Origin of the sequence: Franconibacter sp. IITDAS19, from assembly GCF_023079515.1 — a bacterium.
Classification (GTDB): domain Bacteria; phylum Pseudomonadota; class Gammaproteobacteria; order Enterobacterales; family Enterobacteriaceae; genus Franconibacter; species Franconibacter pulveris.
Genome location: NZ_JALJCP010000002.1, coordinates 624,334 through 680,342, shown reverse-complemented (window position 1 = coordinate 680,342; position 56,009 = coordinate 624,334). Strand labels below are relative to the sequence as shown.

Genomic DNA, 56,009 nt, shown 5'->3' with positions numbered 1-56,009 from the left:
GCGCGTCGACCAGCACCTGGCGGGCCGCCTGCGGGGAGAGCTGTTCCATCGGTTTGCCGCCGCTGCTGTTCAGCGCGTCGAGAAACGCCTGAACGCGATGGTCGGCATACGGCTGGTCAGCAAAGCTGCTGGTGGAGACGGCGGCTAAGGTTGCGGCAAGGATAGTCTGTTTGATTTTCATGGTAGTGCCTCCTGATTATTCGCTATTAAATCGTGCGCTATTTAAATGTATTTACGACTGACGTGTTGCTGAGTTCGTGATGAGGAATATAAATAGTGCGCTATTTGATTGCAAGTTATCTTTTTAGGGAAAATGCGGTTTTTGGTTTATTACATTGATAAACAGAGGTTTATTTTTTGAAAAGGGAAGCCGTTACGCCTCCCTTGTGGCGCTATGCAGCGCTTTTACGCAGGTCGTCTTCCAGCGCGCTCAGCCTGGCGTTGCCGATATAAAGCGATGAAAGCGCAGCCAGCGCGGCGGGATTTATCTTCTTGCGCGCCGCTTTGCGCACCAGCAGCGTCGCCTCGTCCTGCACGCCGAGCAGCCCTTTGGGCTCTTTCAGCGCCCGGATGGCGTAGCGGTTATGCAGAAACTGCGGGTGCCAGAGGGGAATAACCACCCATTTTTTGGCGGCGACCGCCTGCTCGTAGCGGCCAAAGCAGTCGCTCTCGGTGCCTGGCTCAAAATAATACCCGGCGCTATCCAGCCCATAGGCCTTAATCATCTGCGACGAGAAGCGGCTGATGCCGGCGCCGGGGTTAATGCCCTGGATAAGCCTTTCCATGCGGCTCAGGGCTGGCGCTTTTAGCAGATCCTCCACCCCCGAAACCGCCTCTTCAGGCACATAATCCGACACGCCCCAGATGCAGTAAGGCTCATAAATCACCGAAAGCTTATCCACCGCATCAAGCATCGGCGCCAGGTAAACCTCATGGCTTGAAGGGAGCCACGCGGAGGCAAAAATATCGCTTTCTCCCCGGCCCAGCCGCTCAAAAGCGGCCTCATGCGGGGCGGCGTTATAGATGACCTCATGACCAAACGTTTGCAGGATGCGCCCGACTTCAAGGGCGCTTGCCTGATGAAACGACAGGTCGATATAGCCAATACGAATGGGTTCAGCCATCACGATACCTTCGTAAGCGTGGTGACGCTGAGATCGGCCAGGCCGTCGATCGCTTTCATAAAGCGTAAAAACGGCTCGCCTTTGCCGTGCTCTTCCATCGCTTCGCGGGAAGCCCAGCGCTCAAGCATCACGAACTGGTTCGGCTGCTCGTTGTTACGGTACAGCGCGTACTGTTTGCAGCCCGGCTCGCCCTGAACCTCTCTTTCCACCTGCATAAGCGCCGCTTCGACAAGATGTACGGCGCTGGCGCTGGAGGTGATGGTTGCGACTACGGTGATTTCCTGTTCCATGCTCTGTTCCTCAGTTGCTGTGTAAGGGGTGTTGCCAATCCTAAGGGTAGCAGGCGAGGGGAAATAGCCGCGGCGGAAGGTAAGAGTTTCACTCGCGGAGTGAAAGTGGGGGAAGGGAGTGATAAGGCATTACCTGGTAAAGGGGCATTTTAATAAGTCGAAGCAGCTACCTTTGAACTGCTGGCCGATATGACGTATGGATAATGTAAACACCTGAATTTTGCGCTGCATGGGGCTGGCCTTGCCGCAAAGTACGTTAATCCGGGAGATAACCATTTAATCGCCGTTTACGTCGAATGAAGGATTGTTACGTTCCTTGAGGGTTACTATGCTCGCTGAAAACTATTTCAAGTGTGGGGAAGTACAGATGAAATATGTAATCGTTGGCATAATAGCCTGCTTAACGGGCTGCGCGGAGAAAGCTGACGTCGGCATTAACAACGATATTCAGGCCTATACAACCGGAATCCGTAACGCCATTATCAAGGAATTTGAAGATATCGATAGTTATCATGGTCGCCGCTGCATGTTACGCCTGGCATTAAATTCCGATGGCTCGCTTAATGATGTTCGAAGCGAAGGCGGCGATCCGCCACTATGCGAAGCAGCCATCGCGGCGATTAAAGAAGCCGACTTGCCAGAACCGCCAAATGAACGCGTCTATAATTTATTTCAGAATGTGCCATTAGATTTTAAACCATGACCCGAATCGCGTGGCGGCTTATATATGACGCGCTACGTAAAGCGCATGAAACAACGCTTCTAAACCTAAAGAGCGCGGAGTTTTGGAAGATGGTTTATCAGGCGTTGCAATGGCGGGGAAGGCTTTAATAACAGAGGGTTAGATTAAAAAAAGATTTAATAGAAACCAAAAGTTGAAGGGTTATCCCATATCTACATTTGATTGCGCGCTGGCGATAAAACGATCCTGCTATAGCTAATAAGGGGCGGGGAAAATGAGCAATAGTGGCTGTGCGTATAAGTTTGAGTGCTGGCTGATTATTTCGCCCCTTTTTGGGGGATTCATAAAAAACAGGAGGCCTTGTAGGTAATTCGAAACTTTTGGAGCCTGTATAATATCGATGCTCCTGCTCCGTCGCTGATTTTCATTGGCCCGTTACGCTTCCTGTCCGCTCATCTGTCTTAATAAACGGCCGCCTGTGCCCATCATCTTTTTATGTGTAAACCTAATATAATACGTTGTCTGACGACGAGCCGTTAAGGCGCCAGTTTTTCGTTATTTCCGAATTTTAGCCAAAAGCTGGCCGACAGGATGAAAGGGCGTCAAATAGCCGCTTAGCTAAAGTGAATATTAAGAGCGATAGTGAGAAAAGCGAGGCGATATACCTCGGCAGCACGATTAAACGTCACACTGATATTAGTTATCTTTGGGTGACGTTTTCGGGCACGCTTGACCAACAGGAATTACCCTCTTTTCACGGTGATCTGTGCGTTCATAAACGCAGATTGTGCCTTCATCCGTATTAACCTGTTCTTTCAGCGGCAAGCCTGAATCCTGCGCAAAAACCCGCCAGGACGCCACAAAAAGCAAGGCTACGGTACTTAACAGTTGGACTGCATTCATATATCACTCCTGAAAAACGGTTAACTCATTTCCATTACCGACTGGCGAGGTGTGAGCTTACCAATGATCGGTGGTCGTTCCGTTTCGCGAAGCGGACGGCCCTCAACCAGGCTCTTAATACGCTGTACGCACTGGTTCAGCAGGGGTTCCATCGGCCAGGAAATGCAGGTTAGCTGCGGATATAACTGCGTGGCCAACGGGGAATCCTCAAGACTAAGAAGAGACACCTCCTGTGGCACGGCAATATTGAATTCGCGGAAAAGGCGCATGGCTTCTGCGGCGTAAGCATCCCGCTTCACCACGATAGCGGAGAATTTGCTCAGGCTATTGATAAGCGTTAACAGCGCGCGTTCGACGCTCTCATTGGCCGTTAACACTAACTGGCGATTAAACGGAAAAGAGTAGTTCTGCAATACGTTGCGATAGCCTTCCACCATTCGCTTGCTTGCGTCGTCCGTCTCGTTATCGATTACCAGCGCTATGCTGCGATGGCCTTTACCTATCATATAGCGGCAGGCGCTCTCCGTGGCAAAGGCGAAATCGTAGCCCTGACTTGTCGCATCGACCACTGGCCGGTCAAAAGAGATAACGTTATCGCCGCTACCCGGTACAACCGGTCCGAACACCACAACAGCGGCGCATTGCCGCTGTAAGTCATCCACCGAGGCGGCATGTTCGATGTCGTTATCGACATACTGAACGATGAGCGTTTTGTTGAGCGCTTTCATTGCGCGCGCCAGTGCGGGAAGTATGCGTGCGCCACTGCTCTCATCACGTGAGGAAAGCACCACGCCGATATGGCTTGATGACTGACTCGCCAGGTTTTGCGCGGCAAAGCTCGGGCGGTAGTTAAGTTCTTCTACTGCCCTTAACACCGCTTCACGGCTCTCTTCGCGAACCCCCCGGGTGCCTGTCAGCACGCGGGAAACCGTTGCTCTGGAAACATTGGCTAATCGTGATACATCATCAATCGTAGGCATAGCGTTTTCTGCGTGGTGAGTTTTTATCATCTTAACATAACCCTCCCGAAGAATCGTCCCGTCGCCCGTCGTCAAGGTCATGTTCACCGCGCGTTCAGCCGGGGAAGCCAGGCTGCGCCACGAACGCCGCTGGCATCGCCAAAGCGCGCCGGAACAATGCGCGTGTGGCAGGTTTCGGAAAAGAGACAGGAAACAATCGCGGCAGGAAGCTCCTCATATATTCTGCTGACATTCGATAACCCACCGCCTAACACAATGACCTGTGGATCCAGAATGTTAATGACAGACGCCAGGCTGCGGGCGAAGGCATCGATAAAATGCCGCCAGTGCTCGCGGGCCTGCGGATTTCCCTGTTCTGCGGCGTTTATAATCTCCTGTGACGTCAGTCCCCCCGGGAAACGACGGGCAAAGCCGGTACCGGAAATAAAGGTTTCGATACAGTTGTACTTTCCGCAATAACAGGGCTGCGCGGGTCCGTCAAACGCTGGCGCGTAGCCCGGCAGCGGGTTGTGTCCCCATTCACCGGCAATGGCGTTTGGGCCTTGTAATAAATGCTGGCGTACGGCGACGCCGCCGCCACAGCCTGTTCCGATTATCACACCAAACACGGTGTCTGCCTGCGCGCCTGCGCCATCTACCGCTTCCGAGAGAGTAAAGCAATCGGCGTCGTTGGCTATCCACACCGGCTGGCGGATGCGTGCGGCCAGATCGGCTTTCAGATCGTGGCCATTAAGCACCAGGCAGTTGCAGTTTTTGATAAGCCCCGTTTGCGGGTCGATTGCGCCCGGCAGCCCGATCCCCACGCTGAAAGGTTCGGGGCTAACCGCGCGAGCGTCGTTAATCAGGCCAACCAGATGCTGCATAAAAGCAGCATAACTCTCTTTCTGCGTAGGCTGGCGCTTGCGCCAGAGGTAATCCCCTTGCGGCGAAAGCAATACGGCCTCCATTTTTGTGCCGCCGATATCAAGTCCAAGATAGTGCATGCGATCCTCTGCCAAAAGAGAGGCCGCAGCCTCTCTGTTATCGTTATGCCTGGTACGGGCGTGTCCGGTAAATTTCAATAAGCTCCGTCACCAGCTCTTTGGCCAGAATGGAGGTCATCAGGTGGTCCTGGGCATGCACCATCACCAGCGTCATTTTGGTTTTCCCTTCGCCTTCATCGGCTTCAATGAGCTTCGTTTGAACCAGGTGAGCTTCGCGGGCATAGTGCGTCGCCTCTTTCATGCGCGCATCCGCGGCGTCAAAATCACCGCGCTTAGCACAGCCGAGCGCCTCATAACACAGGCTGCGCGACTGACCCGCGTTGATGATGATGCCCATAACTTGTTCTTCTAATTCCATATTTTTACCTCTGCGTTCTGCTATCAGGCGGATTGAGCCGCATCTTCTGCGTGCTCAACCGCGTTTTCATGCTCTTGTTCCAGAAGTTGCTTTTCGTAAGCTTTCAGAAACGGGAAGTACATTACGGCAGATGTCGCCATGCATATCAGGCACAGGATCACCGGGCTAAAACTCCAGTTGGCAGCCCATGAAGCGCCGATAGGGGCGGGCGTGGTCCACGGCGTCATCGATACCACACGGCTGACTAAATCGAGATCCAGAGCAAACCAGGCCAATGTGGCGTTGACCATCGGAACAAGCACGAATGGCAGGAAAAACAGCGGGTTCATAATGATGGGGGCGCCAAACAGAATGGGTTCGTTAATATTAAATACCCCAGGCACCACGCCCATACGTCCGATAGTCCGTAAATGAATGGCTTTACTTCGCAGTAAAAGGAAGGCCAGCGGCAGTGTCGAGCCAACGCCACCGATTAGCAGGTAATGGTCCCAGAACCCCTGAACGTAGATGTGAGGGATCGCTTCGCCTGCGGCGATTGCCGCCTGGTTGACGGAGAGGTTTGCCATCCAGAAGGGGTTCATAATACCGGTGACGATCAGCGCGCCGTGGATACCGGCAAACCAGAGAACCTGACACACCAGCACAGAGAGCAGTACTGCGGGGAGCGTATCGGATGCGGCAACAAGCGGTTTCACGAGCGACATTATCGCTTCCGGGATAATCATCCCCAGTTGCGCTTCGATAAACAGATTCAGCGGGTGCAGGGTGACGACGATTGCCAGCACCGGTATGAGGATCTCAAATGAGCGCGCAACCCCGGTCGGCACTTCCGGCGGCAGACGGATGGTAATATTGTGCCGCTTAAGGAAGGCGTACAGTTCCGTGGAGTAGATAGCAACCAGAATGGCGGTGAAGATCCCCTGACCGGAGAAGTAGGCCGTTGAAATCTGCCCATCCTTCAGCGGTGCGGCGACCAGTAAAAAGGCCATTAAAGACAGCATGCCGGCAGTCAGGGAATCCAGATCGTGGTGTTTGGCCAGGCTCGCGGCAATCCCGACGGAAATAAAGATAGTCATAATTCCCATGCTGAAATTGAAGGGAAGCATAAGGGCTTCACGGTGATCCAGCGAGAATTGCAGCCATGCCCGGGCGAAACCCCAGGATGTGTCGGGCGAGAAGGGGGGGAAAATAAACACCAGCATAAAGGAACCCACAATCATGAACGGCAGTGCGGTGATAAAGCCGTCACGGATTGAGGTCACATATTTTTGCTGCCCGACGGCGCCCGCCATCGGAGTAATCTTCCGTTCAATAACCTGGATAAGTTTCGCGTACAGAGCGCTCATGGGGTTTCCCTTTTTTATTTGTTATCTATCAGGGAGAGGGCGAAATCGAGAACGGCGCCCCCTTTTTGCATGCCGTAGTCCATCATGTTGATAGGCTCGACACGGATCCCGTATTTATCGGCTTGTTTCTGAAGATCGCTTTGCATGTACTTTACCTGCGGTCCAAGCAGTACGACCTGGTAGTGACCTACCTGCTCGGCAAATTCGGCAACGCCATACGCGTTGATCTCCGCTTGCAGGCCACGCTTTTGCGCTTCATCAACCATTTTTTTCACCAGCAGGCTGGTGGACATCCCGGCGGAACAACACAACATGATTTTTTTCATAACGTCTCCTTTGAACGAATGGCTGGAATATAGTCATCGTGGAACAAAACGGAAAGCGCTTTCCATTTGCGGATAAGGTAATTGTGACCGCGATCACCTGAGTGAATCTTTCACTTTGCCCAAATGTGCGCGATCATCCCGGCTATTCACGAACTAAAAGGTCGAGTTATGAACATTCATCTAATGAATGTTGCTGTGGATTTGATTGAGCAACGCCTCACGCCTGCGGCGAATTTAATTACTAAAAATCAACATATTACAGCAATGAGAGATGGCTTCACCCTTGCCATGCCGTTTGTAATCGTGGGAAGTTTGATGGTGCCACTGCTGTTTCCACCCTTTGCTATTTCAAGCGCTTCGCCATTTGCGCACTTTTATTTGCTGCTGCGTCCGATACTGTTGCCAACCTTTGAACTCACGCTTGGGCTGGTGGCGTTAATTGTTGCCTTTGGCGCCAGCGCCAGCCTTGCCAAGCAGTATCAACTGCCTGAACGGCTGTGCGGACTAACCGGATGCCTCTCGTTTTTGATGTTCATAGGATTTCGGGATAATGGCGCAACGAATGTTTTTCTGGGCGGTATGGGGCTCTTTACTGCGCTAATTTCAAGCGCTTATTCCATTGAAATAATAAGATTTTTTTATAAAAGAGGGTGGTGTGTCCGCCTGCCGGACGAAGTGCCGGTCATGACGCGAAACGGGTTCCAGTTGCTTATACCGCTGCTGGTGATCATGATTTCCATCAGTGTGATGAATACCCTGATGCTTCAGACGACCGGACAAATTTTGCCACAGCTACTTGGCGAAACACTACGCCCCCTCATCGTGGCGTCGGATACCCTCACAGCAGTGCTTATCTCCTTGTTTATTTGTAATCTTTTGTGGTTTGTCGGTATCCATGGCGCATTGATCGTTACGGGCATCATGAACCCTTTTTGGCTAACGTATCTGTTTGAAAACCAGCGGGCCCTGGCGGCCGGGCAGGCGGTATTGCCCCATATCTATCTGCAAGGATTTTGGGATTTTTATCTGCTGATTGGCGGCATAGGCTCTACGCTGCCTTTGGTATTTATGGCGATGCGAAGCCGCTCAAGGCAGTTGAAGAGTGTTGGAAAAATTGGTCTGCTGCCTTCGTTATTTAACATTAATGAGCCGATACTGTTTGGTTTCCCCATCATTATGAACCCGGTTTTTTTACTGCCGTTCGTTTTTGTTCCACTCATAAACGCCTGTATAGCATGGTATTTTACGCAACTTGGCGTGCTCGACAGGGCCGTAGCTATGCTGCCGTGGTCGATGCCTTCACCGCTGGGAGCGGCATGGTCGGCGAACGGTAGCTGGAAAAACATGTGCATGTGCCTGTTCGCCTTTCTCAATGCCTGGATGCTCTATCGTCCTTTCTTCAAGGTTCATGAACGTCAGCTGATGCAGCTGGAAAAATAATCCTCGCCTTCTTGTCTCTGCCCATTCCCGCTGGGCAGAAGATTATTTCGTGATGTTAATCACAAAAAATTCTTCCTGGATAATAAATTTGTGATTCAATCCGGCAAACATGGAAAGCGCTTTCCATTTGTGGATGTACATTTCCTTTTTTGATCCTTACATTTCCCGTGCACGTTTAACCGTGAAAATAAAAATTCAAAGGGAATCTATGCAAACGTTAATTAAATCAATACCTCTGTCCTTGATAACCCTCACTGTCATCAGCGGCTACGCCAGCGCCGATGAAAAGTATGATTTCGCGCTTCATGGCTATTTACGGTCAGGTATTCTCGCTAATACCGATGGCAACCGGGTAGATTCGGTGGGACTGATGCCGGATGGTAAATGGCGCCTGGGTAACGAAGAAGATACCAAAATCGAATTGATCCCGACGGTTACGCTGAAATCGGACTCCGGTACGGTCGCCCGTGTTCAGGCAAACCTGACGCATCAAACCAAATGTACCGCTGACTGGAACTGTACCGACGATGACGGTAAAGAAACCCAGTTCCGGGAAGGTTTTGCGGAGTTATCAAATCTTGATTTCGCTCCGGACATGACGTTCTGGGCGGGTAAACGCTACAGCAGCTCTAACCTTTCCAGCCACCAGTTCGACTGGGAATATATTCAGTACAACGGAACCGGGGGCGGCTTTGACAATCTGGATCTAGGCTTTGCGCGCTTTGATGCCGGCGTTTATGCCTTTACAACCACTGATGAAGCCAAAGCCTATCCGGTGGCTCTGGGGGATCAGGGATACCCCGACGATTACTCGCTTAATCTGTGGTTCAAAAAAATTGGCGGGACCGGGCTGGACGTTGAGCTTATCGGCCACCACATGAACCGCAACGAAAATCATCCCACCGCTGCACAGAAAGGTTACGGCGTGACGGCGCTGTATAACGTTGACAGCTTTTATGGCCTGACTGACGGCTATTCCCGCATCGTTTTCCAGTATGGCAAAGGCCTCGCCGCAGCGGACTCGCTGGGGAAAAACGGCTGGGGCTGGGCAAACCTTGAAGATACTCAGTCCTGGCGCGTGATTCTTGATGGCATGGCCAGTTTGGGCAAAGTCGAGGTGTCGACCTTCGCGTTTTATCAGAAAGACAAAAACTACCGCTGGTGGACCAGCGATGATGACGGCTGGGGACGCTCCATGTGGGTTGCGGGTATCCGTCCGTATCATCAGATAACGAAGAACTTCGCCATGCAATATGAGGTGGGTTACGAATATCTGGATGATAAAAATTACATGGGGGTGAACGGTAAAGGGAAAGGGGGCCTGACCAAGGTGACCATCGCGCCGACGCTGACGTTTGATTCTGGATTCTGGACCCGTCCGCAGCTGCGATTCTTTGCCACCTATGCCAAATGGGATAAAGGCGTCTCGGATGCGATGGACAGAAATTACGACTGGAGCACCGGTACTCTTAGCCCGGGGGCCTATTCCCGTAGCGGCGAAACTGACACGCTGAATTTTGGTGTGCAGGCTGAAGTCTGGTTCTGAGGAGAAAACAGATGGCTTTCCCGATTCGAAAACTCCTGATGGTTTCCTTACTCTCCGCGCTGGGAAGCGCGGGAGCACGTGCGGCGGAGCAATCCCATTTTGAACATTTTATTACTCGTGATGGCGCAGCGTTAAAAGATGGCGCCCGGCTCTTTCGCTTTGCCGGGATCCACGCCCCGGAGCTGCATCGCATAGAAGATGACGCGCGAGGAACCTGCAAGGCCGATCCGCGCGGGTGGGGGCAATATTTCAAATGGCCTACTGCCGAAGAGCAAGAGAACTGGATCAAAGCGCTGGTGCAAACAGGCGCTAAAGCACAGCGCGTGTATGTGCTTTCTGTTCAGCAGGAAAATGATACAGCCTGCGGACGTGAAACGCATATCCTGGCTCCGGCAACCCCGGACGGGATGCCGCGGCTGAATGAAACAGCAATGAAAGTGTATGACAACATGATTGCCGAGGCGGATAAACAGGGGTTACGCCTGATTCTGCCGTTTATCGATCACTGGTGGTGGTGGGGGGCCGGGAACAGCTGGCCGCGTTTTATGATGAAAAGCCGGAAGATTTTTATCGGACAGACAGTAAAACCTACCTGGCCTATCAGGACGTGATCCGCCAGGTCATTACCCGTACTAACTCTATCACTGGACGCCATTACTACGATGAAAAGGCGATCATGGCGTGGGAAACGGGTAATGAGCTGGAAAACACTAACGCCGATTTTCTGCATCAGACCGCAGCCTGGATCCGTAAATGGGCACCCCATCAGCTTATCGTCGATGGTACCTACAAAAAGGTGAATGATTTCGCGCTCAACGATCCGAACGTGGACATTATCAGCAATCACTATTACACCAACGCCGGTAACAACCATCCCGAGCAGGTTCGTAAAGATCTGGAGGCGATAGGCGGCAAAAAAGTGTATCTGGTGGGCGAATTTGGTTTGCTCGATCAAAAAGATCTCAACGCTATCATGCAGTCAATTGTGCACACCGAGGTCAATGGCGCTCAGGCCGCAGGTGGCTTTATCTGGGGTTTTCGCGGTCATCGCCATGATGGTGGTTTTTACTGGCACAAAGAGTATACCGGCCACTATAGCTACCATCTGCCAGGCTTCCCGGTCGAGGGGAAAGCGAACCAGGAGATGGAGGTAGTCAATCTGGTGCGAACCGCTTCGGCGCAAATGGCAGGTCTGAGCGAGGCGCCTGCGCTGCCGGTACCGCAAGCGCCTAAGCTGCGCGAGAGCAACTCGCCATTTGCCATTAACTGGATGGGCTCTCCCGTCGGGCGTTATTACGACGTGGAAAGAGCGACGCAGGCGCAGGGGCCGTGGACCCGTGTCGGCAAGGATCTCTCCGACGGCAAAAATGAGTGGGATCCAGCGAAAATGAGTCTTTTCCGCGATGACTATCGCAGCCTGACGCCAGGTAAGACTTACTACTATCGGGTTATCGCTAAAAATGAGAGTGGTCAGTCTGTTCCTTCAAACGTGATTCGCCTGGAGCATACGCAGAAAAACCTTCCCCCGGTTATTACGCTGCAGGACATGCTTTCTACCACTATTGATAAAGGGGTCCAGCTCAATGCGGCCTGGCAGGATGATAATTTGCCTGAGCCGAAGGTCAGCGTGGCGTGGAGCCATGACGGCAGGAATAACGTTCACTTTTGTGACAGCAGCAAAGCGGAAACCCGCGTCTGGTTCTCAGCACCGGGTGAGTATGCGTTGACCTTTACGGCTGACGATGGGTTGCTGAAAAGCAGCAAGACGATGAAAGTCAGCGTGAAACCTGCGGCGGGGCCTGGACCTGCGGATTACTGCAACTTTAGCGGCGGGACCCTGGACGTTAGCCAGGGGAAACTTAACTTCACTAAAAGCGATAAAGATACCCTGGCCATCGGAGAAGACGGTTTCCTTGGGCCTTTCGCTCATGACGGGGACAGCGTGAGCTGGCGGGTTAACGCTCCCTGGGACGGCAAATTTACCCTGCATGTGAAATTTAACGGCAAATGGGGTGGCAAGAAAAACTCGTTCATTGTGAACGGCGGAACGCCGATTAGCATTGAATTCCCGCCAACGGATGAGCAGGGCCAGACCATGGACGTTCCGGTCGCGCTCAGGGCAGGGGACAACACCATCAGTTTTGGTAAGTTCTCCGGCGACTGGGGCTATATGTTCATCAAATCAATTGAAGTCACTGCAGAGTAGTTGTTTGGCTGCCCTCCTCGGGCAGCCTTTTTTCATTCAGGAGCCATTATGAATCGGTATCAATTTCCGGAAGGTTTTTTTTGGGGCGCAGCGGCGTCAGGCCCACAGACGGAAGGCATAGCGAATAAGCCGCACCGTTCTATCTGGGATAGCTGGTTCGCAGAACAACCCAACCGCTTTTTCCAGCAGATTGGTCCGCAGCAGGTATGTGAAACCTACAGTAAATATAAAGAGGACGTTGCGCTGATGAAGCAAACGGGATTCAACTCGTTTCGCACTTCTATTCAGTGGTCACGGCTTATCGATAATTTTGAAACCGGTGCACCGAACCCTGAGGCCGTTCAGTTCTACCATAACTACTTCGATGAGATGATTGCCAACGGCATTGAGCCCATGATCAATCTTTATCATTTCGACATGCCGGAGGCGTTGCAAAAGCAGTATGGTGGTTTCGAATCGACCCATGTGACGGCGCTTTTCGCCCGATTTGCCCGGACGGCATTTGAGCTATTTGGTCATAAAGTCAAATACTGGATCACCTTTAATGAGCCGATTGTGCCTGTTGAAGGCGGCTATCTTTATGATTTCCATTATCCTTGCAAAAAAGACGGCAAACTGGCGGCGCAGGTTGCGTTCAATATTATGCTGGCGCATGCGAAAGCGGTGCAGGTGTACAGAGAACTTGAACTGCCGGGTGAAATTGGCGTGGTGCTTAATCTAACCCCCTCGTATACCCGAAATAACAGCGAAGAGGATAAAAAAGCGGCGTGGTATGCCGATCTGCTGTTTAATCGCAGTTTCCTGGACCCGCTGGTTAAGCATGAATTCCCGAAGGAATTATGTGAGATTCTGGCAACCCATCATTGTCTGCCTGAAATGAAGAAAGCGGATGTCGACCTGATAACCGGGTCGCGGGTAGATTTCCTTGGTGTTAATTATTACGTGCCGCGTCGGGTTAAAGCGCGTGAATGTCCCTATGTTCTCGATTACTTTACGCCCGAATATTATTTTGAAAATTACAGCGATCCTGACGGGCGCTTTAATCCCTATCGCGATAATAACGAGATTTTTCCGCAGGCGATTTATGATATAGCCTGCAGCATCCGTGATAATTACGGCAATATTAAGTGGTATCTCGCTGAAATTGGTATCGCCATGGATTTACAGTCAGAAGGCCCTGTTCAGGCTGATGGGTTTATTGATGACACCTTTCGCATCGAATTAATGGAAGAACATCTCGAACAGCTCCATCACGCCATCAGCGCGGGCGCGAACTGTTTTGGCGTGCACCAGTGGACATTTATTGATAACTGGTCGTGGATAAATAGCTTTAAACGTCGATACGGTTTCTGGCGACTGGATCTGGAAACCGGAGAGCGGCAAATCAAGCGCAACGCCCTTTGGTTTGCGGAACTGGCCACCTCTAACGGATTTACTCCCGGCGCTTTTATAAAGGGCAAAAAATGATGGCCTCATTTTATCGTCTGAGAAACACCATTAAAAATTATGCCTGGGGCAGCCGAACGGCCCTGAATGCGCTGTTTGGCGTGCCTAACCCGGATGAGCAACCGCAGGCTGAAATCTGGATGGGGGCGCATCCGGCAGGGTGTTCCGAAATCGAAATCGGTGCGGTTTCTATTTCCTTACAGGACGCGATTGCGCAATCCCCTCAAACTGTTTTAGGGGAGCGAACGGCGGAAAAAGTTGGCCAGCTACCGTTTTTAGTAAAGATACTGGCGGCAGAAACCGCGCTTTCGCTTCAGGTTCATCCTGATAAACGTCAGGCGGAAGAGGGCTATGCAAGGCAAGGGAATCGAGCCGGAGACGATTATAACGATGCGAATCATAAACCTGAGTTGGTTTATGCTATTACGCCTTTTATGGCGATGAATGGTTTTCGTCCTTATCCTGAAATTGTGAATCATTTTCTGCGTCTCAATTCGCCTGAACTCATGCCCGCGCTCGCGGAATTTCGCACCAACCTGAACGCCGACGGGTTTAAGCGCTTCTTTGTCTGCCTGATGCAGCTTGCGCCGCAGGCGAAAAGCAATGTCCTCCAGCAACTGAAAGAGAGCCTTGAGGCTGGCGGTTTTGTCCATTTACAGGAATTTCTTATCCGCTTGCAGCAGGACTATCCGGGGGATATCGGCATCCTGGCGCCGTTGTTTTTACACTGCATAACGCTTGAGCCTGGCGAAGCCATGTTTTTGCGGGCCGGGACATTGCATGCATATGTGCACGGCACCGCCGTCGAAGTGATGGCTTGCTCCGATAATGTTCTGCGCGCAGGGTTAACACCGAAAAAAATCAACGTACCTGAGTTAGTTAACTGTACGGTTTTTAGTGAAACGCATGAACACACCTTAAAGCTGGCCGCTGATACCGCTGGAACTGACCGTCATTATCCTGTTCCCGTAGAGGATTTTCGTTTCTCGGTGATGGGGAACTGTCAGCAAAAACGTATTGAAGTCGATAGCGCACAAATTTTACTTGTGCTTGAAGGCCTCACTACGTTGCGCGATACCCGCGGTGAGGAGATGAGGCTTCGCGCCGGCCAGTCGGTATTTATACCGGCTCTGACAGAGGCTTATTTTCTGACTCAAACCGGCCAATCCTGTCTGGTTCAGTGCTGAACAGTTGATGTTTGTACGCAGGCGTTTATCTCAACAAAAAGTCCGCACGGCGCAAGCCGGGCGGGCTATCAGGGAAGCGATAATCAGGCCGTCAGCGCGTAACTTTCAGCAAGCAGCTCATAAACCGCTTTCGCAGGAAGCGGGCCGGAGAGCAGCACGCTTATCCAGTGCTCTTTGTTCATATGGTAAGCGGGCAGAATGCCTTCTTTCTGGCGTAGCGAACCGATGTGCTCAGGGCGAGCCTTAATGACCAGCACGTCTGTTTCATCGTCTGTCTTAAGCCCCAGTTTGCGGCCAGGCACATTCATTATCACGCCAAACCATTTATTATTACTCTGGTGCCGAAGCACGGCATAAGCCGGGAATTTACGCCAGAGATATTCTGGTTCCGCGTTAAAATGCTCCCGGGCGTACCGCAATAATGCGTCTCTTTTCATTATTACCCCACACGGCGAATGGTTAATTTATCAGCCTGGTTGTTTTATGCATAATATATGCTCATGGTAATGAGGGGTGTGTCATAAGTAAAACCTTTCATAAAAACAAATTGCCGGGCTGGCATACGGTCGCTTTACTCTAAAATTATTCATGATGATGTATTTTAGATGAAATATTTTCACTTCGGAATGTAAATAAAATTCAGGATATAAAAAGAATGATGTTTTAACAGGATATATTCGCTTGTTTAAGCAATATCTTAAAAGACGCGCAGCCACTTTTTATTAGTCTTCAGGCCCGGCGAAAACCCATTAATCGGAGGTTGTCAGTGCTGATTAAACTTAAACGAGTGCGGTCCCATCTTGAGGACAGGAAACTGGCGCTGTGGCTGGCAACGGCCGCAGGACTGCTTAACGCCATCGCGCTTGGCGCGTTTGGTTTTTTTCCTTCCCATATGACCGGCAATACTTCGCAATTATCCAGCGAAGTTTCTACGACAGATTTTAAGAATATCGCTTTTTTTGGCGCCATTATTCTCGCCTTTGTCTGCGGCGCAATACTTGCCCGTATTATCGTTATCTGGGGGATTGTCACTAATAACCGGCTCGTCTTTTGTCATATTCTGCTGGCTGAAGGGGTTATATTAACCGCAATTTCCATTTACGAGACCTATTACCACGCCTTCACCTCAAACCGTGAAATTATCGCCGTGCTTTGCGGTTTGATGGGGCTGCACAATTCAACATCTACGCAGCTTTCTAACGGCAGAGTCCGATCCACACATATCACCGGTACGCTTACCGATGCGGGTATCTCTTTCGCTTCCGTTTTTGTCGCCATGCTGCGGCGCGATTATTCAAAAGATGCGCAGGCGCAAAAAAGTCAGCTCACCACCCACCTGACCACTATTTTCTCTTTTCTAACCGGAGGGATTGCCGGGCTGTCGTTGTTTAACTATTTCGGTTTTACATCCATGACGGGCGTTGGGATAGTGCTGGCGACGGTCGCCATGCTTTCTATCATCACCATTAACCGCCGCGTGGGTAAGCTGCGCAGGGCGTATTAACCCGGAGCCGCTGCTGCGGCTCTACTCCTCCTGCGCGTGCGTCGGGGCGTTGTAAAGCGCGTCCATTTCATCCAGCGCCGCCTGGTTTTCCAGCCCCCACTGGTACATCTGTTCTATTGGCTCTGCGAACGTTTTACCAAGCGGCGTTAACCGGTAATCCACTTTCGGCGGGATAACGTCATAAACGTGACGGGCGATTAACCCGCGCTGTTCCAGCTCCTTGAGCGTCTGGAATAGCATTTTTTTGGAAATGCCCTGCAGGCTGCGCTGTAGCTCGCCAGTGCGGGCGCGCCCCTCCGGCCAGTGATAAAGCGCGTGCAGCACCATGGTGCTCCACTTGACAGAAAAAAGATCCATCAGCCTACGCGGCGGCGAATCAGCGTAAAAGAAGAGCTTGCCGTCTACCCATGCTGGCACAGTAATACCCTCGCTTATGGTCACCATTTGGTGACTACTATCTATAAAGAAGCCATTTAGTTAAAGTCTGCCGCCTTCGTTGAATTAAAGCCAGTTCATTCCAGGGCCCTATGAAAATTAATGCATTAGTCGCGCAGGACGCGACACAACCCCTCTCCACCCGCCAGATTTCGCTTCGCCCGCTGCAAAAGCAGGATGTGAAAATTGAAATCCTTTACTGCGGCGTCTGCCATTCCGACCTGCACATGGCGCGCAACGAGTGGGCCGTGAGCCGCTATCCGCTGGTGCCGGGGCATGAAATCGTCGGCCGCGTCGTGGAAACCGGCGCGCAGGCAAGCCGCTTTACAGTGGGCGATATCGTCGGCGTGGGCGTGATGGTCGATTCCTGCCGTGAATGCCATTTCTGCCAACAGCAGGAAGAGCAGTATTGCGAAGCAGGTTTTACGGCAACCTATAACGGCATCGATAAGTACACCGGCGAAAGCACCTGGGGCGGTTACGCGCAGAATGTGATTGTTGATGAGGATTTTGTGGTTTCCGTGCCGCAGCACCTGCCGCTGGCAGGCGTGGCGCCGATGCTTTGCGCCGGCGTCACCGTCTGGTCGCCGCTTCGTCATTACAACGTGAAGGCGGGCGACCGCGTCGGCGTGGTCGGCCTTGGCGGGTTAGGGCATATGGCTGTGAAGCTCGCAAGCGCGCTGGGCGCAGAGGTGACGCTCTTTACCACGTCGCCGGAAAAGGGCGCAGACGCGCGACGCCTCGGCGCAACGCAGGTTGTGGTTTCGCGCGACGACGCGCAGATGGCGGCCTGCCGGGCTTCGCTTGATCTGATTATCGACTGCGTGGCGGCGCCGCATGACCTCGACCCCTACCTGGCCGCGCTGAAGACCAACGGGCGCCTGGTGCTGGTGGGTATCCCGGACAGCCCGCATCTGTCGCCAGACATTACGCCGATGGTGTTCCGCCGCTTAAGCATCAGCGGTTCGTCAATCGGCAGCATTAAAGAAACGCAGGAGATGCTCGACTTCTGCGGCGAGAAAAATATCACCGCGGATATTGAGCTTATTGGCGGCGAAGCGATAGAAACGGCTTACGCGCGCATGCTGAAGGGCGATGTGCGCTACCGGTTTGTTATCGATATGCAGGCCACCCGCTGGTAGCGGCGTGCAGACTACGCGCCAATAAGAAAGCGCCTGTGAAAACAGGCGCTTTCTCAATAAAACCCTCTCGATCAGCCGATTTTGCTGCTCATCTTCCGGTTTTCAGAGTGCATGACTAAATCACCTTCCGTCACCATTTCCAGCAGCGTTTTAAAATTACGTTGCGTACTGTCTATGACGCCGAAAGCGTAATTGATGTTGAAAGGCTTTTCAGAGTGGAGGTTGTAGTCATCCAGACGCGCCTGGAAATCACATAAGAACTTATCCGCGTCGGCTTTGTTTTTATGCTCAATTAATACCGCAAACTGGTTGCCGTCGAGCCTTGCGAGGGTATTGCCGGGTTCGAGACTTTTCTTCAGGCTGGCGGCAAACAGTTTAATGGCCCGGTCGCCCTCGGCATGGCCCCAGAATTCATTAATCGAAGCCAGGTTATTCATCGTTATATAAAGCAATGAAAACGCTTTACCTTGCTCTTTTAACGCGGCGAACTGTTTTTCACCGGTCTGGTAAAAGCCGCGCCGGTTCGGCAAACCGGTCAGGCTGTCCGACATCGCCATGCTGATAATGTAAAGCTCATCTTCCACAACGGCGGCGAGATCAAGCAGCGTATTCACGTTTGACGGGCTAAAATCCCGCGGCAGGGTGTCGATGATGCAGATAGTGCCGGCAATCGTGCCGCCAGGTAAACGCACCGGGCAACCGGCATAAAAGCAAATTTTCGGCTCGCCAGTGACCAACGGGTTATCAAAAAAACGTGGATCGGCAGTGGCGTCAGGCACCACGAATACGCCCTGCTGAAGAATGGCGTGAGCGCAAAACGAAACATCGCGCCGGGTTTCCCGTAACTGAAAGCCGTTGGTGGAGATCATCCACTGCCTGTCTCTGTCGAGGAGGGTGATAAGGGCGGTGGGCACGCCGAAAACCGTACTGGCGAGACGCGTCAGGCGGTCAAGGCGTTCCATATCTTTTTTGTCGAGCAGGTCGGTCATATAAAGCGCCTGCAAGCGCTCTTTTTCATTCGCGGGTTTTTGTGGAAAAAGCATATAACCCCCTCATCATGAAAATGAATCTAAAATATATTGTTGCGGTGCGCTTTGGATCACGTTTTTTTACTTCTGAATAGTTTAGCGATTCTTATAGATAACGCGCTTATTAACACTTAAGCAAGAAATTTATTGGCGACAGCTTCATATTGACTATAGCTGCAAAAAATAAATCCAGAGGGGGATAGCGAATGACGCATGTGAAAATTATCGGGGCGAAGGAAAACCCACCAGCAAAGATAATTTCCCGCCTGGCGTTCTGAAACGGTTCATGTCGGCTTATCTGAAAAGGGTTATTTGGTCATCGGGATACGCCTGCTTTGTTCCGCCTCAATAATTTCTCCCTGCACGTTGCGCACCTGCATTTTCTCCACAGGCGCCCCGGTTTCGTTGTCGACCAGAACGGAATAAGTCTCGCCGGGCGCGAATAAGTTCGCTTCGCCCCACTGACGTAAGCAGACAATGAGCGGGAATAAAGCGCGCCCTTTGTCGGAAAGAATATATTCCTGGTAAGCACTGCCGTCAGAAGCGGGTCGGGTCATGAAAATACCGTCCTCGACGAGCTTTTTCAGGCGGGTGGTCAGAATATTTTTTGCCGCAAGCGTGCTTTTTTGAAAATCGGAAAAGCGGGTAATGCCATCGAAGGCGTCCCGCACCAGCATCAACGCCCATTTATCTCCCAGCACGGCGCAGGCGCGTGCGACAGGACATGGCGTTTTTACAAATGTCTCTTCGTAATTCATCTCTCTCCTCCGGCAACGCTCATGGGTATAGGCGCGTGAGCGAAGCGCAATGCCTTTTTATCGCCAGGCGTGTACCCGCATCATAATAAACCTTGTTGCATTTTGAAACTACGTGAGCTAAAACAAACTTGTTTCAATTTGAAACCAAAAGGACACCTTCTATGCCGGAAACCTCCTTCAGCGGGCAATGCGCCCGCTCGCCGCAAGCGTATGCGCCAGGCTGGCTTATTCTGTTGTTCTCGGTCGCCAGCGGGCTGGCTGTCGCGAACGTCTATTTTGCGCAACCTCTGCTGGCATCGATGGCCGCAGAACTGCACGTGACGACTGAAGCGATTGGCTCGGTCGTGAGCGCGACGCAAGCAGGATATGGCGCCGGGTTGCTGTTGCTGGTGCCGCTTGGCGATCTGATTGAGCGTCGGCTGCTCATTACTGGAATGCTGCTGATTTCCTCTGTGGCTTTAACGGCTGTCGGCTTTGCGGCGGAGTATTACACCTTGCTGATCGCCATGACCGCTGTGGGGCTGATGGCTGTCGTGGTGCAGGTTTTTGTCGCCAGCGCATCAACGCTTTCAACGCCAGGGGCGAGAGGAAGGGCGGTAGGAACCGTCACCGGCGGCATAGTCCTGGGGATCCTGTTGGCGCGTCTCGCTGCAGGCATACTGGCCGACCTGGCAGGCTGGCGGGCCATTTATCTTCTCTCCGCGGCGCTCATTGTTATGATGGCTATCCTCTTATGGCGGGTTTTTCCCTCACAACGGGCTGAACGCGCAGAGACAACCTACCGCCAGATATTGCTCTCCGTTGCGCTGTTGTTTTTCACCGAAAAGCTGCTCAGGATCAGGGCTATCCTGGCGCTGCTTATCTTTATGAGTTTCAGCATTTTATGGACGAGCCTGGTATTGCCGCTCAGCGCCGCGCCATATTTTTTCAGCCATACGCAAACAGGGTTATTTGGCCTTGCGGGGGTCGCCGGAGCGCTGGCGGCTTCCAGAGCAGGGCGGTGGGCGGATCGGGGCTATGGGCAGCGGACGTCGGGGCTGGCGCTGTGCGTGCTGGCCGCCTCATGGCTGCCGTTAAGCATGGCGCAATCCTCTATTTTGCTGCTTATTCTCGGCATCGTTATGCTGGATTTCGCCGTTCAGGCTGTTCATGTTACCAACCAGAGCCTGATATTCGCCGCAAGGCCAGAGGCTGCCAGCCGCCTTGTGAGCGCTTACATGTTTTTTTATTCTGCAGGCAGCGGCGTGGGCGCGTTGCTTGCCACCCTGACGTACAGCGCCTGGGGCTGGACGGGCGTTTGCCTGATGGGTGCGCTGGTGAGCGTTACGGCGCTGATATTCTGGCGATTTACTCATCGCGGTTAATAATGCGCGGAATCCAATACAGCAGGAAGCAATCTCATGTCTTTCAAGGCCTTTTTTTTAGAAGAGTCTCAGTACACCGATAGCCAGTTACCTGAAAAAGCGATAAACCCGTTTGCTGAGCGCGGCGTATTCAGAAAAAGAGTGCTCATCACTCACCATAACGAACCGGCGCTTATATTGCGCATTTTCGTCGGAACCGACGAGGACGGGTTTTTACTGGAGCAGTGTTTCAGCCAGTTATTACTCAACAGCGAAACGCTGGCGATTCTCTACGGCCAGCATGTACATCTCTTTAACCTGGCTTCACATGAGGTAAAGAGTCATTTTCTGGATGACTATGCAGGAGACCTTTACCCGGTGCCGGATAGTAGCTCGGCATGGCTAAGCGAGACGTTTCTGGCCACTACTTTTTGCTATACGTTCTTAATAAGTCTCGATAAAGGCATTATTTGGCGCTCTGCGCAGTGCGCCATTGACGGTGTTGTTATCAATGACATCAGGGAAGAGGTGATTTACGGCTCAGGCGAATGGGACCCACCGGGCGGCTGGCGACCGTTTATGCTGTCGATGGCGACGGGCGAGTTGATTAACATCGGGAACATGGAGCAATAAGGGTGAGCGGAGAGGGTAGTTAAAAAAGAAAGCGAAGAACAATAAACCTCAGAACCCGCGATAAACGGCTTGGGTTTATTGTTCTCCACCCGGGAAACGAGTAAATCAAATATCGTCCATCGTATGGTCGACGACGATTTCCAGCGTCTTGCGGATCACATCGCCTTTCACCACATCGTTGGTTGATTCAATCGCGCTTATCAGGCGCAGGATGATGGCCTTATGGGTAAGCGATTCATCTGCGGCAAGAATTTCGCGGATAACGGCGCCAAGTATTTTCGCTTCTTCTGCCAGCATATCGCCAGCGTTGCGGAAATAGTCCGTCAGCGCTGTATCAGGCAGCTCTGCATAAATTTTTGATTTTTCAAGCATAACCTGGCTCATGTACTCATACCATTATTGATTTATTAATAATTAAATGCTGTCAGTGTTTTTTACTGGCGTCTGACTGCTGGCTATCTCCAAACAGCGAACGCACATTATCATGGCTCCATTCTTTATTTTCGCGAATGTTCTTACGCTGCCCGGATAACATGGTGTTGCTGATTTCAGCAATGACGCCGGTAATGGCTTTACGTCTCTGGCCGTCTGATTCACTCGCTTCCATAGCGCGCAGCCTTGCAATAAGGGCTTTGAAATTAATCGGACCCTTTTCTCTCAGCAGAGACAACACCGCCTCGCCGATAATCTCGTCAGTTAATTGTTCAGTTTCACTTCTGTTCATAAATGCGTCTCTGATTGCCGCGCTTCCTCGCCGGAAAAGCGGATAAAATCAGTTTTCAGGTGGACCAGTCCACTGAAAATTGCCAGCTTTTTACGAGGCTGGCAATATTATCCCCGCCAGGATTGACTTGAATAACCCGACATCTGTACTGATTACATGTCCGATCTTAACGATCGAACAACAGACCTATAAGCGTGTTGTAGTGACTCTCTTCTTGCGCATCGCTGGCGAGTTCGAGTCGGCTAAGCAGCTTCATGCAAATGGTCTTGCGGTTAAGGGTGCGTCCATCGCGAAGAATTTCCACGACGATTTGCCCTAAAATCTCTTGCTGTGAAGGAAGATCCGCTTTGTTGAAGTACCGGGCAATAGCATTCGCTGTATCCGGAATGTAACCGTTCTGCTGCATATGTCCTTCCCTCTAAAACAAGTTAACCTGCTAAGTATGTCTAAAAGTATACAAATTCTCGCGAACTTGTACATCGAAATTGTACAATGAGTTAACTATTTTTATTGTATGTTAATAAACTAGTTAAAATTCATAGCGTTGAGTTTTGCATTTTTTTGTAAAGCTCCGTTCCCGACAGGTTTGTAACGCTAAATCCTGTACAGATGCGGCACATTTGTCGTCAGCAAAGACGGGTTAACCGACGTGCGCGCAGAAGAAGCGCGAGCTCCCGGTGTCAGGTCGTCTGCGAACGCCAGGCGTCGCTGCCGCCGCTTTACGGCAATTGTGTGACGAAACGGTGCGTGCAAGGGGATGCGTAATCACTGCAAGACCTGATGGCAAGCATCTGATAAGGTGGCCGTTCATAAAAATCATTCACTGGGACTTTCATGCTCACAACTATCATTTACCGAAGCCATATTTGCGACGATGTTCCCGTTAAAACGCTGGAAGAGATGGTAGCCACAGCAAACCAGAAGAACGGTGAGGCGGGCGTAACGGGCATTCTGCTTTTCAACGGCACGCATTTTTTTCAGCTGCTCGAGGGGCCGGAGGAGGGGGTTTTACCGATCTACAACCATATCTGCGAAGATGGCCGCCACTATAACGTGGTGGAGTTGATGCGCGACTATGCGCCGTCACGGCGGTTTGGTAAGGCCGGCATGGAACTCTTTGACCTGCGCGAGTACGACAGCGACGAAGTTCTCCAGACCGTGCTTGATAAAGGCACGTCTAAGTATCAGTTAACTTATGACGACCGCGCGCTGCAGTTCTTCCGTACCTTCGTTGAGGCAAGGGAAAAAGAGAACTATTTTGAGATCCCACCCGGCGATAGCTGGGATTTCATCTCCGATGGCAACGCCGTAAAGCCAGAGAATCTGGTCATCGACAATGCGGCAGACTGTAGCTTCGCTTTTCAACCGATAATTGACCCGCTGGCCCAGGAGGTTGTATCGCTGGAAGCGCTTATTCGTACGCCTTCAGGCGACACGCCGCGGGCTTACTTTGAAAGTCTGTCGGGGGATGCCATTTACGAGGCCGATCTCAACAGCAAAAGGGTGGCGTTCGCGATGGCGCGCGCGCTGAACCTCGGCGAGCAGATGCTCTCGGTTAACCTGCTGCCGATGACACTGGTAAAAGTACCCGGCGCGGTCAGCGTTTTGTTGCAGGAAATCGAGGCCAACGGGCTGGTGCCGGATCAGGTTATCGTTGAATTTACGGAAAGCGAGGTCATTTCCCGCCTTGATGAGTTTACCGATGCGGTGAAGTTACTCAAAGCGGCGGGCATCCAGCTGGCTATCGACCACTTTGGCGCCGGCTTCGCCGGGCTATCGCTGCTGGCGCAGTTCCAGCCAGACCGCGTTAAGATAAACCGCGCGTTAATAAAGGATGTCCATAAAAGCGGGCCGCGGCAGGCTATTATCCAGGGCATTATCAAAAGCTGCGCCTCGCTGGAAATCTCCGTTTGCGCCGTGGGCGTCGAGAAAGCGGAGGAGTGGATGTGGCTTGAGTCGGCGGGCGTTTCCCTGTTCCAGGGGCACCTGTTCGCCGCTCCGGAATTTGGCGGCATTCCCGCCGTCGCCTGGCCGGAAAAAAAATCGGGTTTCTGAGCGACGGTTTTTTCGCTTCCTGTCGCAAGAACGCATGCTGCTGACCTGAAAAGCGGCAGCCTGCGTGGAAGACCGTTACAATAGAATCAGAATTATCATTTCCTGGACATCCAGACCTGTACATATTTAAATCAGCACTGCTGTTTTTTATCGTTACCCCTGCCAGAAACGGCCTGTGAAGCCTCTTTTTCCTTTGTACAAGAAAAAAATATTTGTACAAGATGGGCGGATTGGTTAGGTTGAGGCATGGACGTATCAGGTTTGATTATGAGTGAGTCAATGGCCTTTTACAGTATTGGCGAAGTCGCCGAACGATGCGGAATAAATCCAGTCACGCTGCGCGCATGGCAGCGTCGTTATGGATTGTTAAAACCACAGCGTAGCGAAGGCGGGCATCGTCAGTTTGATGAGGCCGATATTCAGCGGATCGAAGAGATCAAACGCTGGGTAGAGAGCGGCGTGCCCGTCGGCAAAGTGCGGGCGCTGCTGGAAGAGAACAAGCTGGTGGTCAATGACGACTGGTCATCGCTCCAGGAGGAGATGATGGCGGTGCTGCGCCATGTACGCCCGGCCAGGCTGCGCGCTGCCATTATGGCGCTGGGGCGCGAGCATTCTGCGGATGCGCTTATCGATCATATTTTTGTGCCTGTACGCCAGCGGCTAAGCCTCGACCAAAATACCGCCCGCACCATGTGCAGCATGCTGGACGGCGTGCTGATTGACTATGCCGCCTCTTGTCTGGCCGAGGCGCGCAAAAAAACCGGCAAAGAAGCGCTGCTGATTGGCTGGGATTGCGAGGACCGCACCCGACTCTGGCTGGAAGCCTGGCGACTTTCTCAGCAAGGCTGGCACATCGACGTGCTGGCGGAACCGCTGGATGCGCCGCGCCCGGAGCTTTTCCCCGGCCAGCAACTCTTTTTGTGGACCGGCAAAGCGCCCTCCCGCCGTCAGCAAGAGCAGCTTGCGCACTGGCGCGAGCAGGGCTATACGGTCGCCTTTCACGGCGCGTAGCGGTAACGCAGATGAAAAAGGATGCCCGGGCATCCTTTTTTATTTCGCAAGGTGAGTCACCGCCGCTTACCGCGCTGCGTGCATCCTTTTCCCTGGATATACCCTTCAGCCGCGCTCGCCGATAGGCTGTTTAGCGTCATCGCCGACGCGTTGCTGATAAACCCCTCTGAAGAGCGCGGAGCGGCGAAACAACCGGGCGAAGAAAAGCGCAGCCGCGTCGTTAAGCAGAAAGACGCGCCGGTGTGTTTCCCGGCGCGGAGGGGGCGCTTCTCAGCGCGGCGGCAGGGTAATGCCCGTCGTCCGCGCCAGGCTTTCTAGCAACGCGTTCTGAAACGCCTCGTCGCGCGTCGCCGCGTGGGGCGTGCGCCGCTTCTGGTGATGCCAGTAGCCGCCGCTGGTTCGCGCTTCGCTGTCATCGCTTACCGCCAGCCATTCCTGCGTCAGGTGCCCCAGCCGTAAGTCGCCGGGCGCGTTCGCGCCGCCCATTTTTGTCGGCACCCAGCCCGGGTCGACCGCGTTGCAGAGAATGTCCGGCCAGCGCCGGGCAAGCGCCATCGTAAGCGTGGTGATAAAAAGCTTGCTGTCGGAATAGGTGGCGGATTCGCGTGCGCCCGACCAGTCCACGCCCTCAAGGCGCGGCTGGCCGTTCAGATGCATGCCGCTGCTGAGATAAATCAGGCGGGCGGGTTTCGCTATCAGTGAGGTCAACACATAAGGCGCCACCACATTTACCGGCACCACTGACGGTCCGGAATAAACGCCCGCGTTATGAATCACCGCATCCATCTGACCAAGTTTATTCACCTGCGCGGCGACATCCTGCATCGCGTTCAGATTGGCGAGATCGCCCACCACCACCTGGGCGCCCTGGTCAATAAGCGGTTTCACCGCCTCAAGGCGTTGCGGGCTGCGTACGTGCGCCACCACCTCATGCCCGTCGGCAAGCAGATTCTCCGCCGCCGCGTACCCCAGACCATCTGCCGAACCGGTAATAAAAATTCGCGACATCATCACCTCGTTACTGTTCAGGGCCCCCGCCGGGCAGGCGAGCAGCCCGGTGGAGGAGGGAACGCCTCCGCCGTAAAGCGACCAGACCACCATGCAGAATCAACGCATATAAAAGACAGCGCGCCGCAAGTCGACGGGTAAAAGCGCGCCTCTGGTAGTATAGAGTGGACGAACGCCGATTCGCGCGCGCATGTGCTGACGCCGTCTCCAGGCAAGGGAACGATGGAACAGGCAATACAAAAAAAAGCCGCCGCCCTCGGGCCGCGGCTTTGCGTTACGCGAAAGCTCAGAGTCCGCGTTGCGCCATCATCCGCGCCAGATCCACCAGCCGGTTTGAGAAGCCCCACTCGTTGTCATACCAGGCGAGGATCTTGACCAGGTTGCCGCCAATCACCAGCGTGGAAAGCCCATCGATAATAGACGAACGCGGGTCGCCCCGGTAGTCGCTGGAAACCAGCGGCTCGTCGCTGTAGCCGAGAATATTTTTCAGCGGGCCCGCTTCTGCGGCCTGGCGGAACGCGGCATTGACCTCCTCAACGGTGACGTCGCGCTTAAGCGTGACCGTCAGGTCGACAATCGACACTACCGGCACCGGCACGCGCAGCGAATAGCCCGTCAGGCGTCCATCCAGCTCGGGGATAACCTTGCCGAGCGCCTTCGCCGCGCCGCTGGAGTAAGGCACAATCGACAACGCCGCCGCGCGTGCGCCGCGCAGATCTTTCTCCGGCTGGTCGTGCAGCGCCTGGCTGTTGGTGTAGGCGTGGGTGGTGTTCATCAGGCCATGTTCGATGCCGAAGCTCTGGTGCAGCACCTGGGCCGCCGGCGCCAGGCCGTTGGTGGTGCAACTGCCGTTGCTGACCACGAAATGACGATCGGGGTCGTACTGCCGGTCGTTAACGCCCATCACAATGGTAAGGTCGTCATTTTTGCCCGGCGCGGAGATAATTACCCGCTTCGCGCCGCCGCTGCTGATGTGAACGGCGGCTTTTTCGCGATCGGTGAAGAAGCCGGTCGCTTCAATCACAATCTCGACGCCCGCGTCGCGCCAGGGGATCTGCGCCGGGTCGCGCTCGCTGAAAACGCGCACCGGTTTGCCATCCACGCGCAACTCGCCTTCGCCTGCTTCCACCGTAACTGGCAGCGTGCCGAGCAAAGAGTCATATTTGAGCAAATGCGCGAGCGTTTTGCTGTCGGTGAGATCGTTAATCGCCACGATCTGAATATCCGCATTGCCCAGCGCCGCGCGCAGAACGTTACGTCCAATCCTGCCAAAACCGTTAATACCGACCTTAACCATGATTAACTCCTTCTCTGGGATGTCTGAGTTCAGGGTAGGCCGGCTGCGTCATGGCGTAAATGACAAAAAAGGATCACTTTACGCCATTTTGCTGGAATGAAAGCGCTGGCGGTATTCGCCAGGGGTGAGATGAAGCTGGCGCTCAAAGAGACGGCGCAGGTTAATGCTGTTGCCAAAGCCGGTAACCGCCGCAATGCGTTCCAGCGTTTCATGGGTCTGCTCCAGGCGGTGACGGGCGGCGGCGAGCCGCGCTTCCGCCACGTAACGCGCCGGAGGCGCGCCGGTTTCCCGGGTAAAGACGCGAGTAAAGTTACGCGGACTCATCGCCACCCGTTCCGCCAGCCTTTCCACCGATAAATCTTCCGCGAGATTGTCCAGAATCCAGTTTTGCAGCTCGCTTAGCGGGCCGTTGCTGTTGGCGGGCTTGAGCTGATAACGGGAGAACTGCAGCTGGCCGCCGGGGCGGCGCAGGTACATTACCAGGTCCTGCGCCACGTCGCGGGCGAGGGTAAAACCGTAATCTTCTTCCACCAGCGCCAGCGTTAAGTCAAAGCCGGAGGTCACGCCGCCGGAAGTCCAGACCGGGCCATCCTGGATATAAAGCGGGCCGCCTTCCACCTTCACCTGCGGAAACTGCTTTTGCAGGGTTTCCAGCAGCCGCCAGTGGGTGGTGGCGCGTCGTCCGTCAAGCAGGCCGGCTTGCGCCAGCAGCAGCGCGCCGCCGCAGACGGACACCACCCGGCGCGCATGCGGTGCGGCAAGGCGCACCCAGTCTACCACCGCGGCGCCTTCTTCTTCGCTCAGGCCGCGGCCGGTTATCATAATGGTGTCGTAAGCAACGCGCGGGTCAAGCTCCGCCAGGCGATGATCCGCCAGCAGATTGAGCCCGGACTGGCCGTGAATAACCTGATGAGGCTGCGTGGTGGCCATGCTAATCCGGTAGCGCGGCTGCGGGCTATTCTCCGCATGATGGCGATTGGCTTGCATCAGGATATCGGCGATACCGGCGGCTTCGAACAGCATGCCGCCGTCGGGAACAATAATCAGGAACGTTTTCATGTCCTGAAAAGTACGCTGTTTACAAAATAAGTCAAGCGGACAGGCTCGCATTTTACGGGATGCGGGCGATAACCTTAATTTCAAAATCAAACCCGGCGAGCCAGTTTACGCCCACGGCGGTCCAGTTTGGGTAGGGCGCAGCGGGGAACAACTCTTGTTTCACCGCCATGATGGTGTCGAACTGCTTTTCCGGGTCGGTATGAAAGGTGGTGACGTCGATAAGGTCGTCCAGCGTGCAGCCCGCCGCGGCGAGCGTGGCCCGAAGGTTATTAAACGCGAGCCTGACCTGCGCGGCGAAATCGGGTTCCGGCGTGCCGTCCGGGCGGCTGCCCACCTGGCCTGATACAAACAGCAAATCGCCGGAGCGGATAGCGGCGGAGTAGCCATGCTGCTCATAAAGGGCGTGGCGGTCGGCGGGGAAAATGGGTTCACGTGGGATCATGCTGCACCTCTTGTTGAGCGGAGTTAAACGTCTGGGATGTACGCCGGCAGAGTAATTTTCATATACTCTGCGTATGTGGAAATCATTACACATACGGCGCGTATGTCAAATGAAATACGATGCGTATGTGAAATAGGAGAGAGACGATGGCGGCGAAACGTCGTGCGGAAACGATGGAAGAGAACCGGGGCAAGCTGATTGCCGCAGCGCGCAAGGCGTTCGCGGAAAAAGGCTTTGCCGCCGCCTCAATGGATGAGCTGACTGCAAGCGTCGGGCTGACCCGCGGCGCGCTCTACCCCAATTTTGGCGATAAAAAGGGGCTGCTGGCGGCGGTGGTCGCTCAGGTAGATGAAGAGATTGCGCAGCGAGCCAGAAGCCGGGCGAATGGGCAAAAAGATGACTGGAGCAAACTGCTGGCGGAAGGCGTCGCTTACATCGAGATGGCGCTTGAGCCGGAGGTGCAACGCATTGTCCTGCTCGACGGCCCCGCTTTTCTTGGCGACCCTTCGCACTGGCCGAGCCAGAACGCCTGCCTTGAGGCCACGCGCCAGGCGGTAACCGCTTTGATAGCGCAGGGGATAGTCAAGCCGGTCGACGTGGAGGCGGCGGCGCGCCTGCTCAATGGCGCCGCGTTTAACGCGGCGCTCTGGGTCGCCGCAAGCGAGACGCCGCAAGCGACCCTCGCCAAAGCGACCGAGGCGTTTCAGCACCTCGCGAGCGGCCTGCTCGTCAACCCCCGCTAATCGACGCTCCGCTGGCAACGCCGCGCGGGTCAGCGCGGGCTATTTCTCCACGCCCTGTGAAAGGGTCTTAAGCAGCCGCGCCCGCCGCCGTTCCAGCTCCGCTATCTGCCGCTCAATGGCGGCGAGACGCTGGTACTGAACCGGCTGGGTTTCCGGGCAAAAAGCGGCGCCCTCAATCAGGCGCATGCAGTCCGGAAAGCCGCGTATCTCTTCAATGCTGAATCCCATGGCGATCAGCCGCTGAATTTGCCTGACCTGCGTCACCGCCTGTTCGGGAAAATAGCGATAGCCGTTGCAGCCGCGCGTGGCGCTCACCAGCCCGTGCCGATCGTAATGACGTATAGCCCGGACGCTAACGCCCGTCGCCTTCGCAAGCTCGCCGATAGATAACGTCATCTCCGCTCCTCATGGTGCTTGACTCTGACATTAGTGTCAGGGTTCAGGATACCCCTGAAGCATAAACCCGAGGAGATCATTATGGCGTTATCTGTTTATCGTCACCTGTTACTTTCTTTATTGCTGATGCTGGTTAGCGTATCGGTTCTGGCGGCGGAAAAGCACTACACCGTAACGGCGCCGGATGGCGTCCGCCTGGCGGTGCAGGAGCGCGGCGACCCGCAGGGAAAGCCGATAATTTTTATTCACGGCCTGCTCGGCAGCCGCCTGAACTGGGAGCAACAGCTTAATGACCCGCTGCTCCAGCGCTTTCGTCTTATCACCTATGATCTGCGCGGCCATGGGCTTTCAGATAAGCCGGAGCAGGAAGCGGCCTACCGGGACGGTAAACGGTGGGGAGAAGACCTGGCGGCAGTGATCGACGCCAGCCGCGCCCGCAAACCGCTGCTGGTAGGCTGGTCGCTGGGTGGCGCGGTCATCACGAATTATCTTGCCCTGTATGGCGACGCCGGAATAAGCGGCGCGCTCTATGTTGATGGGGTAGTGGCGTTAACGCCCGCGCTTATCCCTGCGCACCCGGAAGTCTATCGGGATATGACCGCCGGGGATTTAAAAACCCACCTGGATGGCGAACGCGCTTTTCTGCGCCTGTGCTTCTGGCGCGAGCCGGATGCGGCAACGTTTGAGCGCCTGCTGGCGAACGCCGCGTTAGCAGCCTTGCCAATGCAGCGGGCGGTGCCCTCCCTGAGCGTGCCGCTGGAGCAGGGACTGAAAGACGTTCGCGTGCCGCTGCTGTTTATTTATGGCGAGCACGATGCGCTGGTGCGCCCACAGGCCTCGCTTGAGCAGGCGGCGAGGGTTAATCCGCGCATTCAGTCACGCCTGTATGCGCATTCCGGGCATGCGCCGTTTATCGAAGAGCCTGCGCGGTTTAACCAGGATCTGGCTCGCTTTGCTGGCAGTCTGTAAGTAAAAGCGCTCAGGCCCGCAGGCGTATACTGAATGGAAACCTGCGCTTTGCGCCGGCAGGCGATCACGCGTAAGCCCCGCCGCGTTAGTTTAGCGGGGCTTAAATCCAAATAAGCAGAAAAAGCGGTTTGTCGCTTTTATAAACATTTTTTGCAGCGGCAGGGTTTGCCTTTGTAGCCGGGGAAGTTTGCCAGACGCACGGCTAATGCTGAAAGCAGCCGCGTCGCGACGGGTCTCTGGAAATAGGTGGCTTAAGGATTTACTGATGTCATTAAGAATATATTCTCTCTTCCGGCTGCTCGTATATCGGTAGTGAGATTTAATAAAGTTTAGCCCGGCTAAAATTATTCATTGAGAAAATGCACAAACCATAAGGGCTTTTTTCTGCGAATTTATAAGTAACCAGGCGTTATTTTTTCTGCCGATATTATTGCTAAATGCCGTTCGGTTTACATTTTCGCGTCATAGCGCCGTCGATGACACCTTTTGAAACATACTTTTAAAATACAATTATTCGTTCTTATAAATATATTCTTAAGGGTTTTAAGGCCATTTAACTACTAATTATGGTAGTGGTGAGCAAAATGACAATCCGTTAGGGCGTTAAATTATACTTTTAATAAATATTATATAAATCAATAAGTTGCTCTTTTAACGGGTTCGCTTAATAAGCCCAAATTGTGATGTGCCGGCCCTTTAAAAAATGAACCTAAGATTAGTCTTATAATGCTTTTGCCCGCGTTAAAAACAGCCGAAAGAAAAGGGTAAATATTGAATTGAAGAAAAGGTGCTGTAGAATTGTTTCCGGTTTGTCAAAAAATGTCAGGTTACGGCTGGGCCTTATTCGCAAGGCTCGTGCGGTAGCTATGCTCTTTGCACAGGAAAGCGGAATTAAAAAATTCATCTTTCTTTAATAATAGCACTTAAGTCAAATTTCACCTCCTCATCAACCATCATCAAGAATATTGCTACGGAAAAGCATATGAAAATGCGAACGCTCCTTTCTCTTTTGTTTGTCTTTGCTGTTGTAGGTTGTAAAGCGCCGCAGAAACCGGCATTAACAGATGACACGATCGTCACAAGCCAGGTCAATGGCGTTACGTTGACCCACCGTTATGCGGTCTCTCCGCCTGCGGAATTTACCCCGGTAAATGTCTCTTACCGCGCGCTGTACCCGGCCTCGCTGATGAGCCGTCCGGATTTCGGCGGTAAAGTCATTCGCACCCTTGAAACCGGTAAAACCTATGAAGTGTTAGGGCAGGTTGAGCACTTCTGGATGGCGCTGGCTGACGAAGGCAAAGACGAGCTGATTGGCTATGTGCCGATGCGCGCCGTGGTGAAAGCCGACCAGTATGACGCGACGGTCCGCAAGCAAGCCATTCGCCCGAAAGCACGTAAAAAAGCGACCTGCGTGAACGTTGACGGCAGCGGCAAAGCCTGCAAGGACAGCAACAACGGTACCTGGATTCTGGATTAATCCCGCTTCTGCGAGCGAATCCCTATGCATAACAAAAACTTTTTTGGCCGGGTCTGCCTGGCGTTTGGTATTTTGATTTTCACGTTGGTCAGTGGTTGCGCATCGTCTTCACACAGCGAGCCCTCCCGCTACACTCTTCAGTTTCAGGCTCATCCGCAAATCAACGACTCTGCGCCGCTTAAAGTCAGGGTCTTGCTGCTGAAATCAGATGCGGACTTTATGTCCGCCGATTTCTACTCCCTGCAGAACAACGCGTCAGGCGTGCTTGGCGCGAATCTGCTGAACAGCGACGTGTTCTTCCTCATGCCAGGCCAGCTTTCGAAAACGCTGAGCGGACAAAGCTCGCCGGAAGCGCGCTACATCGGCGTGATGGCGGAGTACCAGGCGCTGGACGGCAAAAAGTGGCGCATTTCTCTTCCTCTGCCTGTACCGGGCGAAAGCCATCTCTACCAGTTCTGGAAATGGTCCGCAGACGAGCTGCAGGCCAGTCTCTTTCTTGACGTAAACGGGATCCGCGTCATTAGCCAGTAACGCGTTTCCTTACAGGAAAACACAACATCATGACGAAAGCAGAAAAGGTCGTGTGGACCGAAGGCATGTTCCTGCGCCCGCACCATTTTCAGCGTGCGGAAAGCTACCTGCAAAGCAACATCCGCGAATGGGGTTCGCTGCAACGCCCCTACCTGTGGGGTTTTCTCGATCTGGAACTGGACGAGGCGATGCTGCGCCAGGGCTGCGTGGCGCTGAGCTACGCCAGCGGGCTTCTGCCTGACGGCACCTTTTTCCATTTCCGCGACGGCCGCAACGGCCCGCCGCCGCTGCACATCCCCGATAACCTTTCCGGGGAAAAAGTGGTGCTGGCGCTGCCGGTCCGCCGGGGCGGGCGCGAAGAGGTGGTCTTTAGCGAAGAGAAGGCCTCGCTGGCGCGCTTCGTGACTTTCGAAGAGGAAGTGGAAGACGACAATGCGATGTCGGTTGGCGAAGCGACGGTGCAGTTCGGCCGCCTGCGCCTGCAACTGATGCTGGAAAAAGATCTGACGGCGGAGTGGACCGCCATCGGCGTCGCGGTTGTCGTTGAGAAGCGCAACGACAACCACGTGCGGCTGGATAACAGCTACATTCCGCCGATGCTCAACGCCAACAACAGCCAGCAAATCTACAGCATGATTAACGATCTGCACGGTCTGCTGGTGCAGCGCAGCCAGCAGATTGGCGGCCGTCTGCGCCAGCCGGGCCGTTTCAATACCTCCGAGCTGATTGAGTTTACGCTGCTGGCGCTGGTGAACCGCCACCTTGGCGACGTCTCGCACGTTAAAACGCTGCCTCTTATTCACCCGGAGACGCTCTGGCGCAGCTGGCTGCCTTTCGCTACGGAGCTTGCCACCTGGACTGCCCAGCGCGCCGCGGAAAACGTGCTGCCGGTTTATGACCATGACGATCTCGCGGGCTGCTTTAGCAAACTGATGCTGCTGCTGCGCCAGGGGCTGTCGCTGGTGATGGAAGACCACGCCATCCAGCTGCCGCTCAACGAACGCTCTCATGGACTCAACATCGCCACCGTCCCGGAAATCAGCATGGTGCGCGAATTTGGCTTTGTGCTGGCGGTGAAAGCCAACGTGCCGGGCGAGCATCTGCAAACCCATTTCCCGGCGCAGATGAAAGTGGCGCCCGTCTCTAAAATCCGCGATCTGGTCCAGCTTCAACTGCCGGGCATTGTGCTGCGCGCCATGCCGGTGGCGCCGCCGCAAATCCCCTGGCACGCCGGTTACAGCTACTTCGAACTGGAAAAGGGCGGCGAGCTGTGGGGTGAAATGGATAAGTCCGGCGCGTTCGCCCTGCATCTGGCGGGCGAATTCCCGGGACTGGATATGGAGTTTTGGGCCATCCGTAGCCCGACAGAATAATCAAGCGAGCGCTTATTATGCAGGAACGACAGGCCTCCGGCAGCGATGCCGCGTTTACCGGAGCGAGTGGCAATAACCCCCTGGTGGCGGCGGCCAATCCGCTGCTTAACGCCATCCCGCAAATCCGCCATTCCGTCTCCCATGACGACCAGGCGGGGCTGCGCCAGCGTTTAATTGATGAGATCCGTCGCTTCGAGGTGCGCTGCCAGCAGGCGGGGCTGCCTTATGAAGTGATTGTCGGCGCCCGTTACTGCCTTTGTACGGCGCTTGACGAAGCCGCCGCGCTCACGCCGTGGGGAAGCAGTGGCGTCTGGTCCGGCAGCGGGCTGCTGGTGACCTTCCATAACGAAACCTGGGGCGGCGAGAAGTTCTTCCAGCTGCTGGCGCGCCTGTCGCAAAACCCGCGCGAGCACATCCTGCTGCTGGAGATGATCAACTACTGCCTGCTGCTCGGTTTTGAAGGGCGCTACCGGGTGCTGGACAACGGCCGCACCCAGCTGGAGACCATTAAGCAGCGGTTATGGCAGATGATCCGCGGCGTGCGCGGCAGTTACCCGCCGCCGCTTTCGCCGCACCCGGAAGACCAGCCGGTGTTGCGTAAACTGTGGCGGCCGATGGTGCCGCTCTGGGCCTGCGTGGCGCTTGCAGGTTTCATCGGCTGCCTGTTCTACATCATTCTCAACTGGCGGCTCGGCGACGTCACCAACCCGGTGCTGGCGAAGATTTACCAGACGCCACTGCCCGAAGCGACCATTCAGCAACCGGCGCAGCGTCTGCCTGCGGTGCTCAACCTGCGCGGCTTCCTGCGTCCGGAGATCGAGGCGGGGCTGGTGGCGGTGAACGATGAGGCCGACCGCAGCGTGGTTATCCTCAAAGGCGACGGGCTGTTCGCTTCCGCTTCGACCGTGGTGCGAGACCGCTACGATCCGGTTATCGACCGCATCGCCCAAGCAATGAACAACGTCAGCGGCAAGATCCTGGTGGTGGGCTACAGCGACAACGTGCCGATTCGCAGCGCGCGCTTCGCCTCTAACTATGAACTTTCGCTGGAGCGCGCCCGCTCGGTGCAAAAACAGCTACAGGAAAGTCTCTCGCAACCTGAACGCGTGAAAGCGGAAGGGCGGGGAGAGATGAACCCGGTGGCGCCGAATAACACCCCGGAAAACCGCGCCCGCAACCGCCGTGTGGAAATTACGCTGCTGGTGTCGCCTGAAAACACCCGGGCTGAGCTGAACGGATTGCCGCAAGGAAACTAAGGATGCTGACTACACTTCTTTCCATTCTTACCAATCGTCTGCTGTGGGGGTTCCTCGGCGTCACGGCGCTTTCGGCAGTGATCTGGATGATTGGTCCGCTGCTCTCCATCGTCGATACCCGGCCGCTGGAATCGGAGCAGAACCGCATCATCAGCATCGTGGTGGTCTACTTTATCTGGGCCCAGAGCCATATTGTGCCGCGGCTTTATAACGCCTGGCTCAACCGCAAGCTGATGGACAAGCTTAAAGAGAACACCACCGAGCCGCAGGCGGTGGACCCGCAAAACCGCCTGAACAGCGAAGACCAGGTGCTCGCCAGCCGTTTTGACGAAGCGGCGCAAATGCTGAAAAAAGCGCATTTCAGCAAGGCAGGCAACCGCGGCGCGCAGTGGACGCAGCGCTTCGGCACCCAGTATCTCTATCAGCTGCCATGGTATGTGATTATCGGCGCGCCCGGCTCCGGGAAAACCACCGCGCTCGCCAACTCCGGGCTGCAATTCCCGCTGGCGGATCGCTTTGGCAAAACGGCGCTGCGCGGCATTGGCGGCACCCGTAACTGCGACTGGTGGTTTACCAACGAAGCGGTGCTGCTGGATACCGCGGGCCGCTATACCACGCAGGAGAGCGAGCAGGCGCAGGATGCAGGCGAATGGCTGAAGTTCATTGAACTGCTGCGCAAATATCGCCGCCGCCAGCCTGTCAACGGCGTCATTATCACCATCAGCATTTCAGACCTGCTCACGCAATCCGCCGAGGCGTCGCGCCAGCAGGCGGTGAACCTGCGCCAGCGCCTTTCGGAGCTGCATGAACAGCTGGGCATCCGTTTTCCGGTCTATGTGATGGTGACCAAGGTTGACCTGCTTAAGGGCTTTCGCGCCTGGTTTGCCGATTTCGACAAGGCGCAGCGCGACCAGATCTGGGGCTTCACGTTCCCCTGGGAGCAGACGAAACAGGCCGATTTCGACCTGCTGGGCAGCTTCGCGCAGGAATTCTCTCTGCTGCAACAGCGCCTCGACGCCGGCCTGCCGGAAACCATGCTCAAAGAGCACGACGCCAAAACCCGCGCCGAAGCGTACCTCTTCCCGCAGGAGTTCGCCGCGCTGCGTCCGCTGCTGGCGGACTACCTGAGCACGGTGTTCGCCCGCTCCAACTTTGAAACCGAGTTTTCGCCGCGCGGCATTTACTTCGCGAGCGGCACGCAGGAAGGGATGCCGTTCGACCGGGTGATGGGCGAGCTTAACCGCGCGCTTTCGCTGCCGGAAGGCGGCGCGGGCGATAACTGGGACTCGGTAAGCAAAGAAGCGCCCATCCCGGGGGCGAAAGGTCAGAGCTTCTTCATTAAGAACCTGCTGCAAAACGTCATTTTCCAGGAGGCGGGCATCGCCGGGGAGAACCGCTGGTGGGAGCTGCGCAACCGCGCGGTTATCTGGTCCGGCTATGCGGTGCTGCTGGCGTTGCTGGTGATCCTGGGCGGCCTGTGGCTAACCAGCTACGGTAAAAACAAAGCGTATCTGGAAGAGGTGCAGGCGAAAGTGCCGCAGGTGGAGCAGCAGAGCAAGGCGCTGCAAAACCTCCAGCAGCGCGACCTTTTTGCGCTGCTGCCGCTGCTTAATGGCCTGGTGGATCTGCCGAAAAGCAAGGAATTCGACGTTAACGACCCGCCGGTCACTCGCCGTATGGGGCTTTACCGCGGTTATGACGTCAGCGACGCGTCGCAGTCGCTCTATCAGAAAGCGCTGGACCAGATGTTGCTGCCCGCCGTCGCCATGCATATCACCACCTGGCTTCGCAACGACAACGGCAGCGACGTGGAGTACAGCTACGAAGCGCTGAAAGCCTATCAGATGCTTTACCAGCCGAAGCATTACGACGGGAAATTCCTGCACTCGTGGGTGATGCTGAACCTGGAGCGCAACCTGCCGCAGAACGTCACGCAGGCGCAGCTGCGCGAGCTTGAGTGGCACCTGACGCAGCTGCTGGAGCCGCAGATCCAGTCTTCGCCTTATGCGAAAGACGAGGCGCTGATAGCCCGCGAGCAGGCGCTTATCAACCGTCAGCCGCTTTCCGCCCGCGTCTACGGCCGCCTGAAACGGCTGCTTGAGCATGACGAAAACCTCAAGCCGGTATCGCTGGCCGCTCTCGGCGGGCCGCAGAGCGAGCTGGTTTTCTCCCGCAAAAGCGGCAAGCCGGTGAGCGAAGGGGTGCCGGGGCTTTATACCCCGGACGGTTACTGGAAAAGCTTCAACGGCCAGATAGACAGCGTGACTACCGCGCTGCATGAAGATGACGCCTGGGTGTTGGGCGGCGCGACGGCGCAGGAAGATAAACAGCAGACGGATAACGCCGTGCGCCAGCTCTATATGCGCGACTTTATCGCCAACTGGGACAGCTATCTCGCCGATATCCAGCTCAACAACAGCGCCGATCTCTCCCAGCGCATCAACACGGCGCGGCTGCTTTCCGGCAACAACTCGCCGCTGCGCCGGCTGGTACAGAACTTAAGCCAGGTGCTGACGCTCTCCCGCGACACGCCGTCGCCGGAAAATGCCGAACAGGCCAGCGAGCAGAGCAACCGCGCCACCCGCACGCTGGAAGCGCTGTTTAGCGACCGCGATAAAGCGCCGACCCAGGGCGCGGTGATGACGCAGACGCCGGAGCAACTGGTCACTGACCACTACGCGCCGATGATTGAGCTGGCGCAGCCGCTGGAGAAGGGCGGCAAAACCATCGTTTTTGACGACTTTCTTAAGCAGGTTGACGAACTCTACCGCTACCTGACCGCCGTACAGGACGCGGCGAACAGCGGCATGCCCGCGCCGGGCGGCGAAGCTATCAGCCGCCTGCAGGCGAGCGCGGGCCGTCTGCCGGGCGGTTTGCAAACCATGTTCAGCAATATGGCGGTGGGCGCGAGCAGCGATACGCAGCGCCGGGATCTCGAAAACGTGCGCAAGCGCATTAACGTTGAAGTGGGCGGCTTCTGCCGTCAAGCCATCGCCGGACGCTACCCGCTGGTGCGCAGCGCCAGCAGCGAAGTGACGCCGGATGACCTGGCGCGCATGTTTGCGCCGGGCACCGGGCTGATGGACACCTTTTTTCGCGACAACCTGACCAACAAAGTGGACACCACGCAGGCGAACTGGCGCTTTATGCCGGGCATTGACGGCAAAACGCTGCCGGGCAGCGAAGGGTTGCTGCGTCCTTTCCAGCAGGCGCAATCTGTTCGCGACGCCTTCTTTGCCAACGGCGCGACTACCCCTTCTTATAAGGTTACGGTGCGCACCGTGCGGATGGATAACACCATTCTTAACCTGACGCTGGATGTGGACGGCCAGCTGTTGCGCTACAGCCATGGCCCGCAGGCGGTGCAGATCATGAACTGGCCGGGGCCGGGCGGCACTAATCAGGTGCGCATGCAACTGGGACTGACCAACGGCAGCACCTCGACGCTGGTGACTAACGGCGCCTGGGCGCTGAACCGCTTTTTCGACAAGGCGCGCATCAGCCCGGGGAGCGGCAGCCTGAGCCGCCAGGCCACGTTTACCGTCGATGGCCATCAGGTCACGCTGGAGTTTGCGCCCAACAGCATTCGCAACCCGTTCCAGCTCCCCCGTTTTTCATGCCCCTAACCGCAAGGACAGCCGTATGACGAATTCTCCTGCGATGAACTGGTACAGCTGGTACGGAAAGTTACCCAGTGCCGGCGACTTCTTACAGCGTCGCTTTCCCGACTCGCTCCAGCGTCAGTGGTCGCACTGGTTTCAGGTCGGCCTGCACGCATGGCTTCAGGAAGAGCAGCGCTTCGGCGAACGCCAGTTCGGCAGCGCGCCGGTCTGGAACTTTGTCGTGCCGCCGATGCTTGGCAGCCAGATGGTGCAGATGGGTTGCCTGCTGCCGGGACGCGACAGCGTAGGCCGCCAGTATCCCGTCTGCGCCCAGATAGCCTTTAGCCCGACAGAGTGGTCGCCGCGCCTGCTGGCCCAGGCGGAAAGCTGGTATCAGCAGCTTGGCCGCGTGCTGTTGCATGCCGTGCGCAACAGCTACTCCGCCGAGCAGCTCGACCAGACGCTGATGGCTATCCCTAAGCCGCAGCCCGCCGAACCGGAAAAGCGCTCCGACATCCTCGACGTGATTGGTTATGAAGGGGAGGAGACCTGCACCCTGGGCTGGCCGCAGGCGGCGGAGTGTTTCGACCCGCAGCGTCAGACCAGCTTCTGGTGGACCAACCGCTGTGACGGCTACCCGCTTTACACCCACGTACACAGCGGCAACTTCACCGGGCAGCTCTTTACGCTGCTGTTCGACCCGGCAGGCGGCGCCCGCCCCGGACGCCATGGCCTCTATCCGCCCATGTTTGAGTAAGCAGGTATCTGATGAGCATTGATGACTTTCTCGCCCCGATAAGCTCGGAAAAACCGTGCGGCGAAAACCTGGAGTACGACGCCGACTACCAGGCGATGGAGCAGGCGAGCCAGGGCAAGGCCGAGCAGCAGTTCGGCGACACCATTATTCCGGCGGAACCGGCGGACTGGACCACGGTGGAAAAGCTCGCCGTCAGCCTGCTTGGGCGCACTAAAGATCTGCGCGTTATGCTGGCGCTTACCCACGCCTGGACCCGCCGCCGCGGCCTTGCGGGCTATGCCGAAGGGCTGCTGCTGGTGCAGCAGGCCATCTCCCTTTACTGGGAGCCGCTCTATCCGCTGCTGGAGGAGTATGGCGAAACCGACCCGTTCTACCGCATCAACGCGCTGGCGGGGCTTGGCGATAAATCGGAGCTGACCAGCGCCGTGCGCAGCGCTTCGCTCCTGCGCTCAAACGGCGATGAGATCTCGCTGCGCGACGCCCAGGCGCTGCTGGACGGCAGAAAGACGGAATGCCCGGACTATCCCGGCGGCCGTCCGCGTCTGCTTGATGAGCTGGCGCGCGGCGACCAGCCTGGCATCCAGGCGGTCGTGCAGATAAACGAGCGCCTGCAAACCATCCGCGAACTGCTGACCGGCTATCTGGGGGAAAGCGGCGTACCGGAAATGGAACAGCTGCAAAAAACCGTCGGGCTTGTCGCCAGCGCCTGTCAGGCCACCGATATCGGCTCGCTGCTGGCGAGCCGTGAAGCGGCGGACGTTGGCGAGGCGGACGGCTCTGCGCCTGTCGCCGCGCAAGCCGCGCCGTTTGTTGCGGACTGGCGCAGCGTGCAGGTCACCAGCCGCGCCGACGCGCAGCTGATGCTGGAGAAAGCCAAGCACTATTTCGCGCAGTACGAGCCGAGCCACCCTGCGCCGCTGATGATTGAGCGGGTGCAGCGGCTTATCGAGCTCAACTTTATGGACATCATCCGGGATCTGGCGCCGGATGGCGTGCACCAGCTGGAAAACATTTTTGGACGCCGCGACTGACGCGTCTCTTATTACGACGCCGGGCATCGCGTCTGGCGACACACCTTCACCGCGCATCTTTGATGGAGAACATCATGGCAATGAGTAACAGTGGGCAGAAATTCATCGCACGTAACCGTGCGCCCCGCGTACAGATCGAATACGACGTAGAAATTTACGGTGCGGAGCGCAAAATCCAGCTGCCGTTTGTGATGGGGGTTATGGCGGACCTGGTCGGCAAACCGGTGGAGAACCTGCCTGCCGTCGACGAGCGCAAATTCATGGAAATCGACATCGATAACTTCGATGAGCGCATGAAGGCGCTGAAGCCGCGCGTGGCGTTCCATGTGGACAACACCCTGACCGGCGAAGGCAAACTGAACGTCGACCTGACCTTTGAAAGCATGGAAGATTTCCTGCCGGACGCCGTGGCGCGCAAGGTCGAGCCGCTTAACAAGCTGCTGGAAGCGCGCACCCAGCTCTCTAACCTGCTGACCTACATGGACGGCAAAAACGGCGCGGAAGAGCTTATCGCCAAAATTCTGCAGGACCCGACGCTGCTCAAATCCCTGAGCCAGATGCCGAAAAACGAAGAGAGCGAAAAAGGTAGCGAGGAGTAATCATGAGCAACCCGACTCAACAACATGAGCAGCAGGCGGGACAGGCGTTCAGCCAGGATGAATTCAGCGCGCTGCTGAATAAAGAGTTCCGCCCGAAAACCGACCAGGCGCGTTCCGCCGTGGAAAGCGCGGTAAAAACCCTGGCGCAGCAGGCGCTGGAGAACACCGTTACCTTTTCTAACGACACCTACCGCACCATTCAGAACCTGATAGCCGGCATCGACGAGCAGCTTTCGCAGCAGGTGAACCAGATTATTCACCATGAGGAGTTTCAGAAGCTGGAGAGCGCCTGGCGCGGCCTGAGCTATCTGGTGAATAACACCGAAACCGACGAGATGCTGAAAATCCGCTTTATGAGCATCTCCAAGCAGGAGCTGGGCCGCACCCTCAAGCGTTACAAAGGGGTGGGCTGGGACCAGAGCCCTATCTTCAAAAAGATTTACGAGCAAGAGTATGGCCAGTTCGGCGGCGAGCCGTTTGGCTGCATCGTGGGCGATTACTACTTCGACCACAGCCCGCAAGATGTTGAGCTTTTAGGCGAGATGGCGCGCATCGGCGCCGCCGCGCACTGCCCGTTCATCACCGGCACCGCGCCGAGCGTGATGCAGATGGAGTCCTGGCAGGAGCTGGCGAACCCGCGCGATCTCACCAAGATTTTCCAGAACACCGAGTACGCCGCCTGGCGTTCGCTGCGCGAGTCGGAAGATGCGCGCTATCTGGGGATGGTGATGCCGCGCTTCCTCTCCCGTTTGCCGTACGGCATTCGCACCAACCCGGTGGACAGCTTCGATTTTGAAGAAGAGACCGACGGTGCGAACCACAACAACTACGCCTGGGCGAACGCCGCCTATGCGATGGCGACCAACATCAACCGCTCGTTCAAAGAGTACGGCTGGTGCACCTCCATCCGCGGCGTGGAGTCGGGCGGGGCGGTGGAAAACCTGCCGTGCCACACTTTCCCGAGCGACGACGGCGGCGTGGATATGAAGTGCCCGACCGAAATCGCCATCAGCGACCGTCGCGAAGCGGAACTGGCGAAAAACGGCTTTATGCCGCTGATCCACCGTAAAAACTCCGACTTCGCCGCGTTTATCGGCGCGCAGTCGCTGCAAAAACCGGCGGAATACCACGACCCGGACGCCACCGCCAACGCGCGTCTGGCCGCGCGTCTGCCCTACCTGTTCGCCTGCTGCCGCTTCGCGCACTACCTGAAGTGCATCGTTCGCGACAAGATTGGTTCCTTCCGCGAGCGCGAAGAGATGGAACGCTGGCTGAACGACTGGGTGATGAACTACGTGGACGGCGACCCGGCGAACTCCTCTCAGGAGACCAAGTCCCGCAAACCGCTGGCCGCGGCGGAAGTGCAGGTGCAGGAGATAGAAGACAACCCGGGTTACTACGCCGCCAAGTTCTTCCTGCGTCCGCACTACCAGTTGGAAGGGCTGACCGTTTCGCTGCGTCTGGTCTCCAAGCTGCCTTCGCTTAAGAGCAACGACGCGTAATCCTGCTCTGGCCGTAAGGGCACTCCTTACGGCCTGTCATTAGCGTAAGACACACAAGGAAGCGTGATGAAAATGCGCCTTGCCCTTGCAGGCGGACTGCTGGCGCTGTCGGCTTTAGCCGCAGCAAAAAACACGATTTATACATACCCGCGAGCAGAGTCTTTGCCTGAAGACAGTACCGCCGTATTTCCGCGCGACCCGGCATTATTAACCCGTTTTGACACCTACATGACGGGGGCGCGTTTTTTCGCCGCATGGAGCAACAGGCAGAACGAGCGCGAGCGTATCAAAGCCGATATGTATTTCGCAGGTGTGCTGGATGCCACTGAAGGATCGCAGTGGTGTGCTGACCGACCCATTAAACCTGGCGCTTTGCACGAATGGACCTACGGGTACTTTGCAAAAGTATCACCCGAGCGGCTAAAAAAAGAGCGTGCCGCCGCGCTTATCGTCGAGGCGGTAAAAAAGGTGACGAACTGTCATTAAAACACCATGAAAAAAGATATTTTCGCTTTGCTGTTTATTTGCAACAGCGCTTTTGCCGGTGCGACATCCGATCCTGTCGCTTTTATTAAAGATAAGCCATACATACAGGTCGTAAAAGATATTGTGCTGGCGCGCTGCCTGGCACAAATTGCTGAGCCATATTCCACATTTTCGCTCGATGCGGCGCACACATCAAATGCCCTGCGTGAATGGGTGCTTTTTGATATTGATAACGGTGACAAGAAAATCAATGACCTGATCGACCAGTTTAAAGGCGCTGTTAATTATTCGCATAGCGACCGTAGTAAGGACAATAAAGGGTTAACGCTAAATTGTCTGCGTTTATACCACAGCCCTGAACTGGATAAGGTGGCGAAAGCGGTTTTATTAGAAAACCCTGACCGCACCTGGAATCAGGATAATCCACAGTAGTAAAAGACTTCACATTCTTTCCGTTCATTCAGGGGGAATGTAAGACTGTCAAATGACATGGGTCGTTTGATATGAGGCAGAGGTAAAATATGGACGGTTTTATTCAGCCCCATGCTTTCCTGTTTGCCATATAAGTGCTTTTTCGAAAGCAATAATTTTCATTAACGAAGAGTAGATATTATGGCTATTGATATGTTCCTGAAGGTCGACGGCGTAACCGGCGAATCTAAAGATTCTAACCACACCGGCTGGACTGATATTACCTCTTTTTCCTGGGGCGCATCCCAGCCGGGTAATATGAGCGTTGGCGGCGGCGGCGGTGCCGGTAAAGTGAACTTTAACGATCTGCACGTTAATGCGCTGATCGACAAATCGACTACAGCAATCCTGAAACACTGCTCCAGCGGTAAGCACCTGACCAAAGTGGAACTGTCTGTCTGCAAAGCAGGCGGCCAGCAGGTGGAATATGCGCGCATTACGCTGGAAGACGTGCTGGTAACATCCGTACAGTACACCGGCGCTGACAACGGCGATACCGTTGGCGTGACCTATGCATTCCAGGCTGCGAAAGTGAAACAGCAGTACTGGGAGCAGACTTCCGCTGGCGGTAAAGGCGCAGAAAGCAGCGCTGGCTGGAATATCAAAGAAAACAAAGAAGCGTAATTGCAGTGAGCCCGCAAGGGCTCACTTTATTCTCAAGGAGAAAAGAGTATGGCGTCGAGACCAAATTTTTTACAGGCGTGGCAACGCTTTTCTGAAGTTAATGTTCCTGTACCGCTGGTGGGACAAAAAATTGGCGGCAACGTTGGTGTTAATATCAAAATTGGTGAAGGCAGCGATACCGAAGGATTCAAGAATGCCTGTGCTATCCGTATGAGCTATGCGTTAAACTACTCGGGCGCAAAAGTCGAAAGAGGGGCCTGGGCTACGGTTTCTGGCGCAGATAAGAATTGGTACATCTACAGAGTCAAAGATTTAAAGCCCTATTTGAAGCATAAGTTTGGCGCGCCGGATAAAACCGTTAAAAACCCTACCGTGAATGACTTTATTAATATGACCGGGATACTCGTTTTTACTGTTGATAGCTGGAGCGATGCCAGTGGCCATGCAACATTATGGAATGGTAAGATTTGCTCTGATCATTGTTATTTCCCGCAGGCGACAGAGGCTTCAATATGGCTTTTAAAATGAAAATTGGCGTAGCGCTGGCTTTGTTTATTTCTTATCAGGCCGTTGCGCGCGTAGAGTACAGCCCCGAGGAATATCTTAAAAATTATGCATTGAGCACCTGCCTTGCGCAGGGGTATCAGGCCGACGAAGTCAAAAAAGATGCGTCTGCCGCAGCAAGGGGATACCTGGAGTTTGGCGATTATTCTCTTGAAGCGCATACGGCTGTAGAGAAACTGGGTAAAACCTTTCTTGAAAAAAAATATGGCAGTCAGGCTGGCGTACCGATGACGATGGCAAAGTGCATCGACTTTTATCACAGCAAAGAATTATCTGACCTGATTAAAAAATATAAAGGCAAAGCGGACAACTGAGATTGTTAATAGATGCTCACAATCAAAATGTAAACTTAAGCTTTGCAAAAGTGGCTTTATTAACTTTTTTTCTCACAACCTCCGGCGCTTCGTATGCCAGCGCGCTAACATCAAACGTAAATCAGTTTGATGGTCAGTGGAGAGTCGTTTCAGTTCGCATAGATGCTTTCGCGACGACGCATACCGCCATAACGGTAGACGATCCTCACTATGTGGGAAGAAAAATGGTGCTTAATAAAGATGTTATCAGTGGAAATCTTGACGAGACGGTAAATTGTTCGGCTGTGCATTACGAGGCGCAGGGAAAAACGGCATTAGATAATCTGTTACAGCAAACTTCCGGCAAGCGCTATAGCGAACCTCTACTGCCAAAAGCGAAAGATTTCGGGTTAGATGCACAAACAGTTACGCCAGTGAGTGTGACCTGCCAGTCCGGGAAGTTTGGACCTGATGGTGAACATATCGGTAACTGGATTGCGTTGTTGTCATCGGATACTCTCATCACTAATTGGTATGATAATAGCTATTTAATAATGAAACGTATCAAACCGACCGACACCTTTTCACCCTCATTCCCTTGTGACGCTAATCTGAATCAGACTGAAAAAACGATATGCGATAATGACGAACTGGCTGCCTGGGATAAGAGCGTCGACAAGGCATTTAAAACGGCACTGTGGCAACAGCAAGCCATCATGCCAGACGATAAAGCAGCGCTCAGGAAAATTAAGTCAGAACAAACTGCCTGGCTGAAAAAACGTAACCAATGCCAAAACAATACAGGCTGCATTGCGCGTGCGATGAAAGATAGGGTGGATACTCTGACGCAGTGATAAACCCGATATTACGTTTAAGCGCTGTTCAAAAATAACATCATGGATTATTTTTCACGGAGAGATGAGTGAAATTCAACATTGTCGTTATGTTCTTATTAGCCTTATGCAGTCCGTCTACCTGGGCGATGAGCGACTGTGCTCAAGGAGCTAATGATACCGAAGTATTAAACTGCTCAACGGCAAATAAAGCTCAGGCCGAGGAGTCGCTTAATAAAGCGTATGCGCAGGCCAAAAAGCGTATCGCCAGCAGTTATCAAGCCGCACCGGAAACGAATAAAGCGTATCAGCAAGTGTTGCTTGACTCGCAGCGCGGATGGCTTAAATACCGCGACGGACAGTGCAAGATAGAAGCGTACCTGGCGGAAACAGGCAGCAACGTGAATCTCGATTTAGCCAACCAGTGCATTACCCGCCTTGATCTGGAACGAATTAAACAGCTTCAGGCGATCCCTTACGAGTAATAAGCCTCAATACAGGACTGACGCTATGAAGCGTTTGATGCTAATGCTGTTCATCGCTTTGCCTGCCGTCTGCGCGCAAAGCCTGCCTGAAATAAGTGCCTTCTCCCAGCAGCAAATTTTTACGCATTGGGTGCAAACCCGCTGCATAAGCAAAATTGCCGATAACGCCTCGCTTAAAAATGACGCTCAGGCCAGCGCCGCCGCCTGGCTTGAAGCCAGCAACTTGCCGGTTGCGGCTTTTGAAGAAGCGGATGCAGCAACAGCGCAGGCGCTGCAAGCCAAAACTGGCGGGTCGATCAAAAGCGACTACCGAGTGCTGAAATGCTCGCTGATTGCCGAAAGCCAGAAAATCCAGGCCCTGTATAACAAGTATCACTAAAAACGGATGCGCCGTGTCGGCCGATATGGGCCAGATACGATTTAATGCTATGTAATTACAAGGAAAAGGAATGAAGAAGACTATAAAGCAGTGTTGTCTCGCTTCGTTAATCGCGATGGCCTGTTTTGCCAGCGCCGGTTGCGATGACCAGAAAAACAGCGCCGGTGCCATGCCGGACCCGGCAGCGCAGCAGGAAAATACCGAGCAACAAGAGATAGCCAAATTTAACGCCTATGTGGATGCGGCGAACGGCTTTACCTACAGCGCGGCAAGCGATCTGGCGAAGCATATCGACTATATGAAGCGTCAGAAGAAAAACGGCGACTACGATGCTTACTGGGTGGCGGATGATACCTCGCTGAAGCGTATGGCGGAGCGTCTTGGCGAAGCGCGCGCCATGAAACCTGCCATGGCGGATCTCGACGCGCCAGCCGAATCATACGGCAATGCGCTCAACGCCGCGCTGCCGCTGGTGAAAGAGTTAAATGATTATCAGGATTCAAAAGGGATGCTGGCGGATGGCGGCCAGAAGGCGCGCGAGAAAGAAGAGCAGTATGTCACGCTGATGACAACCCTGGCGGGCGCCCAGCAGAACTTCAATACCGCGCTTGAAAAACGCGATGACGCCAATCTTCGACATACTTTCGAAAGTGCGAAAAAAGGCTCGCCGGACTACTACCGCAGCGGCATCGCGCTCTATGCAAAAGAGACCATGAATGCCGGGGAGACCTTCTTCAACGCCTACAACGACGAGAAGCCGAGTAAGGAGATAGACAACCAGTTCCGCCAGTCGCTGGATAAACTCGCCGAGATGAACCAGGGGTGCGAGCCGCTGAAAAGCGAAGTCAACGACCTGCTGGGCGCAGGCCGTAGCGCGCTGCGCGACGCGGAGAAAGGCAGCCTCGCGGTTAACCATTTCCTCAAATCCAATATGAGTATTCGCATGCGCAGCGATGCGGTTAATAGCGCTTATATGAATCTCATCAACAAAATGAACCGCTCCGGTTGTGAAGCGCGAGGCTAAATAACGGACCATGACGGGCGGCGCGCAGGCGCTGCTCTGTTTCTCAGCACTCAAACGCCGGGCGTCTGGACAGAAACGCGACGTTTGAGCGCTAATCATACCAGCAGGAATACGCTATGCGATTCACGATTATTTCCACAAAACCTGGCCACCAGCCGCCTCAGGGCAGCTGTGAGTTTTATGCCCCCGGCGGCACCATCGGCCGCGGCACGGATAACAACCTGGTGCTGCCCGACAACGACCGCGTTATCTCCCGCCTTCAGGCGATTGTTCATGTCGATGCCCAGGGCGAGTGCCGCATCACCAACCGCGGCAGCGTAACCCGCGTTGTGCTGAACGACATCCCGCTGGAGCGGGGGCGTCAGGTGGAGTTGCAGGACGGTGACATTCTCGGCATCGATGATTACCGCATTGAAGTGACCAGTCTGCACCAGGACACCCAGCCGGTGAGCCGCATGGCCGCGACCATCACGCCGCCGCCCGCGCCAGCCGCCGCGCCTGCGCCGAAGCCTGCCAGCGCGTCAGCGCGCGCAGAGTCTGCGCCAACGGCGGTGCCGACGGAGATCTGGGACAGCCTGATGCAGGAGTTCTCTATCTCCGATAGCATCTCCAGCAACCGCGCGAAGCCGCAGCCCGCCGCTTCGCACGACCCGTTCGCCCAGCCGAAAGCGCCGGAGCGCAATACAGACGATCCGCTGGCGATGTTCCGGGACAGCGATCCGCAGCTTGAGCGTAAGCTTGTCGATACCGACAAGCTGTTCAGCGACGACGCGCTGTTTAAGAACGACAGCATTTTTAACGACGCCACGCCCTCCACGCTGGTGGCGCCTAAAGCGAACGAACCATCGCTGCCAAAAGAAACGCCGCAGGATGAGCTCGATCCGCTGGCGCTGTTCAGCGGCGGGGCGAGCGCGCCCGCCGCGCGCAACGACGACCCGCTTGGTCTGATGGGCGGGGCGCCGTTAACCCACCCGGACGATCTGGCGGACCAGCAGAACACGCCTGCCGACGCGCGCGAGGCGTCCGCCCCGGCGCAGGAGAGCGCGCCGACAGCGGCGCCGCCGCAAGAGCCGGATCCGCTGGGTCTGCTCGGTGGCGAACCGTTAACCGCTGAAGCGAACGCCGCCGCGAAAACGGAACAGCGCGATCCGCTGGGGCTGTTTGGCGACGAGCCGCCAGCCGCCAAAGCGCAAGAGAACGACCCGCTGGGCCTGATGGGCGGCGCGCCGCTGGCGGACGCCCGGGATGCCACTTCAGACAACGCGCAGGACAGCGATCCGCTGGCCGCTTCGCCGCTGTTCGATGCCGGGCCGCCGCGTCAAGACGCTGAAACGCCAGCGGAAGAGCCGGGCCGCCAGGAGTACGCCGGGTTCACCATGCCGACGCCGCAGGCGGTGGCGCGCAGCGCCACCCAGACGCCGAAAGGCCGCCTGCGTATCGACCCGGTGCAGAACGCCGCCTCCTCGTCGGTTGCGCCTCAGCAGCCCGCTCGCGGCGACGTGCTGCAGGGCGAATTGCTGGAAGCGCTGCTGGAGGGCATGGGTCTTGGCGATATGCAGCCGGTGCCGCAGTTCGACCGGGAAAACATGCGCCAGCTCGGGCAGATCCTCAGCATGTTCTCGCAGGGTACGGTAGCGCTGCTCTCGTCGCGCTCCATTCTTAAACGCGGCGTAAAAGCGGACATGACCATGGTGCTGGACGACGCCAACAACCCGTTCAAGCTGTTGCCTTCCGGTAAAACGGTGCTGATGCAGATGTTCGGCACCCGCATGCCGGGCTTTATGCCGCCGAAAAAATCGGTACGCGACGCGCTTATCGATTTACAGGCGCACCAGCTTGGGATGATCTCCGGCATCCGCGCCATCATCGCTGCGATGCTGCAATCCTTTAATCCGGAACAGCTGGAAGAGCAGGCGAAGCTTGACGGCGTCACCTCGCGCCTGTCGCTGCCGGGCAGCCGCAAAGGGGCGCTGTGGGACTATTTTGTTCGCACCTACGGTGAGACAGCAGGTGAGATAGAAGATGACTTCCACACCCTGTTTGGCGAGGCGTTTCTGCACGCCTATGACATGGAAGTGAATCAGTACAAAGACTCACAGAGCGGATCGGAAGAAGAATGAACATCGCAACGGCTTCTCTCTCCCGCCAGGGAACGCGCGCCAGCAACCAGGATCAGACGGGAGAAACCATCGGGGAACGTTCGGCCTGCTTTGTCGTCTGCGACGGCATCGCCGGGCTGCCTGGCGGCGATGTCGCCGCCGAGCTCGCCCGCAACAGCATCCTTTCCCGCTTCGATGGCGATAAACACTTAAACGCGCAGCATATTCGCGACTATGTTCAGCAGGCGAACCGCGCCATCCTGAGCGAGCAGCAGGCGGCGCAGGATTACCGGCGCATGGGCACCACGCTGGTGAGCCTGTTTATCGACCGCGACTACCGGCTCGCCTACTGGGCGCACGCGGGCGACAGCCGCCTCTATCTGTTTCGTCGCGGCTGGCTCTATCACGTCACCACCGACCACAGTCTGGTTCAGCAGATGAAAGACGCCGGTCATCAGACCGACAACATTAACAGCAACCTGCTTTATCTGGCGCTGGGGATGGAGAACGGTGGGCCGGAGGCGAGCTACAGCGACGTGGTGCCGGTGGAAGACGGCGACGCCTTTTTACTCTGCACCGACGGCTTCTGGCATGGCGTCAGCGAAGAGCAGATGAAGCAATCGCTGCACATGGTCAACACGCCGCAGGAGTGGCTGACGTTGATGAACCAGATTATTCAAAGAAATGGCGAAAGCGAGGGCAGCGCTCAGGATAACTACACCGCCGTGGCGGTGTGGATGGGCAGCCCTCAGGACACCACCTTGCTGCACACGCTTTCTGACGCAGCGCAGTTTTTTCCCCTGCGGGACTGATAAGACACACAAGGATTGATATGAAACTTTGGCTATCGGGTTTGGCGCTCCTGGCGGTGGCTACCACCGCCCAGGCTGAAAATTACCGCATCGTACAGTCGCCTTCGCAAAAGCTGGATGTCTGGATAGATGACATCAAAGACAAAACGCCGCAAAGCTGGTGTAAACCGACGCTGGCGCTGCGCATTGTGGCGAACGGCAACAAAGAGGTCTCCATCCTCGATAACTTCGTGCCGCGTCTTGGCTCGCTGCTGGAGCACCAGTGCGGCAAGCTGCAACAGCTCACCTGGAAACTGAACGATCCGCAGGGGCAGACGCTGGCGCAGGGCACGGCAAGCAAAGCCAAAACGTGGGCGGTTGAGGTTGCGTCGCAGCCGCAGCCACAGCAGCAGCCGCAGTTGGCGGTCTCTGCCGCCAGCGCGCCTGCGGGCAATGCGCTCTCGCTGCCCGAGCAGAACCCGGAAACGCTGTCGCCTGCGGCGGACCGCTCGCCCTGGCAGGAGTTTACCCTGCAGGACGGCTGTCACCTGCGCACCTTCTGGCAAGGAGGGGCAGCCGCCCCCGCGCTGTTTATTCCGGCCTCCGGCGCGGCAGGCTGTGAAAAAGGCAGCTGGCTGAGCGGTCATGCCGTGATGACGCAGGTCAACAACGGCGCGCCAGAGGAGACGCCAGTGACTTACCTCCACGGTTTCCCGGTGGTGGGGCTGAGCGACAGCGTCGACCCGGATAAAGTGCTTATCACCTCGGTTAATAAAGAGCGCATGGTCTTCAGCACGGAGAACAGCGATCAGAGCTGGATGATCCTGCCTTACGACAGCGCGCTGAACAGCTGGAAGAGCGAAGGCACGGTGGCGGTGGAGGTCTCCCGCGATCTCGCCAGCGACGACGTGCGTTTGCAGGCGCGCCTTGAGGCGGTGAAACAGCTCTGGAGCCCGTGGCTCGCCCCGAACGCCCATCTCAATATTGTGTTGATTGACGCGCTGCGCCCGCAGCTGCGCGATCCCGCCGTTGGCGCCTGGCGCGCAGCAAACTAAGGAGCCGTTATGAATACGCTTTATCAACAGCTGGGCGGCGAGTCGCTCAACGCCGCGCTGCTGCGCCTTGAAGGCGAAATCAAAACCCGCCCGGCGGACGCCGACCTGCGCGCCGCTTTCGTGCAGTTTCTCGCGCTCGATGGCAACTGGTCCAGGGCGCTGACCCAGTTGAAAAGCTGGCTTGCGTTAAAACCGCAGGCGAAGCCCACCGTTACGCTGCTTGAGCAGGCCATTGCGGGCGAGCAACAACGCGAGCAGGTATTAGCTGGTAAGGCCCGCCCGTCGATGCCGGACGCCCAGTGGCCATGGCTTGCAACACTCGCCTCAGCGCTGGCGGAAACCGGCGAACGCGCCCAGGCGCTGCGCCTGCAGGCGCTGGAAGAGGCCGAGGCGAATCCGGGCCAGCTGACCTTTGAAAATGAAAAAACGCAGCCGTTTGCATGGCTGATGGACGGCGACGCCCGCCTGGGACCGGTGTGCGAAGCCATCGTCAATGGCCGCTACGTCTGGCTGCCATTCAGCGCCATTGAAGAGATCCGCTTCCAGGCGCCGGCGAGCGTCACCGATTTAGTCTGGCGCCACGCGCTGGTGCGTCTTACCGACGGCGCCGAGCAGGTTTGTCAGATCCCGGCGCGCTATCCCTTTGCGCCAGAGGCGGGCGACCACATCAAGCTTGGGCGCGCCACCGAATGGCTGCCGCTTGATAACGACGAGACGCTATACCAGGGGCTGGGGCAGAAAACCTGGCTTGACGAGCAAAACGAAAGCCCGTTGCTCTCGCTAAGCCTGGTGACGTTCACGGCAGGCGACGCGCATGAATAGACCCGCAGGCGAAGGCGATCTGCTGCGCAGCGGCTGGCACGCCCGCAGCAGGCAGGAGAAAGTGGGGGCGCGCGATAAAATGCAACCCTCGCTGCTTGACCGGCTCACGGATAACGAGCCGGATAAAGTCAAAGAGTCGGCAAACAGCAACCTGATAAGCCATTCCGCGCTGCGTCGTCACGTGCTGCGCGATCTGCAATGGCTGTTTAACACCATCAACCACGATTCTTCACACGACCTCAGCCTGCTACCGCAGGTGCGTCGCTCGGTGGTTAACTTCGGCGTCGCGCCGCTCGCGGGTAAACGGATGTCCGATATCGAATGGCATGACATTCAGCGCAAGCTCACCGAGGCCATTATCAATTTCGAGCCGCGCATTCTGCCGCAGGGGTTGCAGGTGCGCTGCGTCTCCGACACCACGTCGCTCGACCTGCACAACGTGTTGTCGATTGAAATCAAAGGGCGCTTGTGGTGCGTGCCGTACCCGCTGGAGTTTCTGTTCCGCACCGATGTCGATCTGGAAAACGGCCATTTTGAACTCAAAGACGCGGGGTAAGCATGGAAAGTAAACTGCTTGAGTATTACAACCGTGAGCTGGCCTACCTGCGCGAGATGGGCGCGGAGTTCGCCGAGCGCTACCCGAAGGTGGCGGGGCGACTGGGGATGCGCGGCATTGAGGTGGCGGACCCGTACACTGAGCGCCTGATGGAAGGCTTCGCCTTTCTCACCTCCCGCGTGCAGCTCAAGATGGACGCCGAGTTCCCGCGCTTCTCCCAGCGCCTGCTGGAGATGCTCGCGCCGAACTATCTGGCGCCCACGCCTTCCATGGCGATTGCCGAACTGCAGCCCGACAGCGGCCGCGGCGATTTAAGCAAAGGGTTTATCGTGCCGCGCGGCACCATGATGGACAGCCTGGCGCTGAAGAAAACCGGCGTCACCTGCAGCTATACCACGGCGCACGACGTGAATCTGCTGCCGTTGAAAATCGACAAGGTGGAACTGGGCGGCGTGCCCGCCGATCTGCCGCTGGCGCAGATTGGCCTTAGCCAGCGTGGTGTCGCCAGCGCGCTGCGTATCCGCATCGCCTGCGACGGGCCGCAAAACCTCGGGCATCTTGATTTTGACCGGCTCGAATTCTTCTTAAGCGGCCCGGATATCGAGGCGCTGAAGCTGCTGGAGCTGGTGATGGCGCATCCTGTCGGCATCGTCTGCCAGACCGTCGGCACCGAGCCGCAGCGCCAGCTGTTGCCCGACGAGGCGCTGCGCCAGGAAGGCTTTGAGGCGGACCAGGCGCTGCTGCCGGAAGATTTGCGCAACTTCGACGGCTATCGCCTGTTGCAGGAGTACTTCGCTTTCCCGGCGCGCTTTCGTTTTATCAGCCTGAGCGGGTTAGGCAAGCTGATTCGCCGCTGCGAAACGGAAAAAGCGTTCGATATCTTCATTCTGCTGGATAAGAGCGAGGAGCAGCTGGAGCGGGTGGTGGACGCCAGCCATCTGGCGCTGCACTGCACCCCGGTCATCAACCTGTTTCCGAAACTCGCCGCCCGGCAGAAGCTGAGCGAAAGCCAGCACGAATACCATCTGGTGGTTGATAACATCCGCCCGCTGGATTACGAAATCTACGCGGTGAAGAAGATCCACGGCAGCGTCGACGGCCAGCGGGACGACAAAGAATTTCGTCCCTTCTGGTCTACCTGGAGCAGCGACGCGGGCAACTACGGCGCCTACTTTTCACTGCGTCGCGAACAGCGCGTGCTTTCCGAACATGCGCTGCGCTACGGCACCCGCACCGGCTATACCGGCTCGGAGGTTTTCGTGTCGCTGGTGGATGAGCAGCACGCGCCGTGGCAGGAGAACCTGCGCTATATCACCGCCGAGGTGCTCTGCACCAGCCGCGACCTGCCGCTGATGCTGCAGCAGGATCTCGGGCAGTTCATCCTGCCTGACTCAATGCCGGTGAAAACGCTGACCCTGCGCAAAGGACCGACGCCGCCGCGCCCGGCGCTGGCGGAAGGGTTCAGCACCTGGCGGCTTATCAGCCAGTTGCAAATGAACTACCTGAGCCTGATGGACAGCGAAAACGAAGACGGCGCCGCCGCACTGCGTCAGCTGTTGGGGCTGTACGCGGGCCTTGCGGAAGCGCCGGTCGCGCGCCAGACCGAGGGGGTTCGTCACTGCGTGCTGGAGCCGGTGCACCGCCGCGTGCCGGAGCCGGGGCCGATTGTCTTCGCCCGCGGCATCGGCATCACCCTGACGGTGGATGAGCAGGCTTTCTCCGGCGCCAGCCCCTGGCTTTTCGGCAGCGTGCTGGAGCGCCTGTTCGCCCGCCTGGTCTCTATTAACAGCTTTACCGAGTTCACGCTCAAGAGCCAGCAGCGGGGCGAGATTGGCTACTGGGCGCCGCGCATGGGCAAAAGGGCGCTGATATGAGTGAAACCACCGTCACGTCGCTGCGCGTGCATCGCCTGACGCCGCTGCCGGAGAGCTTCTGGCGCGGGGTGATGGACGCGCCCTGGCGCTACGACCTGTTCCAGCTGTTACGGCGCATCGACGCCCAGGGCGGCGAGCGTTACCCGCTCGGGCGCGCGCCG

General features: G+C 55.8%; 59 protein-coding genes and 1 pseudogene (2 of these 60 only partly in view). 39 read left to right on the top strand and 21 right to left on the bottom strand.

What is annotated here, in order from left to right:
• The 3 genes from MT962_RS09080 to MT962_RS09070 form a co-directional block, all read right to left on the bottom strand.
• A protein-coding gene (locus tag MT962_RS09080) for an alpha/beta hydrolase (protein ID WP_247365436.1) crosses the window boundary here: on the bottom strand, positions 1-181 show its beginning. 827 nt of this gene lie to the left of the window's left edge; 181 of the gene's 1,008 nt are visible here — the first part of the coding sequence; the start codon lies at positions 179-181; its stop codon lies off the left edge, out of view.
• Between the two features lie 211 nt (positions 182-392).
• The gene (locus tag MT962_RS09075) at positions 393-1,124 is read right to left on the bottom strand and encodes a glycine betaine ABC transporter substrate-binding protein (protein ID WP_247365435.1); all 732 of its coding nucleotides are present in this window, start codon (positions 1,122-1,124) and stop codon (positions 393-395) included.
• Positions 1,124-1,414, bottom strand: coding sequence for a putative quinol monooxygenase (locus MT962_RS09070; RefSeq protein ID WP_029591788.1), 291 nt, complete (start codon positions 1,412-1,414; stop codon positions 1,124-1,126). Before MT962_RS09070 ends, MT962_RS09075 begins: the two co-directional genes overlap by 1 nt.
• Before the next feature lie 367 nt (positions 1,415-1,781).
• Here MT962_RS09070 and tolA point away from each other — a divergent pair, with 367 nt between their 5' ends.
• Positions 1,782-2,117, top strand: a complete 336-nt coding sequence (tolA, locus tag MT962_RS09065) for a cell envelope integrity protein TolA (RefSeq protein WP_247365434.1) — start codon at positions 1,782-1,784, stop codon at positions 2,115-2,117.
• 675 nt (positions 2,118-2,792) lie between these two features.
• Here the strand turns inward: tolA and MT962_RS09060 are convergent.
• The 6 genes from MT962_RS09060 to MT962_RS09035 form a co-directional block, all read right to left on the bottom strand.
• Positions 2,793-2,999, bottom strand: a complete 207-nt coding sequence (locus MT962_RS09060; RefSeq protein ID WP_247365433.1) for a hypothetical protein — start codon at positions 2,997-2,999, stop codon at positions 2,793-2,795.
• Positions 3,000-3,019: 20 nt separating this feature from the next.
• Entirely contained in the window at positions 3,020-3,979 is a 960-nt protein-coding gene (locus MT962_RS09055; RefSeq protein WP_029591786.1) for a LacI family DNA-binding transcriptional regulator, read from the bottom strand.
• An 83-nt stretch (positions 3,980-4,062) separates the two neighbouring features.
• Complete coding sequence (locus MT962_RS09050; RefSeq protein WP_024560908.1) at positions 4,063-4,962, bottom strand: ROK family protein; 900 nt, start codon at positions 4,960-4,962, stop codon at positions 4,063-4,065.
• A 43-nt stretch (positions 4,963-5,005) separates the two neighbouring features.
• On the bottom strand, positions 5,006-5,344 hold the full coding sequence (chbA, locus tag MT962_RS09045) for a PTS N,N'-diacetylchitobiose transporter subunit IIA (RefSeq protein ID WP_268743929.1): 339 nt from the start codon (positions 5,342-5,344) through the stop codon (positions 5,006-5,008).
• On the bottom strand, positions 5,344-6,666 hold the full coding sequence (locus MT962_RS09040; protein ID WP_247365432.1) for a PTS sugar transporter subunit IIC: 1,323 nt from the start codon (positions 6,664-6,666) through the stop codon (positions 5,344-5,346). The genes chbA and MT962_RS09040 overlap by 1 nt, the downstream gene beginning before the upstream one ends.
• Positions 6,667-6,680: 14 nt before the next feature.
• The gene (locus tag MT962_RS09035; RefSeq protein WP_024560911.1) at positions 6,681-6,992 is read right to left on the bottom strand and encodes a PTS sugar transporter subunit IIB; all 312 of its coding nucleotides are present in this window, start codon (positions 6,990-6,992) and stop codon (positions 6,681-6,683) included.
• A 168-nt stretch (positions 6,993-7,160) separates the two neighbouring features.
• Here MT962_RS09035 and MT962_RS09030 point away from each other — a divergent pair, with 168 nt between their 5' ends.
• The 5 genes and pseudogenes from MT962_RS09030 (at position 7,161) to manA (ending at position 14,817) form a co-directional block, all read left to right on the top strand.
• Positions 7,161-8,432: a PTS transporter subunit EIIC gene (locus MT962_RS09030; RefSeq protein ID WP_024560912.1), complete on the top strand. Its 1,272-nt coding sequence runs from the start codon at positions 7,161-7,163 to the stop codon at positions 8,430-8,432.
• A 208-nt stretch (positions 8,433-8,640) separates the two neighbouring features.
• Positions 8,641-9,978 carry a carbohydrate porin gene (locus tag MT962_RS09025; RefSeq protein WP_247365431.1) on the top strand — a complete coding sequence of 446 codons (1,338 nt, stop codon included), beginning with the start codon at positions 8,641-8,643 and terminating at the stop codon, positions 9,976-9,978.
• Positions 9,979-9,989: 11 nt separating this feature from the next.
• Positions 9,990-12,184, top strand: a pseudogene (locus MT962_RS09020) (CBM35 domain-containing protein).
• 48 nt (positions 12,185-12,232) lie between these two features.
• Positions 12,233-13,651: a glycoside hydrolase family 1 protein gene (locus MT962_RS09015; protein WP_247365491.1), complete on the top strand. Its 1,419-nt coding sequence runs from the start codon at positions 12,233-12,235 to the stop codon at positions 13,649-13,651.
• Positions 13,648-14,817, top strand: coding sequence for a mannose-6-phosphate isomerase, class I (gene manA / locus MT962_RS09010; protein ID WP_247365430.1), 1,170 nt, complete (start codon positions 13,648-13,650; stop codon positions 14,815-14,817). The genes MT962_RS09015 and manA overlap by 4 nt, the downstream gene beginning before the upstream one ends.
• An 83-nt stretch (positions 14,818-14,900) precedes the next feature.
• On the opposite strand, the gene MT962_RS09005 is transcribed toward manA, so the two are convergent.
• Positions 14,901-15,254 carry an MmcQ/YjbR family DNA-binding protein gene (locus MT962_RS09005; RefSeq protein ID WP_048888630.1) on the bottom strand — a complete coding sequence of 118 codons (354 nt, stop codon included), beginning with the start codon at positions 15,252-15,254 and terminating at the stop codon, positions 14,901-14,903.
• A gap of 329 nt (positions 15,255-15,583) precedes the next feature.
• On the opposite strand from MT962_RS09005, the gene MT962_RS09000 reads away from it, so the two are divergent.
• Positions 15,584-16,321, top strand: coding sequence for a YoaK family protein (locus MT962_RS09000; protein WP_024560918.1), 738 nt, complete (start codon positions 15,584-15,586; stop codon positions 16,319-16,321).
• Positions 16,322-16,342: 21 nt separating this feature from the next.
• On the opposite strand, the gene MT962_RS08995 is transcribed toward MT962_RS09000, so the two are convergent.
• Positions 16,343-16,738 (bottom strand): helix-turn-helix domain-containing protein, encoded by a 396-nt coding sequence (locus MT962_RS08995; protein WP_024560919.1) that lies wholly within the window; start codon positions 16,736-16,738, stop codon positions 16,343-16,345.
• Between the two features lie 110 nt (positions 16,739-16,848).
• Between MT962_RS08995 and MT962_RS08990 the strand changes: the two genes are divergently transcribed.
• Positions 16,849-17,898: an NAD(P)-dependent alcohol dehydrogenase gene (locus MT962_RS08990; RefSeq protein WP_247365429.1), complete on the top strand. Its 1,050-nt coding sequence runs from the start codon at positions 16,849-16,851 to the stop codon at positions 17,896-17,898.
• Between the two features lie 71 nt (positions 17,899-17,969).
• On the opposite strand, the gene MT962_RS08985 is transcribed toward MT962_RS08990, so the two are convergent.
• Both MT962_RS08985 and MT962_RS08980 read right to left on the bottom strand, forming a co-directional pair.
• The gene (locus MT962_RS08985) at positions 17,970-18,941 is read right to left on the bottom strand and encodes a sensor domain-containing diguanylate cyclase (RefSeq protein WP_024557954.1); all 972 of its coding nucleotides are present in this window, start codon (positions 18,939-18,941) and stop codon (positions 17,970-17,972) included.
• Positions 18,942-19,234: 293 nt separating this feature from the next.
• On the bottom strand, positions 19,235-19,684 hold the full coding sequence (locus tag MT962_RS08980) for a helix-turn-helix domain-containing protein (RefSeq protein ID WP_247365428.1): 450 nt from the start codon (positions 19,682-19,684) through the stop codon (positions 19,235-19,237).
• A 161-nt stretch (positions 19,685-19,845) separates the two neighbouring features.
• Between MT962_RS08980 and MT962_RS08975 the strand changes: the two genes are divergently transcribed.
• Entirely contained in the window at positions 19,846-21,048 is a 1,203-nt protein-coding gene (locus MT962_RS08975) for an MFS transporter (protein WP_247365427.1), read from the top strand.
• Between the two features lie 36 nt (positions 21,049-21,084).
• Complete coding sequence (locus MT962_RS08970; RefSeq protein ID WP_247365425.1) at positions 21,085-21,660, top strand: hypothetical protein; 576 nt, start codon at positions 21,085-21,087, stop codon at positions 21,658-21,660.
• 105 nt (positions 21,661-21,765) lie between these two features.
• Here the strand turns inward: MT962_RS08970 and MT962_RS08965 are convergent, their stop codons facing one another.
• The 3 genes from MT962_RS08965 to ycgZ all read right to left on the bottom strand — a co-directional run bounded on the left by MT962_RS08965 (position 21,766) and on the right by ycgZ (position 22,790).
• Positions 21,766-22,032, bottom strand: a complete 267-nt coding sequence (locus tag MT962_RS08965; protein WP_024557958.1) for a biofilm development regulator YmgB/AriR family protein — start codon at positions 22,030-22,032, stop codon at positions 21,766-21,768.
• Positions 22,033-22,084: 52 nt separating this feature from the next.
• Positions 22,085-22,384, bottom strand: a complete 300-nt coding sequence (locus MT962_RS08960) for a hypothetical protein (protein ID WP_024557959.1) — start codon at positions 22,382-22,384, stop codon at positions 22,085-22,087.
• 166 nt (positions 22,385-22,550) lie between these two features.
• Positions 22,551-22,790: a regulatory protein YcgZ gene (ycgZ, locus tag MT962_RS08955; RefSeq protein WP_247365423.1), complete on the bottom strand. Its 240-nt coding sequence runs from the start codon at positions 22,788-22,790 to the stop codon at positions 22,551-22,553.
• A 428-nt stretch (positions 22,791-23,218) separates the two neighbouring features.
• Between ycgZ and MT962_RS08950 the strand changes: the two genes are divergently transcribed.
• A complete protein-coding gene (locus MT962_RS08950; RefSeq protein ID WP_024557961.1) occupies positions 23,219-24,439 on the top strand; it encodes a diguanylate phosphodiesterase in 1,221 nt (406 codons plus the stop codon).
• A 279-nt stretch (positions 24,440-24,718) separates the two neighbouring features.
• Positions 24,719-25,450 (top strand): MerR family transcriptional regulator, encoded by a 732-nt coding sequence (locus tag MT962_RS08945; protein ID WP_024557962.1) that lies wholly within the window; start codon positions 24,719-24,721, stop codon positions 25,448-25,450.
• Positions 25,451-25,720: 270 nt separating this feature from the next.
• Here the strand turns inward: MT962_RS08945 and MT962_RS08940 are convergent, their stop codons facing one another.
• The 4 genes from MT962_RS08940 to MT962_RS08925 all read right to left on the bottom strand — a co-directional run bounded on the left by MT962_RS08940 (position 25,721) and on the right by MT962_RS08925 (position 29,256).
• Positions 25,721-26,551, bottom strand: coding sequence for an SDR family NAD(P)-dependent oxidoreductase (locus MT962_RS08940; protein WP_247365421.1), 831 nt, complete (start codon positions 26,549-26,551; stop codon positions 25,721-25,723).
• 193 nt (positions 26,552-26,744) lie between these two features.
• On the bottom strand, positions 26,745-27,755 hold the full coding sequence (gap, locus tag MT962_RS08935; RefSeq protein WP_024559622.1) for a type I glyceraldehyde-3-phosphate dehydrogenase: 1,011 nt from the start codon (positions 27,753-27,755) through the stop codon (positions 26,745-26,747).
• A 78-nt stretch (positions 27,756-27,833) separates the two neighbouring features.
• Positions 27,834-28,814: a helix-turn-helix domain-containing protein gene (locus MT962_RS08930; protein WP_024559623.1), complete on the bottom strand. Its 981-nt coding sequence runs from the start codon at positions 28,812-28,814 to the stop codon at positions 27,834-27,836.
• A gap of 52 nt (positions 28,815-28,866) precedes the next feature.
• Entirely contained in the window at positions 28,867-29,256 is a 390-nt protein-coding gene (locus MT962_RS08925) for a RidA family protein (RefSeq protein WP_247365420.1), read from the bottom strand.
• A 146-nt stretch (positions 29,257-29,402) separates the two neighbouring features.
• On the opposite strand from MT962_RS08925, the gene MT962_RS08920 reads away from it, so the two are divergent.
• Positions 29,403-29,999 (top strand): TetR/AcrR family transcriptional regulator, encoded by a 597-nt coding sequence (locus MT962_RS08920; RefSeq protein ID WP_024557967.1) that lies wholly within the window; start codon positions 29,403-29,405, stop codon positions 29,997-29,999.
• A gap of 39 nt (positions 30,000-30,038) precedes the next feature.
• On the opposite strand, the gene MT962_RS08915 is transcribed toward MT962_RS08920, so the two are convergent.
• On the bottom strand, positions 30,039-30,395 hold the full coding sequence (locus MT962_RS08915) for a MerR family transcriptional regulator (RefSeq protein ID WP_024559624.1): 357 nt from the start codon (positions 30,393-30,395) through the stop codon (positions 30,039-30,041).
• Between the two features lie 81 nt (positions 30,396-30,476).
• Between MT962_RS08915 and MT962_RS08910 the strand changes: the two genes are divergently transcribed.
• The 26 genes from MT962_RS08910 to tssG all read left to right on the top strand — a co-directional run.
• Positions 30,477-31,364, top strand: a complete 888-nt coding sequence (locus MT962_RS08910; protein WP_247365419.1) for an alpha/beta hydrolase — start codon at positions 30,477-30,479, stop codon at positions 31,362-31,364.
• 982 nt (positions 31,365-32,346) lie between these two features.
• The gene (locus MT962_RS08905) at positions 32,347-32,841 is read left to right on the top strand and encodes a hypothetical protein (RefSeq protein WP_024557970.1); all 495 of its coding nucleotides are present in this window, start codon (positions 32,347-32,349) and stop codon (positions 32,839-32,841) included.
• 24 nt (positions 32,842-32,865) lie between these two features.
• Positions 32,866-33,372 carry a type VI secretion system lipoprotein TssJ gene (gene tssJ, locus MT962_RS08900; protein WP_024557971.1) on the top strand — a complete coding sequence of 169 codons (507 nt, stop codon included), beginning with the start codon at positions 32,866-32,868 and terminating at the stop codon, positions 33,370-33,372.
• Between the two features lie 29 nt (positions 33,373-33,401).
• Positions 33,402-34,745 (top strand): type VI secretion system baseplate subunit TssK, encoded by a 1,344-nt coding sequence (gene tssK, locus MT962_RS08895; RefSeq protein ID WP_024559625.1) that lies wholly within the window; start codon positions 33,402-33,404, stop codon positions 34,743-34,745.
• 17 nt (positions 34,746-34,762) lie between these two features.
• Entirely contained in the window at positions 34,763-36,001 is a 1,239-nt protein-coding gene (locus tag MT962_RS08890) for a DotU family type VI secretion system protein (protein ID WP_024557973.1), read from the top strand.
• 2 nt (positions 36,002-36,003) lie between these two features.
• On the top strand, positions 36,004-39,627 hold the full coding sequence (tssM, locus tag MT962_RS08885; RefSeq protein WP_247365418.1) for a type VI secretion system membrane subunit TssM: 3,624 nt from the start codon (positions 36,004-36,006) through the stop codon (positions 39,625-39,627).
• A gap of 16 nt (positions 39,628-39,643) precedes the next feature.
• Complete coding sequence (gene tagF / locus MT962_RS08880) at positions 39,644-40,360, top strand: type VI secretion system-associated protein TagF (protein WP_024557975.1); 717 nt, start codon at positions 39,644-39,646, stop codon at positions 40,358-40,360.
• An 11-nt stretch (positions 40,361-40,371) separates the two neighbouring features.
• Positions 40,372-41,391, top strand: coding sequence for a type VI secretion system protein TssA (gene tssA, locus MT962_RS08875; RefSeq protein ID WP_247365417.1), 1,020 nt, complete (start codon positions 40,372-40,374; stop codon positions 41,389-41,391).
• Between the two features lie 74 nt (positions 41,392-41,465).
• Positions 41,466-41,990, top strand: a complete 525-nt coding sequence (tssB, locus tag MT962_RS08870; protein WP_024557977.1) for a type VI secretion system contractile sheath small subunit — start codon at positions 41,466-41,468, stop codon at positions 41,988-41,990.
• Between the two features lie 2 nt (positions 41,991-41,992).
• Positions 41,993-43,492 (top strand): type VI secretion system contractile sheath large subunit, encoded by a 1,500-nt coding sequence (gene tssC, locus MT962_RS08865; RefSeq protein WP_024557978.1) that lies wholly within the window; start codon positions 41,993-41,995, stop codon positions 43,490-43,492.
• A gap of 66 nt (positions 43,493-43,558) precedes the next feature.
• Positions 43,559-43,978, top strand: coding sequence for a Rap1a/Tai family immunity protein (locus MT962_RS08860; protein WP_024557979.1), 420 nt, complete (start codon positions 43,559-43,561; stop codon positions 43,976-43,978).
• Positions 43,979-43,984: 6 nt separating this feature from the next.
• Positions 43,985-44,410, top strand: a complete 426-nt coding sequence (locus MT962_RS08855) for a T6SS amidase immunity protein Tai4 family protein (protein WP_247365416.1) — start codon at positions 43,985-43,987, stop codon at positions 44,408-44,410.
• Positions 44,411-44,590: 180 nt separating this feature from the next.
• Positions 44,591-45,073, top strand: coding sequence for a type VI secretion system tube protein Hcp (locus MT962_RS08850; protein WP_024557981.1), 483 nt, complete (start codon positions 44,591-44,593; stop codon positions 45,071-45,073).
• Positions 45,074-45,121: 48 nt separating this feature from the next.
• On the top strand, positions 45,122-45,601 hold the full coding sequence (locus MT962_RS08845) for a type VI secretion system amidase effector protein Tae4 (protein ID WP_024558001.1): 480 nt from the start codon (positions 45,122-45,124) through the stop codon (positions 45,599-45,601).
• Positions 45,586-45,951, top strand: coding sequence for a T6SS amidase immunity protein Tai4 family protein (locus tag MT962_RS08840; RefSeq protein WP_188723663.1), 366 nt, complete (start codon positions 45,586-45,588; stop codon positions 45,949-45,951). Before MT962_RS08845 ends, MT962_RS08840 begins: the two co-directional genes overlap by 16 nt.
• Positions 45,952-45,953: 2 nt before the next feature.
• Positions 45,954-46,784, top strand: coding sequence for a lysozyme inhibitor LprI family protein (locus MT962_RS08835; protein WP_247365415.1), 831 nt, complete (start codon positions 45,954-45,956; stop codon positions 46,782-46,784).
• A gap of 68 nt (positions 46,785-46,852) precedes the next feature.
• The gene (locus tag MT962_RS08830) at positions 46,853-47,248 is read left to right on the top strand and encodes a lysozyme inhibitor LprI family protein (protein ID WP_229701819.1); all 396 of its coding nucleotides are present in this window, start codon (positions 46,853-46,855) and stop codon (positions 47,246-47,248) included.
• 25 nt (positions 47,249-47,273) lie between these two features.
• Positions 47,274-47,627, top strand: a complete 354-nt coding sequence (locus MT962_RS08825; RefSeq protein WP_024559634.1) for a T6SS amidase immunity protein Tai4 family protein — start codon at positions 47,274-47,276, stop codon at positions 47,625-47,627.
• Positions 47,628-47,697: 70 nt separating this feature from the next.
• Positions 47,698-48,651, top strand: coding sequence for a DUF3829 domain-containing protein (locus MT962_RS08820; RefSeq protein WP_247365414.1), 954 nt, complete (start codon positions 47,698-47,700; stop codon positions 48,649-48,651).
• A gap of 116 nt (positions 48,652-48,767) precedes the next feature.
• A complete protein-coding gene (gene tagH / locus MT962_RS08815; RefSeq protein WP_247365413.1) occupies positions 48,768-50,771 on the top strand; it encodes a type VI secretion system-associated FHA domain protein TagH in 2,004 nt (667 codons plus the stop codon).
• Entirely contained in the window at positions 50,768-51,562 is a 795-nt protein-coding gene (locus MT962_RS08810) for a protein phosphatase 2C domain-containing protein (RefSeq protein WP_024557989.1), read from the top strand. Before tagH ends, MT962_RS08810 begins: the two co-directional genes overlap by 4 nt.
• A 20-nt stretch (positions 51,563-51,582) precedes the next feature.
• Positions 51,583-52,596, top strand: coding sequence for a hypothetical protein (locus tag MT962_RS08805; protein ID WP_024557990.1), 1,014 nt, complete (start codon positions 51,583-51,585; stop codon positions 52,594-52,596).
• Positions 52,597-52,605: 9 nt separating this feature from the next.
• Positions 52,606-53,418, top strand: a complete 813-nt coding sequence (locus MT962_RS08800) for a type VI secretion system accessory protein TagJ (RefSeq protein WP_024557991.1) — start codon at positions 52,606-52,608, stop codon at positions 53,416-53,418.
• Positions 53,411-53,974, top strand: coding sequence for a type VI secretion system baseplate subunit TssE (gene tssE / locus MT962_RS08795; RefSeq protein ID WP_024561758.1), 564 nt, complete (start codon positions 53,411-53,413; stop codon positions 53,972-53,974). Before MT962_RS08800 ends, tssE begins: the two co-directional genes overlap by 8 nt.
• Before the next feature lie 2 nt (positions 53,975-53,976).
• A complete protein-coding gene (gene tssF / locus MT962_RS08790; protein ID WP_024561757.1) occupies positions 53,977-55,848 on the top strand; it encodes a type VI secretion system baseplate subunit TssF in 1,872 nt (623 codons plus the stop codon).
• On the top strand, positions 55,845-56,009 hold the start of the coding sequence (gene tssG / locus MT962_RS08785; RefSeq protein WP_024561756.1) for a type VI secretion system baseplate subunit TssG. Its footprint extends 879 nt past the window's final position; only the first 165 of its 1,044 coding nucleotides appear in the window; it begins with the start codon at positions 55,845-55,847; its stop codon lies off the right edge, out of view. Before tssF ends, tssG begins: the two co-directional genes overlap by 4 nt.

Excerpts from the sequence above, each read along its gene's own strand:
- tssB (WP_024557977.1), top strand. The coding sequence starts at position 41,466 with ATGGCAATGAGTAACAGTGGGCAGAAATTCATCGCACGTAACCGTGCG.
- MT962_RS08940 (WP_247365421.1), bottom strand. The coding sequence starts at position 26,551 with ATGGTGGTCTGGTCGCTTTACGGCGGAGGCGTTCCCTCCTCCACCGGG.
- MT962_RS08805 (WP_024557990.1), top strand. The coding sequence starts at position 51,583 with ATGAAACTTTGGCTATCGGGTTTGGCGCTCCTGGCGGTGGCTACCACC.
- tagF (WP_024557975.1), top strand. The coding sequence starts at position 39,644 with ATGACGAATTCTCCTGCGATGAACTGGTACAGCTGGTACGGAAAGTTA.
- MT962_RS08970 (WP_247365425.1), top strand. The coding sequence starts at position 21,085 with ATGTCTTTCAAGGCCTTTTTTTTAGAAGAGTCTCAGTACACCGATAGC.
- gap (WP_024559622.1), bottom strand. The coding sequence starts at position 27,755 with ATGGTTAAGGTCGGTATTAACGGTTTTGGCAGGATTGGACGTAACGTT.
- MT962_RS08920 (WP_024557967.1), top strand. The coding sequence starts at position 29,403 with ATGGCGGCGAAACGTCGTGCGGAAACGATGGAAGAGAACCGGGGCAAG.
- tssM (WP_247365418.1), top strand. The coding sequence starts at position 36,004 with ATGCTGACTACACTTCTTTCCATTCTTACCAATCGTCTGCTGTGGGGG.
- MT962_RS08820 (WP_247365414.1), top strand. The coding sequence starts at position 47,698 with ATGAAGAAGACTATAAAGCAGTGTTGTCTCGCTTCGTTAATCGCGATG.
- MT962_RS08925 (WP_247365420.1), bottom strand. The coding sequence starts at position 29,256 with ATGATCCCACGTGAACCCATTTTCCCCGCCGACCGCCACGCCCTTTAT.
- MT962_RS08810 (WP_024557989.1), top strand. The coding sequence starts at position 50,768 with ATGAACATCGCAACGGCTTCTCTCTCCCGCCAGGGAACGCGCGCCAGC.
- MT962_RS08985 (WP_024557954.1), bottom strand. The coding sequence starts at position 18,941 with ATGCTTTTTCCACAAAAACCCGCGAATGAAAAAGAGCGCTTGCAGGCG.
- MT962_RS08825 (WP_024559634.1), top strand. The coding sequence starts at position 47,274 with ATGAAGCGTTTGATGCTAATGCTGTTCATCGCTTTGCCTGCCGTCTGC.
- manA (WP_247365430.1), top strand. The coding sequence starts at position 13,648 with ATGATGGCCTCATTTTATCGTCTGAGAAACACCATTAAAAATTATGCC.
- MT962_RS09005 (WP_048888630.1), bottom strand. The coding sequence starts at position 15,254 with ATGAAAAGAGACGCATTATTGCGGTACGCCCGGGAGCATTTTAACGCG.
- MT962_RS08945 (WP_024557962.1), top strand. The coding sequence starts at position 24,719 with ATGGCCTTTTACAGTATTGGCGAAGTCGCCGAACGATGCGGAATAAAT.
- MT962_RS08975 (WP_247365427.1), top strand. The coding sequence starts at position 19,846 with ATGCCGGAAACCTCCTTCAGCGGGCAATGCGCCCGCTCGCCGCAAGCG.
- MT962_RS09055 (WP_029591786.1), bottom strand. The coding sequence starts at position 3,979 with ATGCCTACGATTGATGATGTATCACGATTAGCCAATGTTTCCAGAGCA.
- MT962_RS08910 (WP_247365419.1), top strand. The coding sequence starts at position 30,477 with ATGGCGTTATCTGTTTATCGTCACCTGTTACTTTCTTTATTGCTGATG.
- MT962_RS09075 (WP_247365435.1), bottom strand. The coding sequence starts at position 1,124 with ATGGCTGAACCCATTCGTATTGGCTATATCGACCTGTCGTTTCATCAG.
- MT962_RS08930 (WP_024559623.1), bottom strand. The coding sequence starts at position 28,814 with ATGAAAACGTTCCTGATTATTGTTCCCGACGGCGGCATGCTGTTCGAA.
- ycgZ (WP_247365423.1), bottom strand. The coding sequence starts at position 22,790 with ATGCAGCAGAACGGTTACATTCCGGATACAGCGAATGCTATTGCCCGG.
- MT962_RS08890 (WP_024557973.1), top strand. The coding sequence starts at position 34,763 with ATGCAGGAACGACAGGCCTCCGGCAGCGATGCCGCGTTTACCGGAGCG.
- MT962_RS08950 (WP_024557961.1), top strand. The coding sequence starts at position 23,219 with ATGCTCACAACTATCATTTACCGAAGCCATATTTGCGACGATGTTCCC.
- tagH (WP_247365413.1), top strand. The coding sequence starts at position 48,768 with ATGCGATTCACGATTATTTCCACAAAACCTGGCCACCAGCCGCCTCAG.
- tolA (WP_247365434.1), top strand. The coding sequence starts at position 1,782 with ATGAAATATGTAATCGTTGGCATAATAGCCTGCTTAACGGGCTGCGCG.
- MT962_RS08855 (WP_247365416.1), top strand. The coding sequence starts at position 43,985 with ATGAAAAAAGATATTTTCGCTTTGCTGTTTATTTGCAACAGCGCTTTT.
- MT962_RS08845 (WP_024558001.1), top strand. The coding sequence starts at position 45,122 with ATGGCGTCGAGACCAAATTTTTTACAGGCGTGGCAACGCTTTTCTGAA.
- MT962_RS08965 (WP_024557958.1), bottom strand. The coding sequence starts at position 22,032 with ATGCTTGAAAAATCAAAAATTTATGCAGAGCTGCCTGATACAGCGCTG.
- tssF (WP_024561757.1), top strand. The coding sequence starts at position 53,977 with ATGGAAAGTAAACTGCTTGAGTATTACAACCGTGAGCTGGCCTACCTG.
- MT962_RS08840 (WP_188723663.1), top strand. The coding sequence starts at position 45,586 with ATGGCTTTTAAAATGAAAATTGGCGTAGCGCTGGCTTTGTTTATTTCT.
- MT962_RS09030 (WP_024560912.1), top strand. The coding sequence starts at position 7,161 with ATGAACATTCATCTAATGAATGTTGCTGTGGATTTGATTGAGCAACGC.
- tssE (WP_024561758.1), top strand. The coding sequence starts at position 53,411 with ATGAATAGACCCGCAGGCGAAGGCGATCTGCTGCGCAGCGGCTGGCAC.
- tssC (WP_024557978.1), top strand. The coding sequence starts at position 41,993 with ATGAGCAACCCGACTCAACAACATGAGCAGCAGGCGGGACAGGCGTTC.
- MT962_RS09025 (WP_247365431.1), top strand. The coding sequence starts at position 8,641 with ATGCAAACGTTAATTAAATCAATACCTCTGTCCTTGATAACCCTCACT.
- tssA (WP_247365417.1), top strand. The coding sequence starts at position 40,372 with ATGAGCATTGATGACTTTCTCGCCCCGATAAGCTCGGAAAAACCGTGC.
- tssK (WP_024559625.1), top strand. The coding sequence starts at position 33,402 with ATGACGAAAGCAGAAAAGGTCGTGTGGACCGAAGGCATGTTCCTGCGC.
- MT962_RS08915 (WP_024559624.1), bottom strand. The coding sequence starts at position 30,395 with ATGACGTTATCTATCGGCGAGCTTGCGAAGGCGACGGGCGTTAGCGTC.
- tssJ (WP_024557971.1), top strand. The coding sequence starts at position 32,866 with ATGCATAACAAAAACTTTTTTGGCCGGGTCTGCCTGGCGTTTGGTATT.
- MT962_RS09050 (WP_024560908.1), bottom strand. The coding sequence starts at position 4,962 with ATGCACTATCTTGGACTTGATATCGGCGGCACAAAAATGGAGGCCGTA.
- MT962_RS08980 (WP_247365428.1), bottom strand. The coding sequence starts at position 19,684 with ATGAATTACGAAGAGACATTTGTAAAAACGCCATGTCCTGTCGCACGC.
- MT962_RS08860 (WP_024557979.1), top strand. The coding sequence starts at position 43,559 with ATGAAAATGCGCCTTGCCCTTGCAGGCGGACTGCTGGCGCTGTCGGCT.
- MT962_RS09040 (WP_247365432.1), bottom strand. The coding sequence starts at position 6,666 with ATGAGCGCTCTGTACGCGAAACTTATCCAGGTTATTGAACGGAAGATT.
- MT962_RS09035 (WP_024560911.1), bottom strand. The coding sequence starts at position 6,992 with ATGAAAAAAATCATGTTGTGTTGTTCCGCCGGGATGTCCACCAGCCTG.
- MT962_RS08850 (WP_024557981.1), top strand. The coding sequence starts at position 44,591 with ATGGCTATTGATATGTTCCTGAAGGTCGACGGCGTAACCGGCGAATCT.
- MT962_RS08905 (WP_024557970.1), top strand. The coding sequence starts at position 32,347 with ATGAAAATGCGAACGCTCCTTTCTCTTTTGTTTGTCTTTGCTGTTGTA.
- MT962_RS08990 (WP_247365429.1), top strand. The coding sequence starts at position 16,849 with ATGAAAATTAATGCATTAGTCGCGCAGGACGCGACACAACCCCTCTCC.
- MT962_RS08960 (WP_024557959.1), bottom strand. The coding sequence starts at position 22,384 with ATGAACAGAAGTGAAACTGAACAATTAACTGACGAGATTATCGGCGAG.
- MT962_RS09060 (WP_247365433.1), bottom strand. The coding sequence starts at position 2,999 with ATGAATGCAGTCCAACTGTTAAGTACCGTAGCCTTGCTTTTTGTGGCG.
- MT962_RS09015 (WP_247365491.1), top strand. The coding sequence starts at position 12,233 with ATGAATCGGTATCAATTTCCGGAAGGTTTTTTTTGGGGCGCAGCGGCG.
- MT962_RS08800 (WP_024557991.1), top strand. The coding sequence starts at position 52,606 with ATGAATACGCTTTATCAACAGCTGGGCGGCGAGTCGCTCAACGCCGCG.
- MT962_RS09070 (WP_029591788.1), bottom strand. The coding sequence starts at position 1,414 with ATGGAACAGGAAATCACCGTAGTCGCAACCATCACCTCCAGCGCCAGC.